The 57,671-nt window shown below is 64.3% G+C and carries 52 protein-coding genes and 3 pseudogenes (1 of these 55 running past the window's edge); 22 read left to right on the top strand and 33 right to left on the bottom strand.

Going from position 1 to position 57,671, the window contains the following annotated elements; all coding sequences use genetic code 11:
- From mhpA to NP3_RS51150, 13 genes are all read left to right on the top strand, one after another.
- Nucleotides 1-1,398, top strand: the 3' portion of a protein-coding gene (mhpA, locus tag NP3_RS21565) for a bifunctional 3-(3-hydroxy-phenyl)propionate/3-hydroxycinnamic acid hydroxylase MhpA (protein WP_063043406.1). The gene continues 216 nt to the left of window position 1, outside the view; the window shows 1,398 of its 1,614 coding nt (coding positions 217-1,614); its start codon lies off the left edge, out of view; it ends in the stop codon at nucleotides 1,396-1,398.
- Nucleotides 1,399-1,440: 42 nt separating this feature from the next.
- Nucleotides 1,441-2,313: a fumarylacetoacetate hydrolase family protein gene (locus NP3_RS21560; protein WP_063043405.1), complete on the top strand. Its 873-nt coding sequence runs from the start codon at nucleotides 1,441-1,443 to the stop codon at nucleotides 2,311-2,313.
- A gap of 11 nt (nucleotides 2,314-2,324) precedes the next feature.
- Nucleotides 2,325-3,251 (top strand): VOC family protein, encoded by a 927-nt coding sequence (locus NP3_RS21555; RefSeq protein WP_063043404.1) that lies wholly within the window; start codon nucleotides 2,325-2,327, stop codon nucleotides 3,249-3,251.
- A 2-nt stretch (nucleotides 3,252-3,253) separates the two neighbouring features.
- The gene (locus NP3_RS21550) at nucleotides 3,254-3,559 is read left to right on the top strand and encodes a Dabb family protein (RefSeq protein WP_063043403.1); all 306 of its coding nucleotides are present in this window, start codon (nucleotides 3,254-3,256) and stop codon (nucleotides 3,557-3,559) included.
- A gap of 8 nt (nucleotides 3,560-3,567) precedes the next feature.
- The gene (locus NP3_RS21545) at nucleotides 3,568-4,272 is read left to right on the top strand and encodes an MBL fold metallo-hydrolase (RefSeq protein WP_218024894.1); all 705 of its coding nucleotides are present in this window, start codon (nucleotides 3,568-3,570) and stop codon (nucleotides 4,270-4,272) included.
- Between the two features lie 203 nt (nucleotides 4,273-4,475).
- Nucleotides 4,476-5,342 carry a fumarylacetoacetate hydrolase family protein gene (locus NP3_RS21540; RefSeq protein WP_063043402.1) on the top strand — a complete coding sequence of 289 codons (867 nt, stop codon included), beginning with the start codon at nucleotides 4,476-4,478 and terminating at the stop codon, nucleotides 5,340-5,342.
- A gap of 239 nt (nucleotides 5,343-5,581) precedes the next feature.
- Entirely contained in the window at nucleotides 5,582-6,787 is a 1,206-nt protein-coding gene (locus NP3_RS21535) for a cytochrome P450 (RefSeq protein ID WP_063043401.1), read from the top strand.
- Nucleotides 6,784-6,978, top strand: a complete 195-nt coding sequence (locus NP3_RS21530) for a ferredoxin (RefSeq protein WP_063043400.1) — start codon at nucleotides 6,784-6,786, stop codon at nucleotides 6,976-6,978. Before NP3_RS21535 ends, NP3_RS21530 begins: the two co-directional genes overlap by 4 nt.
- A gap of 183 nt (nucleotides 6,979-7,161) precedes the next feature.
- On the top strand, nucleotides 7,162-8,247 hold the full coding sequence (locus tag NP3_RS21525; RefSeq protein ID WP_063043399.1) for an S-(hydroxymethyl)mycothiol dehydrogenase: 1,086 nt from the start codon (nucleotides 7,162-7,164) through the stop codon (nucleotides 8,245-8,247).
- The gene (locus tag NP3_RS21520; RefSeq protein ID WP_063043398.1) at nucleotides 8,247-8,873 is read left to right on the top strand and encodes an MBL fold metallo-hydrolase; all 627 of its coding nucleotides are present in this window, start codon (nucleotides 8,247-8,249) and stop codon (nucleotides 8,871-8,873) included. The genes NP3_RS21525 and NP3_RS21520 overlap by 1 nt, the downstream gene beginning before the upstream one ends.
- Nucleotides 8,874-9,328: 455 nt before the next feature.
- Complete coding sequence (locus NP3_RS21515) at nucleotides 9,329-10,123, top strand: antibiotic biosynthesis monooxygenase family protein (RefSeq protein ID WP_063043397.1); 795 nt, start codon at nucleotides 9,329-9,331, stop codon at nucleotides 10,121-10,123.
- A gap of 400 nt (nucleotides 10,124-10,523) precedes the next feature.
- Entirely contained in the window at nucleotides 10,524-10,883 is a 360-nt protein-coding gene (locus tag NP3_RS51155; RefSeq protein ID WP_218024893.1) for a TetR/AcrR family transcriptional regulator, read from the top strand.
- A 1-nt stretch (nucleotide 10,884) separates the two neighbouring features.
- Nucleotides 10,885-11,163 carry a TetR/AcrR family transcriptional regulator C-terminal domain-containing protein gene (locus NP3_RS51150; protein WP_218024892.1) on the top strand — a complete coding sequence of 93 codons (279 nt, stop codon included), beginning with the start codon at nucleotides 10,885-10,887 and terminating at the stop codon, nucleotides 11,161-11,163.
- A gap of 147 nt (nucleotides 11,164-11,310) precedes the next feature.
- Here the strand turns inward: NP3_RS51150 and NP3_RS51325 are convergent.
- Both NP3_RS51325 and NP3_RS21505 read right to left on the bottom strand, forming a co-directional pair.
- Nucleotides 11,311-11,596: pseudogene (locus tag NP3_RS51325) on the bottom strand (Tn3 family transposase); the annotation flags it as partial.
- Between the two features lie 660 nt (nucleotides 11,597-12,256).
- Nucleotides 12,257-13,717: an MDR family MFS transporter gene (locus NP3_RS21505; RefSeq protein ID WP_063043396.1), complete on the bottom strand. Its 1,461-nt coding sequence runs from the start codon at nucleotides 13,715-13,717 to the stop codon at nucleotides 12,257-12,259.
- A 99-nt stretch (nucleotides 13,718-13,816) separates the two neighbouring features.
- Here NP3_RS21505 and NP3_RS46905 point away from each other — a divergent pair, with 99 nt between their 5' ends.
- Nucleotides 13,817-15,058, top strand: coding sequence for a TetR/AcrR family transcriptional regulator (locus NP3_RS46905; protein ID WP_084508758.1), 1,242 nt, complete (start codon nucleotides 13,817-13,819; stop codon nucleotides 15,056-15,058).
- A 4-nt stretch (nucleotides 15,059-15,062) separates the two neighbouring features.
- A complete protein-coding gene (locus tag NP3_RS21495) occupies nucleotides 15,063-15,668 on the top strand; it encodes a hypothetical protein (protein WP_063043395.1) in 606 nt (201 codons plus the stop codon).
- A gap of 76 nt (nucleotides 15,669-15,744) precedes the next feature.
- On the opposite strand, the gene NP3_RS50525 is transcribed toward NP3_RS21495, so the two are convergent.
- The 14 genes and pseudogenes from NP3_RS50525 to NP3_RS21415 all read right to left on the bottom strand — a co-directional run bounded on the left by NP3_RS50525 (nucleotide 15,745) and on the right by NP3_RS21415 (nucleotide 29,733).
- Nucleotides 15,745-16,011 (bottom strand): response regulator transcription factor, encoded by a 267-nt coding sequence (locus tag NP3_RS50525; protein ID WP_281197456.1) that lies wholly within the window; start codon nucleotides 16,009-16,011, stop codon nucleotides 15,745-15,747.
- A 48-nt stretch (nucleotides 16,012-16,059) separates the two neighbouring features.
- A pseudogene (locus NP3_RS21485) lies at nucleotides 16,060-17,283 on the bottom strand (IS110 family RNA-guided transposase).
- A gap of 128 nt (nucleotides 17,284-17,411) precedes the next feature.
- Complete coding sequence (locus NP3_RS21480) at nucleotides 17,412-17,909, bottom strand: response regulator (protein ID WP_063043393.1); 498 nt, start codon at nucleotides 17,907-17,909, stop codon at nucleotides 17,412-17,414.
- Nucleotides 17,910-17,923: 14 nt separating this feature from the next.
- Entirely contained in the window at nucleotides 17,924-18,901 is a 978-nt protein-coding gene (locus NP3_RS21475; protein ID WP_063043392.1) for a sensor histidine kinase, read from the bottom strand.
- A 307-nt stretch (nucleotides 18,902-19,208) separates the two neighbouring features.
- On the bottom strand, nucleotides 19,209-21,401 hold the full coding sequence (locus tag NP3_RS21465) for an MMPL family transporter (protein WP_063043390.1): 2,193 nt from the start codon (nucleotides 21,399-21,401) through the stop codon (nucleotides 19,209-19,211).
- 333 nt (nucleotides 21,402-21,734) lie between these two features.
- Nucleotides 21,735-23,435 carry a phytoene desaturase family protein gene (locus tag NP3_RS21460; RefSeq protein ID WP_084508756.1) on the bottom strand — a complete coding sequence of 567 codons (1,701 nt, stop codon included), beginning with the start codon at nucleotides 23,433-23,435 and terminating at the stop codon, nucleotides 21,735-21,737.
- Nucleotides 23,436-23,658: 223 nt separating this feature from the next.
- On the bottom strand, nucleotides 23,659-24,807 hold the full coding sequence (pabB, locus tag NP3_RS21455) for an aminodeoxychorismate synthase component I (protein WP_063043388.1): 1,149 nt from the start codon (nucleotides 24,805-24,807) through the stop codon (nucleotides 23,659-23,661).
- A 59-nt stretch (nucleotides 24,808-24,866) separates the two neighbouring features.
- Entirely contained in the window at nucleotides 24,867-26,072 is a 1,206-nt protein-coding gene (locus NP3_RS21450; RefSeq protein ID WP_063043387.1) for an FAD-dependent monooxygenase, read from the bottom strand.
- Nucleotides 26,069-26,512, bottom strand: a complete 444-nt coding sequence (locus NP3_RS21445) for a GlcG/HbpS family heme-binding protein (protein WP_063043386.1) — start codon at nucleotides 26,510-26,512, stop codon at nucleotides 26,069-26,071. The genes NP3_RS21450 and NP3_RS21445 overlap by 4 nt, the downstream gene beginning before the upstream one ends.
- Nucleotides 26,513-26,796: 284 nt before the next feature.
- Nucleotides 26,797-27,168, bottom strand: coding sequence for a nuclear transport factor 2 family protein (locus tag NP3_RS21440; protein ID WP_063043385.1), 372 nt, complete (start codon nucleotides 27,166-27,168; stop codon nucleotides 26,797-26,799).
- 195 nt (nucleotides 27,169-27,363) lie between these two features.
- Nucleotides 27,364-28,374, bottom strand: coding sequence for a TAXI family TRAP transporter solute-binding subunit (locus NP3_RS21435; RefSeq protein WP_063043384.1), 1,011 nt, complete (start codon nucleotides 28,372-28,374; stop codon nucleotides 27,364-27,366).
- The gene (locus NP3_RS21430; protein WP_063043383.1) at nucleotides 28,374-28,556 is read right to left on the bottom strand and encodes a hypothetical protein; all 183 of its coding nucleotides are present in this window, start codon (nucleotides 28,554-28,556) and stop codon (nucleotides 28,374-28,376) included. Before NP3_RS21430 ends, NP3_RS21435 begins: the two co-directional genes overlap by 1 nt.
- Before the next feature lie 279 nt (nucleotides 28,557-28,835).
- On the bottom strand, nucleotides 28,836-29,045 hold the full coding sequence (locus NP3_RS21420) for a hypothetical protein (protein ID WP_063043381.1): 210 nt from the start codon (nucleotides 29,043-29,045) through the stop codon (nucleotides 28,836-28,838).
- A gap of 118 nt (nucleotides 29,046-29,163) precedes the next feature.
- Nucleotides 29,164-29,733, bottom strand: a complete 570-nt coding sequence (locus NP3_RS21415) for a TetR/AcrR family transcriptional regulator (protein ID WP_063043380.1) — start codon at nucleotides 29,731-29,733, stop codon at nucleotides 29,164-29,166.
- A 134-nt stretch (nucleotides 29,734-29,867) separates the two neighbouring features.
- Between NP3_RS21415 and NP3_RS21410 the strand changes: the two genes are divergently transcribed.
- From NP3_RS21410 to NP3_RS21385, 5 genes are all read left to right on the top strand, one after another.
- Entirely contained in the window at nucleotides 29,868-30,221 is a 354-nt protein-coding gene (locus NP3_RS21410) for a hypothetical protein (protein WP_063043379.1), read from the top strand.
- A 412-nt stretch (nucleotides 30,222-30,633) separates the two neighbouring features.
- Entirely contained in the window at nucleotides 30,634-33,951 is a 3,318-nt protein-coding gene (locus tag NP3_RS21405) for a protein kinase domain-containing protein (protein WP_063043378.1), read from the top strand.
- Between the two features lie 995 nt (nucleotides 33,952-34,946).
- Nucleotides 34,947-35,417, top strand: coding sequence for a flavin reductase (locus NP3_RS50520; RefSeq protein ID WP_307678508.1), 471 nt, complete (start codon nucleotides 34,947-34,949; stop codon nucleotides 35,415-35,417).
- Nucleotides 35,418-35,487: 70 nt separating this feature from the next.
- On the top strand, nucleotides 35,488-36,750 hold the full coding sequence (locus NP3_RS21390; protein ID WP_063043375.1) for a PucR family transcriptional regulator: 1,263 nt from the start codon (nucleotides 35,488-35,490) through the stop codon (nucleotides 36,748-36,750).
- Complete coding sequence (locus NP3_RS21385) at nucleotides 36,747-38,552, top strand: bifunctional homocysteine S-methyltransferase/methylenetetrahydrofolate reductase (protein WP_063043374.1); 1,806 nt, start codon at nucleotides 36,747-36,749, stop codon at nucleotides 38,550-38,552. The genes NP3_RS21390 and NP3_RS21385 overlap by 4 nt, the downstream gene beginning before the upstream one ends.
- On the opposite strand, the gene folD is transcribed toward NP3_RS21385, so the two are convergent.
- From folD to NP3_RS51540, 9 genes are read right to left on the bottom strand one after another with little or no spacing between them, the layout of a single operon-like run.
- Complete coding sequence (folD, locus tag NP3_RS21380) at nucleotides 38,527-39,363, bottom strand: bifunctional methylenetetrahydrofolate dehydrogenase/methenyltetrahydrofolate cyclohydrolase FolD (protein WP_063043373.1); 837 nt, start codon at nucleotides 39,361-39,363, stop codon at nucleotides 38,527-38,529. The genes NP3_RS21385 and folD overlap by 26 nt on opposite strands.
- Nucleotides 39,360-40,367, bottom strand: coding sequence for a carbohydrate kinase family protein (locus tag NP3_RS21375; RefSeq protein ID WP_063043372.1), 1,008 nt, complete (start codon nucleotides 40,365-40,367; stop codon nucleotides 39,360-39,362). Before NP3_RS21375 ends, folD begins: the two co-directional genes overlap by 4 nt.
- Nucleotides 40,368-40,379: 12 nt before the next feature.
- Entirely contained in the window at nucleotides 40,380-41,288 is a 909-nt protein-coding gene (gene purU / locus NP3_RS21370) for a formyltetrahydrofolate deformylase (RefSeq protein WP_063043371.1), read from the bottom strand.
- An 11-nt stretch (nucleotides 41,289-41,299) separates the two neighbouring features.
- A complete protein-coding gene (gene ahcY, locus NP3_RS21365; RefSeq protein ID WP_063043370.1) occupies nucleotides 41,300-42,766 on the bottom strand; it encodes an adenosylhomocysteinase in 1,467 nt (488 codons plus the stop codon).
- Complete coding sequence (gene metK / locus NP3_RS21360) at nucleotides 42,763-43,989, bottom strand: methionine adenosyltransferase (protein WP_084508755.1); 1,227 nt, start codon at nucleotides 43,987-43,989, stop codon at nucleotides 42,763-42,765. Before metK ends, ahcY begins: the two co-directional genes overlap by 4 nt.
- A 1-nt stretch (nucleotide 43,990) precedes the next feature.
- On the bottom strand, nucleotides 43,991-45,061 hold the full coding sequence (locus tag NP3_RS21355; RefSeq protein ID WP_063043369.1) for a uroporphyrinogen decarboxylase/cobalamine-independent methonine synthase family protein: 1,071 nt from the start codon (nucleotides 45,059-45,061) through the stop codon (nucleotides 43,991-43,993).
- Between the two features lie 2 nt (nucleotides 45,062-45,063).
- Complete coding sequence (locus NP3_RS21350; RefSeq protein WP_063043368.1) at nucleotides 45,064-46,500, bottom strand: SAM-dependent methyltransferase; 1,437 nt, start codon at nucleotides 46,498-46,500, stop codon at nucleotides 45,064-45,066.
- Nucleotides 46,501-46,504: 4 nt separating this feature from the next.
- The gene (locus NP3_RS21345; protein ID WP_218024891.1) at nucleotides 46,505-47,455 is read right to left on the bottom strand and encodes a methylenetetrahydrofolate reductase; all 951 of its coding nucleotides are present in this window, start codon (nucleotides 47,453-47,455) and stop codon (nucleotides 46,505-46,507) included.
- Nucleotides 47,452-47,910 (bottom strand): methylenetetrahydrofolate reductase C-terminal domain-containing protein, encoded by a 459-nt coding sequence (locus NP3_RS51540; RefSeq protein ID WP_084508754.1) that lies wholly within the window; start codon nucleotides 47,908-47,910, stop codon nucleotides 47,452-47,454. Before NP3_RS51540 ends, NP3_RS21345 begins: the two co-directional genes overlap by 4 nt.
- A gap of 504 nt (nucleotides 47,911-48,414) precedes the next feature.
- Between NP3_RS51540 and NP3_RS21340 the strand changes: the two genes are divergently transcribed.
- On the top strand, nucleotides 48,415-49,467 hold the full coding sequence (locus tag NP3_RS21340; RefSeq protein WP_169814534.1) for a cytochrome P450: 1,053 nt from the start codon (nucleotides 48,415-48,417) through the stop codon (nucleotides 49,465-49,467).
- Between the two features lie 171 nt (nucleotides 49,468-49,638).
- Complete coding sequence (locus NP3_RS21335; protein ID WP_169814533.1) at nucleotides 49,639-50,523, top strand: hypothetical protein; 885 nt, start codon at nucleotides 49,639-49,641, stop codon at nucleotides 50,521-50,523.
- A gap of 646 nt (nucleotides 50,524-51,169) precedes the next feature.
- Here NP3_RS21335 and NP3_RS46885 read toward each other — a convergent pair.
- The 8 genes and pseudogenes from NP3_RS46885 to NP3_RS21300 form a co-directional block, all read right to left on the bottom strand.
- Nucleotides 51,170-51,292, bottom strand: a pseudogene (locus NP3_RS46885) (hypothetical protein); the annotation flags it as partial.
- Between the two features lie 701 nt (nucleotides 51,293-51,993).
- Nucleotides 51,994-52,254 carry a hypothetical protein gene (locus NP3_RS21330; protein ID WP_063043364.1) on the bottom strand — a complete coding sequence of 87 codons (261 nt, stop codon included), beginning with the start codon at nucleotides 52,252-52,254 and terminating at the stop codon, nucleotides 51,994-51,996.
- Nucleotides 52,224-53,075: an NAD-dependent epimerase/dehydratase family protein gene (locus NP3_RS21325; RefSeq protein WP_063043363.1), complete on the bottom strand. Its 852-nt coding sequence runs from the start codon at nucleotides 53,073-53,075 to the stop codon at nucleotides 52,224-52,226. The genes NP3_RS21330 and NP3_RS21325 overlap by 31 nt, the downstream gene beginning before the upstream one ends.
- Before the next feature lie 434 nt (nucleotides 53,076-53,509).
- Nucleotides 53,510-54,070 carry a pyridoxamine 5'-phosphate oxidase family protein gene (locus NP3_RS21320; protein ID WP_063043362.1) on the bottom strand — a complete coding sequence of 187 codons (561 nt, stop codon included), beginning with the start codon at nucleotides 54,068-54,070 and terminating at the stop codon, nucleotides 53,510-53,512.
- Nucleotides 54,071-54,456: 386 nt separating this feature from the next.
- Complete coding sequence (locus NP3_RS49865) at nucleotides 54,457-55,284, bottom strand: MBL fold metallo-hydrolase (protein ID WP_084508752.1); 828 nt, start codon at nucleotides 55,282-55,284, stop codon at nucleotides 54,457-54,459.
- 242 nt (nucleotides 55,285-55,526) lie between these two features.
- The gene (gene fdhD / locus NP3_RS21310) at nucleotides 55,527-56,402 is read right to left on the bottom strand and encodes a formate dehydrogenase accessory sulfurtransferase FdhD (RefSeq protein WP_063043360.1); all 876 of its coding nucleotides are present in this window, start codon (nucleotides 56,400-56,402) and stop codon (nucleotides 55,527-55,529) included.
- A gap of 41 nt (nucleotides 56,403-56,443) precedes the next feature.
- Nucleotides 56,444-56,662 (bottom strand): formate dehydrogenase subunit delta, encoded by a 219-nt coding sequence (locus tag NP3_RS21305; protein WP_063043359.1) that lies wholly within the window; start codon nucleotides 56,660-56,662, stop codon nucleotides 56,444-56,446.
- Nucleotides 56,659-57,671: molybdopterin oxidoreductase family protein (locus NP3_RS21300; RefSeq protein ID WP_157124438.1), on the bottom strand; the 1,013-nt coding region annotated here is incomplete at its 5' end. The genes NP3_RS21300 and NP3_RS21305, both read right to left, overlap by 4 nt.

Raw genomic sequence — 57,671 nt, 5'->3', positions numbered from 1 at the left:
GTGCCGGACTTCTACGAGTGGCGCAATGCCGCGGGTGAGGCGCTACTGCGCATCGACTGGTCGGGAACGGGTCCGAACGGGTGGCCGACCGCGAACTTCTTCTCGCAGCCACAGCTGGAACAGGTGCTCGCCGAAGCCATCGAGTCCATGCCGAATGTACGGCTGGTACGCGGCGCGGACGTCGTCGATATCTCGGAGTTCGAGGACCGCGTCGTGGTCTCGACCGGTTATACACAAGTGGCCAAGCCTGGCCAGCTAGTCTCAACGACCGAGGTCACTCGTACCTTTACCGCTCGCTATGTGATCGGTTGCGATGGCGCGAACAGTTTCGTGCGCAGTCGGATGGGCGCGGAGATGGACGACCAGGGCTTCTTCTTCGACTGGCTGATCGTCGATACGATCCCCACCGACGACATCGAATGGTCGCCGATGAACTGGCAACTGTGCGACCCGGTCCGTCCGACCACGATCGTGTCCGGCGGCCCTACCCGGCGGCGCTGGGAGTTCATGCGCCTACCCGGTGAGGACGCGCGTGAGCTCGGCACCATTGATGCGGCATGGAAGCTGTTGGCGGCGTGGGGAAGAACCCCACAGAACACGCGGCTGGAACGGCATGCAATGTATACCTTCGCCGCCCGCTGGGCCGACAAATGGAGCAGCGGACGACTTGCCATCGCCGGCGACGCCGCGCACCAGATGCCCCCCTTCGCTGGACAGGGCATGTGCTCGGGGCTGCGTGATGCGGCGAATCTGACGTGGAAGCTGGATCGTGTGTTGCGTGGGGTCTCCGAACCCGCGCTGCTCGATACCTACACCAGCGAGCGGAGTCTGCATCTGCAGCACGCGATCGCAATGTCGGTGGAGCTGGGCAAGGTGATCTGCGTACTGGATCCGGAGCAGGCGGCGCAGCGCGATGCGCGCATGATCGCCGGCGGTGCCAACCCGGCGAAAGTGCTGCCTGTGGCAGCTCGTCCGGTCCTGGGCAGCGGTATCGTCCTGGCGGACAGCGTGCTGGGTGGCACCCTTGTCCCGCAGTTCGCAGTCGAGGTCGACCGCTCACCCAAGCTCCTGGATACTGCGACGGGAAGCGGCGCCGTCCTGTTGTTGGCGGCCGATCGGCCCGCAGAACAGGTACTCGACGCGTCGGTGCGGCAGTCCTCGAGTGCGGTTGACATCACCGCGAAATCGATTGCCGCCACCGGCGAACCCGATCTGCGCGACTTCACCGGGGAATGGTCGCGCTGGTTCCAAGCCAATTCGATTGCGGCAGTGCTGATTCGACCCGACCACTACGTTTATGGCACCGCGCACACCGTCGACGGTACCGCCGAATTGGTCGCCGGTTACACGGCTGGCCTGCGGATCGAGGTGGAAGTACCAGCTACCGGCGCTGCCTGATCGCCGACTTCAAACCAACTACTCTGAGGAGAACCAACCTTCATGCGTATTGCAAATCTGCAGGGCCGCGGGGCCTTCGTGTTCGGTAACGACGGCGCCGAGCGGGCCGCTGAGGTCGCGGCCGTCTCGGGCGGACGTTTCGGTCCCGACGTGGCTCAGATCTATGCCAAGTGGGACGAGTTCAAGCACTGGGCGACCACGCTTACCGAAGCTGGCATGCAAGCGCATTCGTTCCAGCTGGATCGGACTCTGCTCGGTGCACCTTCACCAGCTCCTCGCCAGGTGTTTGCTTTCGGCCTCAATTACCGCGCCCACGCCGATGAATCCGGATTCGAACCGCCCGAACACCTCCCACCGGTGTTCACCAAGTACATCTCGAGCTTCAGCGGGCCGGACACGACAGTTGTACTGCCTGCTGGTGGCAACGTCGACTGGGAAGTCGAACTCGTCGTGATCATCGGACGGGAATTGCACCGGGTCGAGCCGGGCGCAGTGTGGGATGCCGTGGCGGGGCTCACTGTCGGCCAAGATATCTCGGAGCGGGTCTCGCAGCTGCGCCCGCCGGCACCACAATTCGGCTTGGGCAAGTCGTTCCCGGGCTTCTCTCCGCAGGGCCCCTGGCTGGTTACTCCGGACGAGCTCGCGAATCCGGACGATCTCGAGCTCGGCTGCTCGATCGACGGTGAGGATGTCCAAAAGGGCCGCACCAGCGATCTTATTTTCCCTGTGCCGCAGTTGATCTCAGGCTTGTCACACACAGTGACGCTGTACCCCGGTGATGTTGTCTTCACCGGCACCCCCGCGGGTGTCGGCGTCGGCAGGGAGCCCCAACGCTTCCTGCAGCCGGGCGAAAGCCTGAGTTCCTGGATCGAGGGCATCGGAACACTGCACCAGAAGTTCGTCGCCGCGAAGTAAAGGATGCGACCATGGCATTGCACGGCCTGGGCAAGGTCACCATCGGTGTGCCCAACCTGGATGAAACCATCAGCTATTACAGCGATTTCGGTCTCGAGCACCTCGGCGCCGGTCGGTTCGCCACCGTCAACGGTGGCGAGCAACTCGAACTCGTCCATGCGCCGCTGCGACGTCTGGTCGAGATGTCCATCGCCGCCGACGATGCCGACGATATCGGCTCTGCCGCAAGCAAACTCACTTCCCTGGGCATCGAGGTCAGGCAAGAGTTGGGCTCGGTGCGGGCTGTCGAGCCGGTAACCGGCACCGTCGTACGTGTCGCGGTCCGGCCGCGGGTCGTCGTGGAGCCGGCCGTGCCGCCCACTCCGTACAACGGCCCAGGACGCATAGATCGCTGGGGGAGAGCGCCGTTCATCTCCCGCACCGAACGGGTGCGACCGCGCAAGCTCGGTCATTGCGTCATCGGCAGCACCGACCTGGACACCACGATGCGATTCTTCGTCGACGGCCTGGGCTTCAAGGTCAGCGACTATATGGGAGACAAGGCGGCGTTCCTGCGGTGTTCGGTCGAGCATCACAACGTCCTGGTGATGGCCGCGCCGGTCAACTTCATGCACCACACCAGCTGGCAGGTCGATGACATCGACGAAGTCGGTCGCGGCGCCTTCGATATGCTCGAAGACCATCCGGATCGCCACATCTGGGGCTTGGGCAGGCACTACGCCGGTGCCAACTTCTTCTGGTACCTCAAGGATCCCGCGGGCAACTTCTCCGAGTATTACTCGGACATGGACACCTGCCCGGAGGACGAGCTGTGGAGCCCCCAGATACTGCACGGCCTGCAGGGCCTGTACGCGTGGGGTCCGCCTCCGCCTCCGTCTTTCCTCCAGCCGGATGATCTCGCGGCACTGATGACCGGTGCCCACTCGACGAAGGGATGAGCATGGGGCTCGCGCACATCGTGGCTTTCGGATTCAGCGACGACCTTCCCGCCGAGATCTTGACGGCGCTCGAGGACGGTCTGAACGCCCTGTCGTCGTCGCTGCCGGGCATTGTGTCCTACCAGCACGGACGGGATCTCGGATTGCGGCCCGGCAATGTGTCGTACGGGGTCAGCGCGGTCTTCGACAGCGAGCGATCGCTATACATGTATCTGGGACATCCGGATCATCTGAGTCTGGTCGAACGACTTCGTCCCTTCGTCAGCTCACGATCCGCAGTGCAGTTCAGCGTGCCCGAAGCCGCATGAGCACGGAAATGACTGGAGAACTGGCGATGGAAATCACGCACTACGGCCATGCCTGCGTCCATGTCGAGATCCCCGGCCCCGATGGCGCCCCGCGCCGGGTGCTGTTCGATCCCGGCGCCTACTCGCAGGGATTCGAGGGGTTGCGTGATCTTGATCTTATCTTGATTACGCACCCCCATCCGGACCATCTCGACGTCGGTCGTTTTTCACAACTTGTCGCCGACAACCCGAAGGCCGAACTGGTGCTGGGGCGTCAGAGCGCCGAGGCATTAGCCCAGGCCGGCCAAGAATCGATAGTCTCGCGGCCGGGCAGCCATATCGTCGCGTCGGGGGACAAGGTGTCTCGAGGCGGGGTCGATGTTCGGGTCATCGGTGGTGAGCACGCATGCATCCATTCCGCGCTTCCGTCATCGGAAAACCTCGGATTCGTACTCGATGGTGGTCTACTCCATCCGGGCGACGCTTTCGACGACCCGGGACAGCCCATCGAGATCCTGCTGCTGCCCATCGGCGGCCCGTGGATGAAGATCGGGGAGGGCATCGACTATCTGCGTGCCGTCGCTCCGAAGGTGGCGATACCGATTCACCAGGCAGGACTTGCACAAGTCCATCAGGCGATGCACTGCGGGCTGCTGAAGAATCTGGCACCGAGCGGGACCGAGGTAGTCGTTCTCGAACACGGTACGCCTCAGAGTTTTTCACGGCCACGGTGACTCGCCGCCGTCGTGTCACCGACCCGTTGGCAGCGACGGCGGCTTCTGCCCGGAGGTCGGACAAGCACCGGGCGCAGGGCCCGTCGAGGGATGTGCTGGTGTGCGTTTCTCGGCGGGCCTGCATTCACAAAAGGCACAGGGGTTGCCGGGTGTCACCGGTTCAGCTTCGTACGCAATGTGTTTCTTGTTCGGGAGAGTGCGATATGCGACTGGTTTCGTACAAAGACGGTCGGGCGGCACAATTGCTCGACGGAGATCGGGTCGCCCTGCTCACCGACAGTATGCGCACTGTTATCGAACGCTGGGCTCGGGACGGAACCTTGCCGTTTCCCGCTCCGGGGGAGGCGGTTCCGCTCGGAGATATCGAGTTGGGTCTGCCGCTGGCGGATCCGTCGAAGATCATCGCTGCGCCGGTGAACTATCGCGACCATCAGATCGAGATGAATGTGGATGCCCAGGTTGGCGCATTGGGATTCTTCCTCAAAGCTCCTTCGTCACTTCTCTATCCGGGTGGCACCATCGAGTTGCCCTACCGTGACCGCCGGTTCGATCAGGAGGGCGAACTCGCTGTAGTGATAGGCCGGACGGCGAGCAAGGTCAGCGAATGTGACGCTCTCGAATACGTATTCGGCTATACGGGTCTGTTGGATATCACCATGCGCGGAGGTGAGGACCGCTCGACACGGAAGTCGTTCGATACCTTTACTCCGATGGGACCGGTGCTGGTGACCGCTGACGAGTTCGGCGATCCGGGTGCTGTCGAATTACGTTGCTGGGTAAACGATGAGCTGCGACAGCAAGCCACTACGGCAGATCTGATCTGGGATGTGGCGAAGCTGATTTCCTATGCGTCGTCCGTCGCTACGCTCTATCCCGGAGATATCGTCACGACCGGCACACCAGCGGGAGTGGGGCCGATCGAGGCCGGCGACGAAATTCGGCTCGAACTCTCCGGCCTCGGAATACCGTTGACAGCAAACGTCGCCGCCGACAGCACCGTCGCCTGCCCAACTTCTGGGCGAAACCGGTCCCCGGGTCTCACCCGTCGCTCCCTCCGCACCCGGGAATAACGAATGAGTCAGAAACGATGTCGAAGTCACGTTATGGATTAACAGCGTTTGCGTCTTGAAGACTCGGCATCTCGCTTGCTAGTGTTGTTTCGTGATTAGGATCACTGTTCCGCAGTGCGGAACAGTGTGGCCAGCGCTGATGAGCCGTCTGCTCGGTTCAAAACTCGCTCACCTTCCCGGCCGTGACTCTCGTGAAGGTGATACATCCGCCTTCATGCGGTAATTGGAAAGGAACCCCATTGACTACCACCGTTGATTCAGACGAGTTCTTCAATCCGCTGAATCCCTCGCACATTCCAGATCCCGACGGTTTCATGCAGGCATCCCGGCGAGGGTGTCCGGTCGGGCAGGTGAGTGAATTCCTTTACGTGGCAAACACCGACGATGTGGTGCGGGCGGTCTTCGATGACACCGAGCGCTTTTCGAGCCGCGGCAACTTTTCGGTAGGCCCGGAAGATGTGAAGACTCCCGTCACCATGGTGACCCAGGCCGACGGAGTCGAACACGACACTTTACGGGCCCGACTTCTCAAGGACATGGCGCCAGCGCGTCTGCGTCGGCTCACGCCGGAAGTCGCGGAAATCGTCCGCAAAGCCCGTGTGGCCCTGCCTGAGTCGGGCCGAGTCGACCTGTACGCAGACTACGTGCACTTCATTCCTGCGGCCGTCCTTTACGCGTTGATCGGAATCCCGAAGCCGACATGGAGCGAGGTTCAGGGATGGGCCGACGCCATCGTGCGCGTCATCCCGGAGCCGTCAGACGGATTGCCCGAATTCGGCAAGCTGATGGGATTTCTGGCGCAGCTGGTGGAAGAGCGGCGATCTCGCCCCGATGACCGTCATGAGGATGTCCTGGACAATCTGTGCTTCGCAGAGCCGGGCGACGTGGATTTACCTACACTCGATGTCGTCGCGCATATCTTCCAGCTCGTTGTCGCCGCGACCGACACCACCCGCGGACTGATTGCCAACTGCCTGTACCGGCTGCTCGAGAATCGCAGCCAGTGGGAGGCCGTTGTCGCCGATCGGGACTTGCTGCCGAATGCGATCGAGGAGTCGCTCCGCGTGGACTCGCCAGCTCAGTTCATGGTCCGAACGGTGACCGAAGACCTCACCCTCGCCGAATGTCCGATCCCGGCCGGCAAGAAGCTGTACCTGAACATCCAGTCCGCCAACCACGACGAGAAGCGATGGGGCGACGACTCGCGGACCTACCGTATCGATCGACCCAATGCCGCAGGGCATCTCGCTTTCGGCCGGGGAATCCACGCGTGCATCGGTTCGCCGTTGGCTCGAATCGAGGCCCGGCTGGCCATTTCCGCGCTCATGGACGCCTATCCGGACATGCGGCTGACCGACGATGCCACCTGGGTGAAGTCCGAGGGCATCCTCACCAGGCGGGTGGAATCGGTACCGGTCTGGATCAACGGACAGGATGCCGCATGAGGATAGAGGTAGATCGAAATCGCTGCGAGGGGCACGCTATGTGCGAAGCGGCCGCGCCCGAGTACTTTTCGGTCGACGACGAGGGCGTACTGACGATCCTTACCGAAGAGGTTCCAGACTCCGACAAGGCGCAAGCGCACGGCGCCGTGCTCAGCTGCCCGGTTGCGGCGCTGAAGTTGTTGTCGCGGTAGGGGATGCGGCGGAGTACTCACGCCAGCCGAGTACTCCGCCGCAGCTCGCCGGCGCCGTCGGGAGTGGCGAAGGCCCAGCTCGTGGTGTACCCGGAGTGACGTATTTCTGCCGGAGCGACGGTGAAAAGTATTGCGCGGCACCCGTTCTGTACCTACTGATGTGATGATTCGAGGGAGGAAGTCGTGCCCCAAACCGTTCGCGGGGTTATCGCGCGTTCGAAGCAAGCCCCGGTCGAAGTGGCCGAGATCGTGATCCCGGATCCGGGACCCGGTGAGGCCGTGGTCGAGGTGCAGGCGTGCGGCGTGTGCCATACCGATCTGCATTACCGCGAGGGCGGCATCAACGACGAATTCCCCTTCCTGCTCGGGCACGAGGCCGCAGGCGTCGTGGAATCGGTGGGTGAAGGCGTCACGGGTGTCGCGCCCGGGGATTTCGTCATCCTGAACTGGCGAGCAGTGTGCGGTTCCTGTCGCGCCTGTCGCAGGGGCAAGCCGTGGTACTGCTTCTCGACATTCAATGCGGCGCAGCCGATGACGCTCACCGATGGCACACCGCTGACGCCCGCGCTGGGCATCGGCGCGTTCGCCGACAAGACGCTCGTGCACGCGGGCCAATGCACCAAGGTCGATCCGAGCGTGTCTCCGGCTGCGGCGGGTCTGCTCGGCTGCGGCGTGATGGCGGGTCTGGGCGCGGCGATCAACACCGGCGGTGTCAGCCGAGGCGACAGTGTGGCCGTGATCGGTTGCGGCGGTGTCGGAAACGCGGCCATAGCGGGCGCGAAGCTGGCGGGCGCGACCACCGTCATCGCCGTGGACATCGACGAGCGGAAGCTGAAGTGGGCCAAGGGTTTCGGTGCCACACATACCGTGAATGCGGGCAAAGAGGATGCGGTAGAACAGGTTCGTGAACTGACCGACGGCTTCGGCGCCGATGTGGTGATCGATGCGGTCGGCCACCCGGAAACCTGGAAGCAAGCCTTCTATGCCCGCGATTTGGCGGGCACCGTGGTGTTGGTCGGCGTGCCCACGCCCGACATGGAGCTCTCGTTGCCGTTGATCGACTTCTTCTCGCGCGGTGGATCTTTGAAGTCCTCCTGGTACGGCGACTGCCTGCCCGCGCGGGATTTCCCATATCTGATCGAGCTCTACAAGCAGGGCCGCCTGGATTTGGACGCGTTCGTCACCGAGACGATTTCGCTGACCGACGTGGAGGCGGCGTTCGCCAACATGCATCATGGCGAAGTGCTGCGCTCGGTGGTGGTGCTGTAGTGGCGCATATCGATCGCGCCGTCACCACCGGCACCTTCAGTCTGGATGGCGAAACTTTCGAGGTCGATAACAATGTCTGGGTGATCGGCGACGACTCGGAATGCGTCGTCATCGACGCGCCGCACGATGTGGAGGTCATCCTCGACGTGATCGGCGCTCGCAGGGTGCGGGCCATCCTCGCCACCCACGCCCACGACGACCACATCCGCGTAGCCCCCGAATTGTCCAGGGTCACCGGCGCTCCCGTCCTCCTGCACCCCGACGACATGGTTGTATGGCGTCTTACCCACCCAGATATCGATCCGAGCGGCGAGCTCTCCGACAAGCAGACAATCGAGGTGGCCGGGACGGCGCTGCACGTCCTACACACTCCGGGACACGCGCCGGGTGCTGTCTGCTTCCATGGCCCCGACCTCGGCGTTGTATTCACTGGCGACACTCTGTTCCATGGCGGTCCGGGCGCGACAGGGCGGTCTTACTCCGACTTCGACACAATCCTGTCCTCGATCGCCACCCGCCTGCTGTCGCTGCCCCCGGAAACTCTGGTACACACCGGCCACGGGGAATCCACCACCATAGGCATCGAGATGGCTCGCCTGGACGAATGGAGACGGCGCGGATATTGAGTCCGACCTGACGACAATAGTCGGCTTGGCACCGAACTCACCGCGCCCGGCGAATGCGGATCGACAGCGACTCCCGGAACGCGCTGCGATTGCGCAGATCCTCACCGAGTTTCGAGCGCGTCAGGGGTGAATGGATCAATATCGCTGATCGCAACCGTCGATCGTATTCCTGTTGTCACCGCCGTGGTCTTTCGGCCCGGATCGCAAGGGGCCTTCGCGCCGCGCCGAAAAACGATGACCTGACTCCGCCCGCGTCGGTATGTGACTTTCATTCTTAAAGAGAGGGCCGGTTTCGAGCATTTTGTAAGCACAGAAAAACTGGTCGCCGCTGTGCACTATGCCGAAAGTCCTGTATTTCAGGACGAGGCTTTCGTGTTATGGGACCCCTTTTTATGATGGTGCGGCCCAGGTCGCATGCCGCCGTGTCGATCTGCTCAATGACGAGGAGAGACCAGATGATCACACTGAATGATTTCGATTCCAACGTACCATTTCTGGCACAGTTGAATGAAGCCGGCGCCGAACCGGTCACCATCGTGAACACCTTCCTGGCCCCTGAGGGACGGGTCCAGGACGTTATCGAGATATGGCGTCAGGATTCGGAAATCATGAAAGCCAAGCCCGGATTCATTTCAGCCCAACTGCATCGAGGCACGGCGGACAGCCGGGTACTTACCAATGTCGCGGTCTGGGAATCCACCAAGGCTCTTCAGGAGGCCTTCGTCAGCCCCGACTTTCAAGCGGTGCTGCCCACGTATCCGGATGGCTCCGTGGCGTATCCGCACCTAGTGCGCCCCGTCGCGGTGCCCGGAATCTGCCTGGGTGCGCCATGGGATTCCGCAGCCGTGGGAGTTCAGGACGCCGATGAATCAGCCGTCCCGGCCATCGAGTTCTTCGAGCTGACTCCGGAATTGCCGGTAGCCAACCAACTCGCCTCCACTGAAAGCGATTTCACGCTGCTGGATGTCCTGGTCGCACCCGTTGGGAAGGTCGAGCAGGCGATCGCGGCTTACCAGCAGACCGGTGCCTTCATGAAGCAACAGCCAGGATTCATCGAAGCCCAGCTCTTCCGTGGCATCAGCGGCAGTCGCGTCCTGATCAACCTCGCGGTCTGGGAGTCCGGGAAGGCGCTGTTCGATGCGGTCTCGGACCCGGGCTTCGCCGCGGTGACCGCTGCCTATCCGGTCGGGAGCCGCTGCACTCGGCACGCGTTGCGTCGCGTCGCCGTACCAGGCATGTGCGTTGCCTAATGGCCTGAATGCGCCGCTGCCGACGAGCACGAAGGCAGTGCGGACATTCGGGCACGGTGGACCGGAATGTCTTGTACGCAACGACTTCCGCTGGAACGGCTAATCCTGGAGCTGGCCCGAGCCGCAAAGTAGCCGCGACCCGATGCCGTTGGCCCTGGGGTGGGGCGACAGCTCCGACTTCTCCTCGACGACGAGCGGTGTTACGCCGTGATGCGCAACAGCACCGCCAGCTTCAGCCCGACGGATCCGCCGCCCGCGATCAATACATCCGTGGATACAGTCTGCCCATTCATGAGCCGCCCTCCAATACAGTGAATCATCAAATACACTGTGTCGCAGCATGCGATGTATCGTGAGCGACATGTTGGTGTGGGAGAGGCCGGAGCCGCCGGATCGACCTGTGCCGGCCCCATTGAGCCGGGAGCGGATCGTAGGAGCGGCGATCGGGCTGGCGGACGCGGACGGGCTGGCGGCGGTGTCGCTACGCAAGGTTGCCGCCGCACTGGACGTCGGGCCGATGCGACTGTACGGCTACATCGCCACCAAGGAGGAGTTGCTCGACCTGATGGTCGATTCGGTCTACGCCGAGGTGCGACCGGTCGGAGACGGTTGGCGAGAGGTGCTGCGGTCCCTTGCCGAAACCACTCGGGAGGCCGCTCACCAGCATGAATGGTTTGCCGACCTGATCGGTGGGCGGCCCCAGCTCGGGCCGCACGCGCTGGCCAGAGGAGAGGCTGTGGTGCCGCGATGGGCGGCCTGACGTGGACACCGTCATGCCGGTGGTCGACGCGGTCAATGCGTACGTGATCGGCGCGGTGCGCCGGGAGATCACCGAGCGGCGCGCCGAGCGGGCCACTGGGATGGATAAGACGCAGTGGCAGGCCACCTTCGGGCCTTATCTGGAGCGGACCTTCGCAACTGGGCGGTTCCCCGCGCTGTCCACAGTCATACGCGACGGCGTCCATCTGGACGCCGACCAAACCTTCCGCACCGGCCTCGACTTCCTCCTCGACGGCATCCAGGCCCGCATCTCGAGCTGACACCCAGCCGAGAGACCAGATAGGTGCCGCCCACGGCACCAACTCGGCGTTGACGCACTGAGCCGACGCGACCTCCAATACCCGAAGCCACTATTCCGCGGCGGTGACGACCTTCTCGACAAAATCGGATGCCTTCGTCGGATGCGATCAGAACAGGGTGTCGCGTATGCGCAGGGCCGGTATCCGGTGGGTCCGAGTTGGGCGAGTTCGGCGTCGATATCGACCTCGATGACGCCGAAGAAATTGATGTTCTCGCTGTGCGCCGGGCTGATGTGGGCAAGCACGTCGTCGTCGATGCGCCAGCCGGATCGGCGCATCGCTCGACCGCGAGCCCGTAGTACTCGGGGGTCCAGGCGATCACGGCATTCGTGGCGAGGGTCAGGCACCACGCGTGCTCGGTCTGGGTCTCGAGGTGCCGCGCGCGTCCACGACCCGATCAGATCCTCGGCCGACTACTCCTGACGCACGAACCGAAACCGTAAGGCAGTCTGCAGCTGCCGGCGCGTTGTACTTTGCAGCTCAGGTCAGCTTCAGGATTCCGGGGCCGGTGGGCCAGGGGAAAGTACTGGTCGCGGTGCATTCGGCGTCGGTATCAGGAGGGGTCTGAAGCGCCGCTGCGGTGAGGTCAAGGGATGAACCGGCCCGATTCCCCCTCTTCGGACGCGGCGGCCGTGCTCTGTTGAGAATGCTACGGACCTGGTTGGACGGGTGGCGCTGTATCCCGACAGGTGACGTTGGATCAGCGGCTCGTTTCATTCAGACACTAGTGATGCCCCGCCCGGATATCGGGCGGGGCATCACTCGGATTTGCTGCGAAACCTCTTGCGTAGTAGGACAGCTCAGCTCACTGTCCGCCTCGCTGGCGGCGTGAGGTCGAACCCCTTGATACGACGCCAGAAGCTGCTCACAGAGTGCACCGAACCGGGGCCTGATTGCCGGCCGGTCCCGGATGCGACGCGCCTTTGGTACTCGAGTCCTGACGCATGTCGTTGTGCTTGCACACATGGCGAAGATGGCATCGAGAAACGGGCGGCCGAAGTCCGGACGATGTTCGGGCCCGCTGAGCAGTCGCCCATTGGTATCGAGCCCGAGGTCACTGTGATTTGGCTGGTTCGGACTTGGGCGGCCCGCTGCGGAGCGGGAGTTCTTTGATCAACCAGGACAGGGCGAACCAGACCGCGGAGACGGCCGCTACAGCAAGGAAGATCTGACCGATGCCATGGGCGGCGGCGTCGAGGTAGGCGTGCCCGGTTTCAGGGGTGCGGCCATCGAGGCTGCGGGTGAACAGGGCGCCGAAGGCCGCGACGCCAACGGATCCGCCGATGGTGCGGAACAGGGTGACGGCGCCGGAGGCGGCGCCGATGTGGCTCATGTCGACGCTGTTCTGGGCGATGGTGGTGGTCAGCTGCATAGTCAACCCGAGTCCGGTGCCGAGCAGGGCCATGGCGGCGGCGGTCGCCAGATGCCCGGTACCGGTATCGACGGTTGCCAGCCAGGCTGCGCCGGCGGTCAATGCGATTCCGCCGAGGATGGGGAAGATCTTGTAGCGGCCGGTGTTGCTCATCACCCTGCCGACGACCTGGGCCATCAGCAGGACCGGGATCATCATCGGCAGCAGCAGCAGACCCGACGACGACGCTGACACGCCTTGGACGGTTTGCTGGAATAGCGGCAGATAGAGCACGCCGGCGAACATCACCACGCCGGTGACCAGCGACAGCGCCGAGGCGAGGGTGAAGTTGGCGCTGGCGAACATGTGCAGCGGGATCACCGGATCGCTCGCGCGGCGCTCGATAGCCACGAATACCGCGAGCGCGGCGGCCGCGAGCGCGGTCAAACCGAGGATCGGCGCGGAGGTCCACGCATACTGCACCCCGCCCCAGGTGGCCGCGAGGGTGAGGGCTCCGATGCCTGTGGTCAGAGCTGCGATCCCGGCGTAGTCGATGCGGGCGGCGCGGCGTGTGGCGGGCAGGTGCAGCGTCAACGCGCACCAGGCGAAGGAGAGCAGGCCGAGTGGGATGTTGATGTAGAAGGCCCACCGCCAGTTCAGGGCGTCGGCGACCACGCCGCCGACCAGTGGGCCGCCGATCGTGCCGATCGCCATCGCCACTGCGGTCATGCCCTGGTAACGACCGCGCTCCCGGGGCGACACCAGTGCGCCGATGATCGAGAACGCCCCGACCGCCAGCCCGCCCGCCCCCAATCCCTGCAGGGCGCGGAATGCGATGAGGGCGGGCATCGACCAGGCCGCGCCCGCCAGCAGCGATCCGGCCAGGAACACCGCGATCGAGGTCAGGAAGACCGTTTTGCGGCTGAACAGGTCGCCGAGTTTGCCCCATACGGGCGTGGAGATCGCCGTCATCAGCGTGTAGGCGGTCACGACCCATGCCATGTGGTCCAAGCCGCCGAGGTCGCCGACGATCGTGGGCATCGCGGTGCCGACGATCGCGTTATCGAGCATCGCGAGCAGCATCGCCATCAAGACCCCAACCAGGATCATCCGGATCGAGCGCCCGGCCGGTGCGGACGCTTGTGTTTCGGCCGCCGTTGTCATGAAGTAACCCTCTCAACAGAAGTAGAACAAGCTTATTAGTGCTGTCGATAAAAAACTATAACAACTCCACTGAGAAAGTTGTTTCGGTAAGATGGCGGCATGACCGAAGTCACTGTCGGACGCAGGGAGCGAAAGAAGGCCCGCACCAGGCAGGCGATCGCCGATGCCGCACTGAAGTTGTTCCTCGAACGTGGCTTCGACCAGGTGACGATCAAGGACGTCGCTGACGCGGCCGATGTATCGATGAGCGGGCTGTTCAAGCACTTCCCGACCAAGGAGTCCCTGGTCTTCGACCAAGAGGACTACGTCGCGGAAGGTTTGGTCGCGGCGGTGCGCGACCGTCCCGAGGCGACGCCGGCGCTGGAGGCGCTGCGGCTATGGATGCGGGCCCAGTTCGATGTCGAGCCCGCCGACACGCACCTGGCCGCATTCCTCGATCTCATCGCCGCCAGCCCGACGCTGAGCGATTACAGCCGACGCATGTGGCTGCGACAAGAGCAGCAACTCGGCGACGCAATCCGGCACGCGGGCCCCGCCGTTCCCGGTGCCGACATCGCCGCCCGGGCGGTGGCCCGGTTCGTCCTGGACCGCACCCAGCCATGCGACCGCACCGGCCCGCGTGGCCAACTCGACGACGCCGTCGCTCTGCTCACCCGCGGCTGGCCCGCTCCCGAACTGCGGCGCCCACCGCAAACCCGGCCCTCTGCGCCACCGTCACCGGATCGCCCACTGGGGCTGCGTGAACGCAAGAAGGCTCAGACCCGCCGGGCCATCACCACCACGGCGCTGCGGTTGTTCACCGAAGACGGCTACGACAACGTCGGAGTCCGAGAAATCGCCGACGCGGCGGAGGTGTCACTGGCGACCGTGTTCGCCTACTTCCCGGACGGCAAGGCCAGCCTGGTCTTCCCCGGCAACCGGACCGACCGCGCCGACGCCCTGGTCCGCGCCGTCCACCACCGCGCACCCGACCAAACCGTCATACGGGCTGTTCACGACTACATGGCCGCGTGTGGTCCGTTCAAACCTGACCTCACACCGGACGAGCAACGCGTGTTCGACCTTATCCGCGCCAACCCCGAAATGAGCGACTACGCGCTACGCTCCTGGACCGCGGCCCAGGACCCCCTCGCTGCTGCCATCACCGAAGAGGCAGCGTTGCCCGCCGATGACCTCACCGCCCGACTCCTGACCCGTTACCTGCTCCAGATACCCGACCTCGCGCGCCCCATTACCGACGCTCGCCGCACCCTCGAGGTCGTCACGAACCTTCTCGAACGCGGTTGGCCCGCCGCCCTCACCGAGCCCGACGAGGACATGGCCGGGGTCGGGGAGGCGTGAAGGGATGTGCACACGGCAACTGCCCGAGGAGCACATCATCAGAGCCGGGCGTGCCGCGCGCGCCGGGACCTCAGAGTCGGTCAGCGCCCACACCGCCACGCGAGTCGACGACGGCGACTGCGGCCTCAGCGGCGTCATCATCGGTTGGTGGGCCCGCCACGGCGAACCCACGCTCGCAGCACTGGCCTCTGCTGAGCAGTGGGCCCAGGCGGTCCTCGATGTCGCCGACCACGCCCGCCACGGGCCGGCCGGACTTGTGTTCGATGCCACCGCGCTGTCCAGCGCGCCGAGCAACGTTGCGGTGCAGACCCTTCTGCAGTTCGGTGTCGCGGATCGGCGAGCACTGCTCATCCCCTCCACCGCACTCGATGCCGTTGCCTGCATCGGACTGGACCCAGCCGAATTCACCACCATCGAAGGCGTGACCATCAGTACGCCGACCAGCGCGTTGATCACCGGTGTCCCAGGCATCGTCGAACGCACCGCCGTCACCGGGCTCGACATCCTGCACGCCGCCTGGCTCGCACGCACGACCGGATACCCGCTACTGACCCGCCGCCCCCGCCTGTACCGCGGACTGGATCTGCACGCCATCGTCGAAATCCCTTGAACCGCACAGTATTCCGGATTCGAGGGTCGTGACTCCGGCGACGCGGGTCGTCATCGATTTCGACGGGTACCGATCCCTATTGTCCGGGTGGCTCGACGCGTACCAGACCCGATTGGAAGGCAATCACAACCAGTTGGGCTCGATGTCGTGCGCCGAGTTTGTGCATCGCGCGTTGGACGTGGGTACGCACGGTCAGTGGGCTGACATATATTCGCTCGGCAATTTCGTCGTTCGACAATCCTTCCGCAACCAGTGTGACGACTTCGCGTTCCCGGTCGGTTAGGACGTCGAGGGCGGCGACAGCGCAGCTGGATGCTTCCGGTCGAGCGAGGAAGCGATTGATAATCGCGCGAGTGGCGGCAGGAGAAAGACATCCCAGGAGGCTTGAATGTCAAGCAGCAGCCTTCTCGACCGGTTGAGGCCAGGCTGTGGCCTCGTTGTAGCGGGTCCCGGTTTTGAGGCAGCCGTGCAGGATGCCCACGAGCCGGTTGGCGAGCTGGCGCAGGGCGGGGTTGTGGCCGATGCCGCGAGCTCGCTGCCGGTCGTAGTATGCGCGGGCGCCCGGGGATCTGAGTATCGCGCTGAACGCTTGCGCGGTGAGGGCGTCGATGAGCCGGTCGTTGTGCACGAATCTGGCCAGGGCGACCTTCTTCTTGCCCGACGCGCGGGTGATCGGGGAAGTGCCCGCGTAGTTCTTGCGGGCTTTGGCGCTGGTGTAGCGGTCGGGGTCGTCGCCGAACTCTGCGAGCACCCGGGCACCAAGGATCGGCCCCAAACCTGGCTGGGACAGGATGATCTCAGCGGCCGGGTGCTGCCCAAAATGAGCATCGACCTGACCGTTCAAGGTCTTGATCTGGATGTTGAGGACGGTCAGGACCGCCAGCAGCGCTTGAACCGACGCGGCATAGGCCTGCGCCACAACCTCGGGTTGACCGAGCTGGTCGGAGCGCAACGCAGCCGCGATGGCCGCAGCCTTGTCCGCGACGTTCTTGCGGCGCGCACGCTTGAGTGCGGCGCTGATCTGAGCGATTGTCAGCCGGGCCGCCTGAGCCGGGGTGGGTGCTTTCCCCAGCAGTTCCAAGGTGTCAGCGGCGTCGAGGTCGTCGAAGGCGAGCAGCGCGGCCGGGAAATAGTCGCGCAGGGCGTGGCGCAGTCACTGGGTGTGGCGAGTCCGTTCCCAGATCATCGTCTTGTGCGTGCGGGCCACGACCTTGACGGCCTCGGCGCGTGCGGAGTCCCCGGCGACCGGTCGCAGTTCATGGGCGTGGGTGCGGACCATGTCCGCCAGAACGTGAGCGTCGCCGGCGTCGCTCTTGGCGCCGGAGACCCCCAGCCGGTCACGAAACCTCGACGCCTGCAACGGATTTACCGCCAGCACCGTGTATCCGGCAGCGACCAGCGCGGCGACCCAGGGGCCGCGGTCGGTCTCGATCCCGACCAGCACCTCGACATCGTCGGCGTCCTCGCCCAACAGATCCCCAACGATCGCATGCAACCTCGCCATCCCGGCCACACCCTCGGGCACACGGGCCTTGGCCAACCGGCGACCCGACCCGTCCATCACCTCCACATCGTGATGGTCCTCGGCCCAGTCATCTCCTACGAACAGTCGCAACGACCCTCCAATTCTCGATACCGATCATCATCGAGCAGCCAGCGGAAGAACCATCAGCGACCTAATCAAGCAGTGCTCACGTCCACCCGGACGGGCACGACATCCCAGCGGCGATCAACTCTTCCGGCCTACCGGCAGGGGCACGGTCTTTCTTCAGGACTCAAAGTCCAGGAGGGAATAGTGCTCACCTGCCGGTCGGCTACCACCAGGAGTTTGCCGGATGGCTCACTCCCAGAACTGATTAGGAGGGTGTCTCCCGCAGCGATCGTGCGAATTGCTCGCAGCAATTCCTCTGGTCCGACGTCCTTGCCGAGGAATCCGCTCGCGCCCGCACGAAGAGCCTTGGCGACGTATTCATCGAGTTCGAACGTGGTGAGGATCAGGACCCGGGTGGCTCGGAGAGTTTGGCTGCCGCTGATCTGCTCTGTCGCGGCCAGGCCGTCGAGGACCGGCATGCGGATGTCCATCAGCACGACGTCGGGTTTGGTGGCCTCGGTCAATTCGACCGCCTGCACGCCATCGTTCGCGACACCGACGACCTCCATATCGTCTGCGGAATCGATGAGCAGCTGGAAAATTCCGGCCAGCAGCGCTTGGTCGTCGGCTATCACGACGCGGATGGTCATCGCGGCTCGGTCTCCTACACGTCTCGGCTACGCGGTTCGAGGGGAAGGATCGTGGACACCTCGAAGCCACCGCCCGGACGGTCTCTGGCGAGCAGCTCGCCTCCTACGGATATGGCTCGCTCGCTCATCCCGATCAGACCATAGCCAGAATCCCCCGCGTGCTTCAGACCATGCCCATCGTCGGAAATGGTGACTCTGAGGACGGACGGCGAGTAGACCAGCTGGACCGATGCCGATCCCGTTCCGGCATGTTTGGTGACGTTGGTCAGCGCCTCTTGCACAATCCGATACGCCGTGAGATCGACACCGGGGGAGAGCGGTTTCGGCTCGCCGCTGATCGACATCGAAACCTGCAAACCCATCGACTCGAAGGAAGCCAGCAACTCTGGAAGCTGGGACAACCCAGGCGTCGGTTCCAGCGGAGTCGCGATGTCTTCGTCCCTGCGCAACAATCCGATTGCCGCTTTGAGCTCTCGCAGCGCGGAGGACGTGGTGTCGGCCAGCTGATTCAGCAGCTCCTGCACCTGCTCAGGTTTGGTATGCAGCAGGTATGCGGCAGTGGATGCCTGGGCATGGCTCAGCGCCATGTGGTGCGCCACAACGTCGTGCAGTTCGCGGGCGATGCGGAGCCGTTCCTCGGCGACCCGGTGGCGGGCCTCTTCCTCCCGGGTTCGTTCCGCCAGCTCTGCCCTCGCCTGGACCGCGGCCAGGTAGTTCTGCCGACTGCGGGTCACTTCGGCGAAGGCACCCGCCAACAGGACTCCCATGACAAGACTGATCCTTCCCTCCGCGAACAGAGGTCCGGTATCGAACATGATTCCCGCGACCAGCAGAACAACACCGGCCACCGACGGATAGATGCGGGCGGACCAGCGATCCGTGCGCCAGCCGACGGAGTACGCGGAAACGTGTGCTGGACCCACCAACGGCGCCGAGATATCGCGACCCAGCGCGGCCATCGGGACGCCGCAGGCCGTGGTCACCACTTGCACACAGCGAGAGTGGTTACGGTGCCACAGCAGCGCGACAGATGCGATCGCGGCGATGGAAACGACTGCAGGGGTACGGGGCGAACGAATTCCGGAGAGTGGCCACCGGTGTCCAGTGTGCTCGCCAAGAGGGCGAGCCCGAACAGCACACTCGCCAACGCCACGTCGACCATCCGAGGATAGCGTTGCAGGTGCTGCCACCAGTCCCTGGCCATCGACTCGCTTTCTGTCGTACAGAAATCGGGTCGGCTGGATGGGGTTCGATGGGTAGGCCGCCCCAAAGGACGCCTACCCATCGAAGCATCAATGATCAATGCCGTGCAGACACTGGTTCGCCTTTGTCAACGGGCGCGTCGAGATGACGCAGGCTATCGCCTTCGACATCTACGTTCGGCAGGAGCCGTTGCAGCCAGCGTGGCAGCCACCACGCCTTATCGCCCAGCAATGCCAGTACCGCCGGGACAATGGTCATACGGACGACGAACGCGTCGAAGAAGACAGAGGCTGCCAATCCGACACCCATCATCTTGACCATCGAATCACTCATTCCGACGAAGCCGGCGAAGACCGCGATCATGATGGCTGCCGCTGCGACGACCACTCGCCCGCTATGCCGGAATCCCATGACGATGGCCTGCTCCGCTCGCTCGCCGTGGACATAGGCCTCGCGCATCCGGGTCACCAGGAATACCTCGTAGTCCATGGCGAGCCCGAATACCACCCCGATGAGGAAGATCGGCATCATGCTCATCACCGGCCCGGTCGTCTGGAGTCCGATCACATCGGCCAACCAGCCCCATTGGAAGATCGCGACGATCACACCCAGTGCGGAGCATATCGACAACAGGAAGCCGAGCGCCGCCTTGACCGGTACCAGCAGTGACCGGAACACAACCATGAGTAGCAGGATCGCCAAACCCACCACGACCGTCAGGTAGGGCAACAGCGCATCGCCCAGCTTCTGTGACATATCGATGTTCAAGGCTGTGGTGCCGGTGACCAGCATGGTTGCCCCGGTTGCCGCACGCAGCCCGCTCGCCTCAGCGCGAATGGTGTGGACAAGGTCCTCGGTCTCGGTGTCAGTGGGTGATGTCGTCGGCACCGCAGTGAGAATGGCGGTGTCACCGGCCCGGCTGAACATCGGAGGCGAAATCGACACGATGCCCTTGGTCGAGGTGACAGTGTTCGCGGCTTGTGCCACAGCGGATTTCGGGTCGGCAGCGCCCTTCGCGTCAACGACTATGGTGAAGGGGCCGTTGAAACCCGGACCGAATCCTGCTGCGAGTGCGTCGTAGGCGCGGCGCTGCGTGGTCGAGGTCGGCTGCGACGCATCGCTGGGCATGCCGAGCGTCAGGTCACGCAGCGGAAGGGCAAACGCCCCCAGACCGGCGATCGCCAGCAAAAGGATGGGTATCGGGCGACGCACAACAAACCGAGCCCAGCGAGTTCCCATGCTGTCCCTGGTGTCGCGAACTTCATTCGCCACCCCAGCCTTTCGGAACCGGCGAGGCAGCACGGCATTCTGAAAGAACCCGAGTAGCGCGGGCAGCAGGGTCACAGCGATCGCAACAGCCACCAGAACGGTGCCCGCAGCGGCCAGCCCCATACTGGTAAGCGCGGGAATACCGACCACCGACAGCCCCGCCAGCGCGATGACGACCGTTAGTCCGGCGAACACGACCGCAGATCCCGCTGTGCCCACGGCACGCCCGGCCGCCTCCTGTGCAGTGCGTCCGGATTGGCGTTCGGCCCGGTATCGGGAGACTACGAACAATGCGTAGTCGATACCTACCGCCAGCCCCAGCATCATGGCGAGCGTCGTGGTCGTGAAGGACAAGCCGATCGTTATGATCGCGGCGACTCCGGTGCCTATGCCGATAAGCGCCGTGATGAGCGGAAGTCCTGCCGCCACAAGCGATCCGAATGTAATGAGCAGTACCACCGCGGCGATGGCGAGGCCGATGATCTCGGTGACTCCGCCCAACTCGGGCTCCGCCTCCATGACGGTGCCGCCGAACTCGACGGTGAGCCCGTCGGCGCGCCCGTGGTCGACCGCGTGCTCGAGGGCTGCCTTGGTCGCATCGCTGATATCGGCGCTCGTGGCACTGTAGTTGACCGTCGCATACGCGGTCGTGCCGTCTTTGCTCACCGCGCCTGCCTGGAAGGGATCGACCGCGATCGACACCTGGGGGCCAGCGGCGACCTCGGCCACGACCTTCGCCACCGCGGCCTTGTTCGGCTCCGCAGTGATCTGCTGACCTCGAGGCGCTACGAAGACTATTCGAGCATCGGCACCATCGGCCTTGGCGTCCGGGAACCGTTGTGCGAGCAGGTCCATGGCCTGCTGCGATTCCGTACCGGGCATCGACAGCGTGCCCTCGGCCGCGTCAGGGGCCGTGGCCGCACCGAACGCCAATGCGGCCAACAAACCCAACCAGACTAGCACCACGATCCGGCGCTTCTCGAAGCTGAACCGACCCAGTCGGTAGAGAAATTTAGCCATAGCTGCGATCGTCTCCGCCCGGTTTGGTAGTCGTCATCGTGGACTTGCAGGAAATTGGCTGTACTGCCGATGCAGTACAGCCACGCTGATAAGTGCTCGGCACGTCAGGCTTCCCGTGACGTGGTCGTTGCCGAACGGACGCGAACCCCGGGGAGCCAGCCACATCGGACGGCCGGAACCTCACAAGCCGACTCCGACCCGGCACCTCCGGCAAGCTTCGCCTGCTGATCACCAGCACGCCGAACCAGTGCCATTCATAAGCCGGAACCTCATTGGCAATGTTGTGAGCGATTTCCTCGGCACCCCTTGTCGCCACGGGACAGTCCGCGCTCCTCATGTCCGCCGGAATTTCCGGTTGCCGAGCTTCTGAGCGAGTAGGAAGCCTGATCCTGGTGCCAGGCTCCCTCCGGGGTGGGTGCTGGCTCCGATGTGATAGAGCCGTTTGACCGGGGTTCCCGGTGCGGGGGCGTATGGCGAGGGTCGAAACACGAGCATCTGGTCGAGGTCAGGGGCGCCGGATGTGGAGCTGCCGCCGATGAGGTTCACGTTGGCCGCTTCCAGGTCCGCGGGGGACATGGCGATTCGCTCGATGATGCTCTCTTCGAGTCCAGGAAGGTGGCGGGCGAGTCGGCGTTGGATCCGGTCGGCGAAGGCCTCCCGCACAGCAACGGTCCAACCGTCGGTGACCTCGATTTCGCCGGCGGCGTCGCCGATCGGGACCGATGGCAGGTCCAGCACCTGAATCCAGAGTTGGGAACTGCCTTCCGGGCCGCGGGTGTGGTCGATGGCCATCGGCTGCCCGCAACTGATCGTCGACTCGGCCGGTAGCAGGCCACGGCGTCCCTCGTTGGCCGCGCGGGACACAGCGTTCAGACCGCCGGTAATGTTGATTACACCGACCCCGCTGAGGTCTTCGTCCACGGCCCAGCGCAGCGGGCGGTTCAGCGAGTAGGCCATCTGAAAGACAGCCGGTCCGGGCCGTACCCGGCGGGCCGAGGCTCGAAGCTCTTCGGGGACGCTGACGCCCTTGAGAAGGCGGTCGTAGAGCTGGGCTGCGGTGACCGAACAGGCGACGGCGCGGCGCGCGTGGAATACGCGATCGTCGGCGGCCACACCCACCGCCCGATCGTTGTCCACGATTACCCGGTCGACGTCGACGCCCGTCAGGCACATACCGCCGTGCTCTTCGACGATGGCGGCCAGCGCGGCCGCGACGGCCTTGCCGCCACCGACCGGCACGGGCTGTCCCATCGCCTCGCAGAACGCGGCGACCGCGCGGATGACGATGGCCGAGCCGAGCTCGTCCGGGCTCGCGGCACCATGAAGGGCCCATGGCGCGAGGAGGTCGCGGATAAGCGGATCCTCGAAGTTATCGGTCAGCCAGGTACGGGCCGACATCAGCAACTCGGCGAACAGTGCCCGGGTTCCCGCGCCACCACGTCGGCGGTAGACGCGCCAGATCCAGCGCAGACCGTCCCACGACAGCGGGTGCAGGTTGCGAACGCCGAGCAGGTCGTCGGCGTGGGCGAACAAAGCACCGATCGCAGCGTCCCACGCGCGCCCTTCGCCGGGCCGCAACCGCTCCAGCCGCTCGACATTGCGCGCATGGTCGGTCGTCACGACGAGCGAACGCCCCTCATCGGTCACCACCGCGAACGGTTCATCCGTATTGGCGTATTGCAGGCCGTGGCGTTCGAGGTCCGCACTCAAAGCCCGGTACGCGGGGGAGCCGAGGAACTGAATGTGGAAACAGGACATCAACTCGGTCTGGAAGCCGCCCTTGGACGAGACCGTTCGCATCGCCCCGCCGAGCCAGTTCTCGCGCTCGAACACAGCGACCCGCTGACCTTGTTTGGCCAACAGCGCGGCCCCGACAAGGCCGTTGATTCCGCTGCCAACGAAAACGACGTCGAACTGGTCGTCATCCCGCGACCGCCTATCGACTGCCGGAGCCGCCGAGACCGACTCGTCCGATCCCTGATCGAGGACGGCCCCCTGCTTTCGCTCCACGTGGTCTCTCGCTATCCCGGCCATACGCCGTCCTTCCGCGTGGTCCCGCTAACAGGGACTTGTTGTCATGTCGATTGCGATGGAGATACGCAGTCATCGCACCCGCATGACGGTGGCCGAGATCATTGGACGGAAGCAACGCCATTCTGCTGCGCGGAAAAGGTGAGGTTATTCGCACAATTTTCGTGGTAGCACTGCGATCAAGATTGCGTCTCATGGGAGAGTCGCACCGTGGGTGCTGAACGAGTTACCTGTCATTCAACCTAGTGAGTAGGGCCGCTTTGGCATGCAGTTCGGCGTATTCGGCGGCGGGGTCGGAGGCCCACGTGATGCCGCCACCGGAGCCGTATGTAGCGGTGGCGCGGTCACGATCAATGAGGATCGTGCGAATGGCGACGCTGAATCGCGCACCGAAGGAGGTACCAGGAGGAGCAATCATGCCGATCGCACCGCAATAGACGCCGCGGGACTCCTCCTCCAAGCCCCGAATGAGCCGCATGGTGCGGACTTTGGGTGCACCAGTGACCGACCCGGAGGGAAACAATGCGCCGAACATCTCTTCCAAGCCGATTCCCGGCCGCAATCGAGCGGTTACCTCGGAGGTGAGCTGATGTACTGTCTCGTACCGTTCAGCCCGGCACAACGAGCGAACCGAGACGCCGCCGGTGACCGCGAGCTTGGCGACGTCGTTACGGATGAGATCGACGATCATGATGTTCTCCGCGCGTTCCTTCTCGCTGGCGCGTAACCCCGCCGCGATCGCCGCATCCTCCGCATCGGTGTGTCCACGCGGTGCGGTGCCCTTCATCGGCCGCATGCGCAGGTCGACACCAGCGGTCTCGAAGAACAGTTCCGGACTCGCACTGGCGATCACGAAGCGGCCGATATCGATATACGCGTTGTACGACCCTCCTTGTGCCAATGCCAAACCCGCATACAGGTCCTTCGGTCGCCCACTGAAATCGGCGGTCAAGCGGGTAGTGAGATTGCACTGGTAGGTCTCGCCTGCGGCAATCTCCTGACGTACCCGCTCGACCTGCTGGCGGTGATGCTCTTCGGTCCAGTGGCAGGCCCAGTCACCCAGCGCGGATTTCACCGGCAGCGCGCGGACAAGAGGAGGTGCGGCCTGCGGTTCGCGACAGACACCGAACCATGCGAGGGGCAGGCCGTCGACCGGTTCCCGCGAGGTCAGCGCAGGATCCAGCCCGGAGGCGGCCTCATAGGCGACGAAACCGAAGGCCCACCATCCTCGCAAGGTGGCGAATTCCGCCTCGCGCAGCACATCACGTACTTGCCCAGGGCTGAAGGCCTCGAGGACGTACGCAATCTCGGGGAAGCACCAAGAGGATCCGGCGATCAGATCGTCGAAACGTCCGGATGCGGCTGGCAGGCTCATCCTCGTTCACTCTCCGCATTAGTGACCCAATTCGATTTATAGGGAGAGGCACCGATCGATCAGTCCAGCCGAGCGCCTGGCCCCAGTGGGAAGGTGCCGACCAGATTCTGGGGAGGCGACACCAGAACACGCATAAGGTGCGGATCGGCAGCCGCTTTGCTGACGAACGCATCGAACCGCTTGATCGACTCCGGTTCCATCATCGAATTCTTGTATTGGGTCGCCTGCGGCGACGTCTTCTGCAGGAAGATCATCCGGCGCTCTTCCGCATAGAGATCGAGCACCCTCTCGTTACGGGTTCCTTCGAGTACCGCAATGAGAGACACCGCCAGCGCGTTCGCATCGTAAATACCACCCAAGAGACCGAATCCCCCCGACGGATTATTCACATGAGCTGCATCCCCGGCGAGGAGAATCCGCCCCACACGAAACGTGCTGGCGCATCTCTCGTGTACCTGATAGGAATTGATCGACTGCAGCGTCCAGGGTCGATCGGGATTGGGCAATAATGCGCGATAATGCGCGTCCATTCGCTCGTGTACGCCGGCAACGGGAAGGCTCGAGTCCTCACCGTAGGTGATCCGCCACAGCCCGTTATTGTCGAGCTTGATGATGAACGCCCAATTGACCGCGTCGCGCACGAAGACCGACGGCGCGTATCCCTCCGCATCGAAGTCGTAGTACGCGTTGGTCGCAACGAATCGGTCCGGCCAGGTGTGACCTTCGAACGGCAGGTCGAGAAGCTTTCGCACGGTGCTGTGCGAGCCGTCGGCCCCGACGAGCCACGCTCCACGAAATTCCTCGCGCCCGTCGCTGGTCTCGACGGTCACACGCACCCCGTCCTGGTCTTGATTGACCGCGCTCACTCGGGAATTCCATCGGAATTCCGCATTCGGGCGCTCCTCGAGATGACGAACAGCGATGTTTGCCAGCACATCCTGCCCGAGCGCGATGTCGTACGGCTGTTGCTGCCCCTCCCCGACCTCCAGGCATTTCAGGGTGATCTTATCCACCCGGCCGTCGGCGTACCGCATGAACGCCATGTCCGTCTTCTTGACGCCCGCCTCGAGCGCATCGTCGAGGATGCCGACATCCTCGAAAACCAGCGGGCTGGGCCATTGATAACCCACCGCACGCGGTGCTGTCTCCACACTCGGCAGTTTGTCGACCACGAGGACTTTCACGCCGGCGCGTGCGAGCTTCAGGGCCGCGATCAATCCCACGGGCCCGGCCCCCGCAACGATGACGTCGTAGCGGTCGGTCATTCGGAGGCCCGCTGCGTTTTCGCACGTTCGGCGGAATCACCGGTGACGGCGGTGGCGCCCGCCTCGGCAACGGCAACGTCGAGGTGCGGCGGCGCGCCGGAGACGCCTACAGCACCTGCACATCGGCCATCGACGATTATCGGCACACCGCCAGGAACAGGGCTCACTCCTGGAATCGTGAGCACGGCGTTTCCCCCCTCCTGGAGAACCTTGGCCCAGTACGTTGTCGGGAATCCACTGCCCGCAGCCGACCGGGCTTTTGCAAGCGCGGCGTCGGCCGTCATCAGGCCTGCCCCATCCATCCGCACGGCATACTGAATATGGGTCGACTCATCGACCACGACGATCGCTACCTGAAGCCCATTTTTTATTGCGAATTTTTCTGCCACGTCAGCGATAGCCTTCGCGTCGCGCAGCGAGAGAATTATTTTCTGTTGCATGGATTCATCTTTCTGTCGAGAAAATATTGTTAAAGACTTGCGTTATGCGTTCGCACGGTATCGGCTGCGGGCGAATTCGCTGTGATGCGGTCGAAGCCGAGATCGGCATCGGGATCGGTACCCGGGCCGGGGTGTTCGCCCCATACGAAGGAGGTCACCTCGGTTCCCAGGGCGGCATACTTCTTGTCGACCTACGCGAACGACAGGATGGTTCCCAGCGTGGGGGACTGATCCGGTGCAGTAGCCCACGCCGACGAGTCGACCATCCATTTCCACCCGAGGCGCTAGCCGAACAGTGGCGCGAGGTCGGCGTAGTTCTGTAAATCGACGATCAACTCGTTGGAGAAACGATAGATCGATACTGCCGGGACAGTTACTTCCTTGCCGTCGCGGCGGACATAGGTCACATCGAGTTGGTGAATGATCGTGTCATCGACGCGCCATTCATTGATGACTCGATGACGCATTCTGGCGATCATGCTCTTCAGATGGTTCAGCTGCTCTCTGGCTGCATCCTTACCCTTCGCGCTGGGGGCATTACCGAAACGCATTCGGATGTCGTCGGACATCATTCCGAGGTATCCATCGGTGTCCATCGAGTCCGCATAGCCGAATAGTTCCGCGCTGAATTCGGTGGGATGGTCGACAGTCGTCATTGGGGCTTCTCCGTTTCATGATTTGAATGCCGAGCCGCATTCCGCGCCAGGAATTCGTTCGATCGATAGGCTGTAGGTCGTTATGGTGCGTACGGATCGGCCGCTGACCGAGCGGGGATCGACAGCCGGTTGGATGAATCGCAGTCCGGCTTGATCGCCAGCGACGATCAACGGGTCGTTGTCGAGTATTCCGAATCAACTCCAGATGAGAATTTCGCCGTCGCCGGTGTCGCCGGCCAGATCGGAGTAGGCCTGAACCGCACCTGGATGTAGCGGTATCGGCGCATTCGCCATCGCGGCGAGATCGAGCGGATACGTGACAGGGGTGTGGTCCGGAGGGAAGTGGGCGTACTGGACCTCGAGCGCGCGTCGAGTTCTGATCATGCACCATGTAGCGAGATAGGCGACATCCTCGGGAAGACCGTCGCGGCACACGATCGCGAAATCCGAGAAGTCCAGCGTCGACAGCGGCTGTTCCAAGCCCGGCAGGTAACCTGCCTCGATCTCTGCCGCTGGCCACCCCAAAGCGGCGAAGCTATCGAAAACCTTTGCGCCCCAGTCGAGATAGCGCACCGGGCGGACCTTCGCGATGCGCTGCCAAGCGGGCATCATGATTGCCTCATGGATGAGGACGTTTGCCTCACCTGTGGCGAAGCGATGGATCGCGGGGAACGGGCGCTCCGAGTAGAGGAACCGGCCGCCCGCGGCTCGAAGGGATTCCGGATCCGCACCGGCGAGCCTAAGCCCGTGGTGCGCTGTCCAACCGATGAGGTTGACACCATCGTCCTGAGAAGTGGCGATGACGAGGCGGTTGGCGGTCGCGGCCAGATCTGCTACAGACTGCACCGGAAGTTCGGCATCGACCGCGACGACGAGTCGGTCACGCTGTCCGATGACACCCAATGCTCGAAGATTGGGCTGGGCAGACCGGCCTCCAATGGAGACCGCGCCGTTGAACAGCGCACACACGGCGGCAGTCGGTGTGACGACGACTATGTCGACTTCACCCGCCTGCAGGGCATCGAGTTGATCCGCTCCGCCGCGGCCGGACCAGATGGCGAAGCGGGATCCATCGGGGCAGCGGTCACCGACCTCCTGGGCGATCCACCCGCAGACCCGGTGGAAATTCGCCTGACCCCAATCGCCGCGGAAGTTCAACTCGATCGGGCGGTCCAGCGTGGGTTCCGCGCCGAATTGTGTGGTCATCAGGCGGCGGCCTGAGGGAACCGGCCGGCATCGAATCCGACGCCTCCTTTGTCGAGCGTGACGGCCCTGCCGGAGTCGACTTCGGTGAATACGCGCCCGAGGTTGGTGTGCACCCCCGTGGTGACTTCCGGGTCATACCCGGAGATGTCGGGGCCCCGGCGGGTGCTCAGAAACAGTGACATAAGTCTTCCTTCGCGATTGAGAGAAGATTCAATGTGTCATAATGAGGAACAGTGTTCCGAATCATGTCATGTTGTGGATCACCGATCAACCCTCGAAGATGGCCAACTTGCGATGAAGGCAGTGCCGGTAGCTATCGACACACGACGTGTATGACGGGATGTATGCAACTCTGATCGCGATCATCCACCTGGCGAGATTGCCTTCCGCACAAAGGGTTTCGTGGTCGCTGACCGCCGTGTTTGTGGCGTTTTCAGGCATCGATCGGGTGTCCGAGCGCGTCATGCAGTGTCCGCATTACGGACGCGTTCGACCCTTGCGACCACAACCGGCGGGTTATTGTCGAGTTCCGCGAAATCCGCGGCGTCTTCGGCGGCAAGCCGATGATCCTGGTGCACCAAACCTGCGGCAAGTTCGGCGTCGAATGGATTACCCGGCTGGGGTGTCCCGTGGAGCGGGACCGGATCTTCATAGCCGCGAGCGTGCTGCATGCCCGTCACACCTTCGATGTAGCTCTGACGACCGCCGCGTATATCTTGGCGGACATCGTCGCGACAGTGGCCGTGCTCAGGTGTGGTTGGTGTCCAAGGGAATTCGGCTCACCGAAGGTTATCGACCCCAGCCGTTTTCGAGCAGGTCGAACAACTCGCCGAGCGCGCTCGCTGGATCTTCCCTGCTGCCAGCGACTTTGGCGGCTTCCAGCGCGAAGTGGGCAAGTCCTGCGGCCGCGAGATCGACCGCCGGGGCGCGGGTCGCCTCGGCGATCGCGGTCGCCAATGCGGATTCGTGCCGCAGCAGCATCTGGTGTGCATACTCGCGCAGCGCGGGCGTGGATTCGACGAGGCGATGGAGTGCCGGGGTCGCGGGATCGTCGCTGCGTGCGGTGCGGGTGCGCATCAGGTAGTCGCGTAGTGCGTGGATGACCGATTGTCCGGCGGTCCGGTCGCGGACGGCCGCCACCAGGTCGGCCTCGATATCCGCGTCCAGGTCGAAGACCAGTGATTCCTTATTGGGGAAGTGCTTGAACAGCGTGCTCAGCGATACATCCGCCGCCTCGGCGACCTCCCGGACGCCGACATTGTCGTAGCCGTGTTCGGTGAACAGCTTTGTCGCGGCATCGGCCAGGGCTTGCCGCGTCTGTGCCTTCTTGCGCTCCCTGCGCCCGCTCGTCGCGGTCATTGCGCAACTCTACCCGAATTGGCTATCAGCACTAAAGTCAGACCAGTTGTACTTTTATAGCAACTGTGATTTTCCGGAGCCGGTCGGGTGGCTTTCGGGGGGCCGCCGCCAAGACTCGAAGGAGGTCCGCGGATATGACCGAGACGAAGGCCGCGCCAACACGACAGATCCGGTTGCTACCGGCCTGGGTGCTGATGGCAATGTTGGACAACGCAATCGTCGGCACCGCGATTCCGACGATCGTGCGCGAACTGCGGGCGCGGCGCTGCTGGCCACCGTCGATGCCGAGCGGTCGGCTGACAACGGGTTTCGCCATGGTCCTGCTGGGCACTGGACACGGCTACCTCGTGGCCTTCGCCACCGTACCGGCACCGGACACGTCTTCCTGGCCGCCGCCGCGAGCTGCGCACCCGGCTTCCTGCCTCCTGGTTCACCGCCGATATTCCCTCGGGCACCATCGTGCCCACCGGCAGCGCAACCCGCGTTGATGCGCGGCAGTCGATGCTCTGCACGCCACCCGTCGGTTCCGGCGCTGGACATGGCGATCTTCGGAATCACGGCAGGTGATGCCAACCGCATTAGGGCGTCGACCATCTCGACGATGTCGCTGACAGTCAGCCTGCGGGCGGGTGGAATTCGGTCGCGGATCCATGCGCGCATCTCGTTGTCCCCGTAGCCGGTTGCGCTTGTGGCGGTTGTTACGCCATTCCCCGATTTCGGTGTTGCGGGCGGCGATTAGTGAGATGAGGGGCGCCTTTGCCGCACTGTATAACGGCAGTCCGGCTTCAGGATATACACCGGTGATCGAGGCCGAACCTGCCTGGAAGCGATCAAGAAAGTGCGAGGCCACCGCCGCCGACCGCGCGATATCCTGAGGTACGTCGTAGAGCAGGACCCGCTATGGGTGACATCGAGCCGTCGAAAACTCAGCGCGACGTGATCCCCGCGGTCACGGCGGAGCTCGCAGACGCCGGATTCGCTGATGCCGAGGAGATCGGGCGTGGCGGGTTCGGTGCGGTGTATAGGTGCAATCAGGTCACCCTGGACCGGACGGTGGCGGTCAAGGTGCTCACCGCTGATCTGGACGAGGGGAACCGGGAGCGGTTCGTCCAGGAACAGCGGGCGATGGGCCGACTGATCGGACAGCCCAACATCCTGGACGTGCTGCAAATCGGCACCACCACGTCGGGACTGCCTTACCTGGTCATGCCCTACTATCCGCAGGGTTCCCTCGATACCCGGATCCGCTGTCACGGTCCACTGTCGGCGGCGGAGACGCTGCGGGTGGGGGTGAAGCTGGCCGGGGCCCTCGAGACCGCACACCGGTTCGGGATCCTGCACCGCGACGTCAAACCGAGCAACGTCCTGATCACCGACTACGGTGAGCCGGTCCTGACCGACTTCGGGATCGCGCGCATCCCCGACGGGTTCCACACCGCGACCGGAACGGTTGCGGGAGCGCTGGCGTTCACCGCGCCGGAGGTGCTGGCCGGGCAGGCACCCACGCCCGCGGCGGACGTCTACGGGCTCGGCGCGACACTGTTCACCGCGTTGACCGGGCACGCGGCGTTCGAGCGGCGCAGCGGTGAGCAGGTGGTAGCCCAGTTTCTGCGGATTACCACACAGCCGACGCCGAACCTGCGCGAGCACGGCATCGACGAGGACCTCTCGCAGGTGATCGAGCACGCCATGGGCCGCAGCCCCGAGCAGCGGCCCTCCGCGGCGGCGCTGGGCGAGCAGCTGCAGCAGCTGCAGGCCGGGCGCGGGTTGCCAGTCGACGAGATGTCGGTGCGAGCGGAAGCAGGTGGCGAGCAACATGCAGTCACCCCGGTTCCCCTGGCCACAGACCACTCGCCCGCGCGGGGGCCCGAGCCGCTCGGGCCGTCGGTCAGCAGCAGGGGGTCTATTCCCCACGAGCTGACGAGTTTCGTCGGCCGGCGCACCGACTTGACCGAGGCCAAGAGGCTGCTCGCGAACTCCCGGCTGGTGACCTTGACCGGAATGGGCGGGGTCGGCAAAACTCGTCTGGCCTTGCGCGCGGCAGCCGGCGCGCGGCGAGACATCCCTGACGGGGTGTGGCTGGTCGAACTCGGGCAGCTGCACGACGGTACGCTGCTGCCGGTAGTGATCGCCACCTCGATAGGGCTACGCCCGCAAGGGAAGCCGGCGCTCGACGTGCTGATCGACTACCTGGCATCCCGACAGCTGCTGCTGGTGCTCGACAATTGCGAACAGATCGTGGATGCGGCGGCGAAGGTTGCCGAGACACTGCTGAGAGCGTGCCCGAAGCTGCGAATCCTCGTCACCAGCCGTGAGGCCTTGAGCGTCGGTGGGGAAGCGGTGCTACAAGTGCGGCCGCTGACGGTTCCCGATCCGGATCACGAACCGTCAGCGCGGGCTGCGCCCCGCTACGACGCAGTCATCCTGTTCGTCGAACGGGCTGCCGCGGCGGTTCCGAATTTCGCGCTTACCGAGGACAACGTCTCCGCCGTGGCCGAGATCTGTCGCCACCTCGATGGGCTGCCGTTGGCCATCGAGCTGGCGGCGGCCCGGCTGCGCACGCTGTCACCCGAACAGATCCTGGCACGGCTGACAGACCGGTATGCACTACTGACGCGCGGCAGCCGTGGCGCGCCGAGCCGCCAACAGACCCTTCGCTGGTGCATCGATTGGAGCTACTCGCTGTGCACACCGCCCGAACAACAGGTCTGGGCACACCTGTCAGTGTTTGCCGGTAGCGTCGAACTCGACGCCGCCGAACAGGTATGCCGAGACGACCTCGCAGCGGGGGATCTGCTCGACGTGCTCGCCGCCCTGGTCGACAAGTCCATCCTGATCCGCGAGGAGTCGGACTCTGTGGTGCGGTTCCGGCTGCTCGAGACGATACGCGACTACGGCCGCGACAAACTCGAGCAAGCCGGCCAGTACCTGGAAATTCGGCGCAGGCACCAAGATTGGTTCCGCAAGCTCGCCGAGCGCGTCGAAGCCGACTGGATGAGCCCCCGCCAGCTCGACTGGATCGCCCGCCTCCACCGCGAACAACCCAACCTGCGCGAGGCGTTGAACTTCTGCCTGACCGACACTGCAGCAGAATCAGGCGCCGCATTGTCGTTCGCGGCCGCCCTGCAACCGTTCTGGCTTGCCCACGGACAGGCCGGCGAGGCGCGGCACTGGCTCGACCGCGCCCTCGCCGACAGGCCCGCGACCGAGACGCCGGTACGTGCCAAGGCACTGTGGCGCGCCAGCCTGGTGGCCAATGTCCAGAATGATCCCCGCACGGCGTCCGTACTGGTCGCGCAGGCGCGGGCGCTCGCGGCTATGACCGAGCACCCGGTTGTGCACGCGTACGCGGACCTTGCCGAGGGCTGCCACATGGTCTTCGACGGCGGCCTTCCCCGCGCCCGCGCACCACTGGAAACCGCCCTCGAATCGTTCACTGCGCAGGGCGACATCTCCGGGCAGGTCTGGGCGCTTCTCGGGCTCGTCTGGGCTCACGAATTGCAAGAGGACAGCACAACGGCGATCTCGTACCAAGAAAAGGTCCTCGCGATCACCGAATCCTGTGGCGATTCCGTACATCGGTCATATGCCTTGTGGGCGACGGCGGTTGGCGCGTGGCGCCAAGGCGATCGCGACCGTGCGCTGCGGCTCCTGCGGCAGGGGTTGCAGCTGATGAGGCAGCTGAAAGACTCGGTAGGGGCCGCGATTGCCCTGGAAACACTCGCATGGATAGTGGGAATCCAGGGCAGCGCGCGACGCGCGGCGGTGTTGTTGGGCGCCGCACAGGCACTGTCTCAGTCGACGGGCACCTCCACGGTGCTGTTCCCGAGCCTTGCGGTCCACCATGAGGACTGCGAACGGGCGGCACGTCACACGCTCGGCCGGCAAGCATTCGAGACCGCCCACCGCGAAGGCGCTTTACTGGATCTCGACGCCGCGATCGACTACGCCCTGGGAGAGCAACGCCGGACCGCAGCTCGCGGCCCAAGCCCTTCGGCGGAGCTGACGACCCGCGAGCAGGAGGTAGCTGACCTCATCGCTGAGGGCCTGACCAACCGGGCCATCGCCGCCCGCCTGACCATCTCCCAGCGCACGGCCGAGGGACATGTCGAACACATCCTCACCAAACTCGGATTCACCTCACGCGCTCAGATCGCTGCATGGACCGTCGAGCGGAGCCGACCCGCGACCACCGGTGTGCGCGGCCCACGAGATTGATTGGTTCGCAGCGTGTTCCGCGTTTGTGGAACCTGGGGAGCTTTATCATCTCATGGGTCCGCTGACCGCACCTTGAGCGGATCACAACCCGGGTTTTGGTAGGCCAAGTACGCCGGGTGAATACTGCACACGCGAATAGTGCCCAAACGGCAAACACTTTGGGGAAACCGCAGACCTCACGCGGTGCTTCACCGAACTTCTACCAAGCGGCTGGGTGTGCTCCCGGAGCGCAGACCCTTCTGGGGCGCAGTGGGAAGACGGTGTTGCCCCTTCGCCGCCCGCGCCGCTGAAATTTCAGCCGCCCGAGCTGATCGCCGCCGTCGATGACGACCCCGCCGCATCCATGGCCACTTGCACTCGACTGCTCGACGATCTCACCACACCTGACGTCCTCGGCTTCGGCATGCACTTCGCCCTCGTTATGTCGATTGGGCGGTGATACGCAGTCATTGCACACACATGACTATGCCGAGGTTCAAATTAAGGGAGCAACGCCATTCTGCTGCGCGGAACAAGCTTGTCGATGACCGGCTGCCACCAACCCGGCCCGGTGTGCCCCAGGCCGGGTGCGTCCGGAAATCCTTGCACAATGCGGTGACTGGTGTCACACTCGTGAACACCTTCCCGTATAGTGCGACATGGCAGGGGGCAGACACCGTTTGTCGCGGGCGCGATACTGTCGGCACGTAGCCCGGCTGTGTTCCTTCCCGTCGTTATCAGTCCGCCGAACCTTTTCGGGCGGAATTCATTTCGTACCCGGCAAATCTGGTCGACTCAGACATCCATTCCTTGACTGATGCCTGTCGAGACCTGTCTCGGGCGATGGTCGGACTCGTTGATCCGCCACGCTGCAACACCAGGAAGAAACACGATGTCAGAAGCAATTCCACCGCCGCCGACCGAAACCGGTTCCGCCACTGTGCGAAACGGCGGATATCTCCTGATGCTGGCGCTCGCGCTGCCCGCGCAGCTACTGAGCATCGCCGGCATTGCTGGTGGTGTGGCACAGCCGCACATCGCGCAGGGCTTCCACGCCACCGATATCGGCTGGTTCAATCTCGCCGCCCCGCTGGTGTCGCTGTTCTTCCTGCCCTTCGCGGTCAAGCTCGGCGACGTACACGGCAAACGCCGCGTGCGCTCCGGTCCCCGTCGTCACGACGCTCCAAGACGGACTCCCCTACGGCGCGACAGTAAGCGCGTTCATGTCGCTCCAACTGCGTCCGCCGATGATCGCGGTCGCGATGAACGAACACTCCATCCTGCCCGCCCGGATCAAGGCCAGCTGGTCGAGCGCGTCCGCGAGCTCGCACCCGTGCTGGCGGCAAACGTCGCCAAGGGCGAACAAGATCGCCACGTCGTCGAAGAGTCGATCCAGGCGCTCACCGACGCCGGGCTGTTCCGGCTCGCCGTGCCTAAGCGCTCCGGCGGCTACGAGACCGCGAGCAAGGTGGGGCGCCACCGCGTAGCTCTCGCCGGATTGGAGTCACCGATGACCACCGCCGCCAGATCCACGGTTCCGGGTGCGGAGTGAGGGACGTGCCTGAGCTCGCGAAGGAGAATGCCGCGCTCCGTCGTCTGGCGGCGGCGTATCAGCACCTGTCCAGCCTGGCAACTCAGGACACCGGCATCGAGGCCGTAACAGAGCAACTCGCCGAGCGGGTCGCCACGGCCGTGGCAGTGGTGGACGAGAAACTGGAGGTGCTCGCGGCGGCCGCGTCGGGTCGCTCCGAATTCGAGGCGGCGAAGTTGGTGCTCGATCGGATCAGCCATCCGCGGCTGGCGCAGGTGCTGGGCGTTGCCGGACCGGCGCGGCGTGCGCTGCGTATCCCAAGTCTGGCCGGCGGCGCCCCGATCATCGTGGCACCGGTGCCTGTGGGGGAAACGACTGCCGGGTATGTGCTGACTTTGGATGACAGCGACGAGAGTGACGGGGAGGACCTACGGCTGCTGCTGACTGAGCACGCGGCCACGATCTGCGGTGTGATTCTGGGCCGAGAGCGCGTCGTGGCAGCTGCGGCGACGCAGGCACGCTACGACTTGATCGAAGGGCTCGTCTCGGGCAAGGGCAGCGATGCCGACGAGGTGAGGCGCTGGGCGGCGCATCTCGGTTACGACGAGCAACTGCCGCATCGTGTGCTGTCCGTTGTGCTGTGCGGGAACTCCGAAGACCTCCTGCGGCGGGTGCCGGCTGCGGTGGAGCGATTTTTCACCATGCAGGTCCCTGAGGCGATCACGGCTCTGCGCGGTCGGGAGGTAGTGGTCATGCTTCCGGAACCCGACCTGGACAAGCCTCGGGCGATGCGGCTCGCGAATGCCTGCCTCGATCGCGTACGGGGCACGTTCGACGGCAGCACTGTCACGGTGGGGATCGGCGGTGTTTGCCGGTCGGCGGTGGAGATCGCTCGTTCCTACGACGACGCGCGACGTGCGGTGAAGATCGTGGGACGCATGGGCCGGGCCGGTACGGCAGTGGCGATGGAGGATCTGGGGATCCACCGCCTACTGCTCCAAGTCGCGGATTCGGGCCAGTTGCGCGATTTCGCACGTGAGGTGTTCGGCGGCCTGATCGCGCAGGCGAAGGGCAACGCCACGGAGTACCTGTCGACATTGGCGTCCTATTTCCGGCAGAACAACAGCTTGCAGCGCGTCGCGCGCGAGTTGCACGTGCACCCGAACACGGTGAGCTACCGGGTTCGGCGAGTGGAGGAGCTGACGAGGTTGGACTTTCGTAACTACCGCGACCGACTGGTGGCGCAGGTAGCACTGGAGATCGTGGACGTCATGGGAGAGTCGCTATGAACGATTTCGCGGAGGCAGTGCAGAAGCGGCTGCTTGTCGGCGATGGGGCGATGGGCACGATGCTGCATGCCGCCGGCAACTCCCTCGACCGCGCGCTACCGGAACTCAATCTGTCCAATCCGAACCTGGTCAGCACCATCCACGAGAGCTATGTCGGCGCCGGTGTCGACCTCATCCTCACAAACACCTTCGGCGCGAGCCGATTGCGGCTGGCCGAACACGGCCACGCGGGTGACGTCGTCGAGATCAACAGGGCTGGAGTAAGACTGGCACGTGAGGCGGCTGGAGCGGTGCCCCGGTCGGTGTTCGTCGGCGGCTCGATCGCAGCCGCGGTCACCGCGAGCAAACGCGCACAGGTGCCCGCGGCCGAACGGGCCGAGGCGATACGGGAACAAGTCGCGGCGCTGGCCAATGCGGGTGTAGACCTGCTGGTCCTCGAGACGTTCGGATATCTCGACGAGCTCCTGGAAGCGGTCCAAATCGCCGCCGACACAACGGATCTGCCGATTCTCGCCCAGGCGACGTTCACCACGGATGCCCGCACCCCGGGCGGGGAGACACCTCACGAGGTGGCCACGGCACTTTCCGAACTACCGACCACCGCGATCGGCGCGAACTGCACCGTCGGGCCACAGCGCATGCTTGGCATCGTCGAGGAGCTGCGCCGGGCAACGGATCTACCGATCAGCGTGCAGCCCAATGCGGGGCTTCCCCGGCGGGTGGACGGCCGCCGCTTCGAATACAACCTCGATCACGACTATTTCGTCCGCTACGCCCTCCGCTGCGCTGACGCCGGCGCCTCGGTCATCGGCGGCTGCTGCGGGACCACACCGGGGCATATGCGAGCGGTGGCGGTCGCGCTGTCCCAGCGACAGAAGCGCCCTGTTCTCCCGAGCAAGGCGCGGCTGGCAGCGCCGGACGAGTTCGCTCGAGGTCTCGCTCGGCGTGGTTTCGTCGTCGCAGCCGAGATCGCCCCGCCCGCGGGCGGAACGGCGGACGAGGCCGCCGAGATCGCCACCGAGTTGCGGTCATTCGGCACCGAACTGATCCTGGTATCCGCAGTGGGGAGCTCGCGGGCCCAGCTCGCGCCGTCGAGTCTCGCGCTGCACCTACAGCAGCAGGTGGGTGTCGAGACCATTACGACCGCTACGACGTGGGACAAGACGATCATGTCGTTGCAGGCCGATCTCCTCGGCGCGCATGCATTTGGTACCCAGAACGTGCTGTGCGACACCGGGAACCCGCCGCTGCGCGGGGACTACCCGAACGCCGATGGAATATGGGAAGTCGATTCCGTGGGTCTGATCGAATTGCTGTCCGGACTGAACGCGGGTCGCGACTGCAACGGGCTTTCGCTGGCCACGAAGACGTCGTTCCACATCGGGGCTCGCTGCAATCCAGGGGCTGCGGACATCGACACCGAGATCGCGAGAACTCGCGCGAAAATCGCCGCCGGGGCCCAGTTCCTGATCACGCGACCGGTGTACGAGATGGGCGGTCTTCGCCGCATGCTCGACGCCTTGGGGCTGGATGGCGTGCCGGTGCTGGTCACGGTATCCCCGCTGAACGGTTTCGCCGAGGCCGAGTACCTGGCCTACGAGGTCCCGGATGTCACGATCCCGCCGAGAACTCTGGTCGAACTGGAGGCCGCGAGCGGGCGCGAGCGGGAGACTGCCGCGACGCTCGCCACCGACCTCGTAACCCAGGCTCGCGCACTCGCGGACGGGGTCGTGATCGTGGTCGGCCGCGACCGCCGCACTGCGCAGCAGCTGTTGACTACAGCGCGTTCCGAGTTGCAGTGAGGGTGTTGCGGAGCAGCATTGCGATGGTCATCGGGCCGACGCCGCCGGGGACCGGGGTAATCCAGCCCGCGACGTCCTGTGCCTTGGCGTCGACGTCGCCGCAGAGCCCGTTGCTGGTGTGGTGGATGCCGACGTCGATCACTGTGGCGCCGAGCTTGACGGCGTCCGCGCCGATGAGTCGGGGGACGCCGGCGGCAACGACGAGTAGGTCGGCCTGCCGGGTCACGGCGGCCAGGTCGTGCGTGCGCGAATGGCACATCGTCACTGTCGCGTGTCGCTGCAAGAGCAGCTGCGCCATGGGCTTGCCGACCAGATCGGATCGTCCGACGACCACGGCGTGCGCCCCAGAGAGGTCGGCACCGATCTCGTCGAGGAGCCTCAGCACCCCGGCCGGTGTGCATGGCCGCAGCCCGGGGCGTCCCAGAGCCAGGCGACCGGCGTTGGTCTCGGTCAGCCCGTCGACGTCCTTGTCCGGTGGGATGCGGTCGATCAGTTCGGCGGCATTGAGGTGGGGCGGCAGCGGTAGCTGCAGCAGGACGCCGGTTACCCGAGGATCGGCGGCGAGCCGGTCGATTTCTGCGGCGACGGCCGCCTGGGTGATATCGGCGGAGAGGTGGCGGTGGATATCGCGCATTCCGGCCTTGACGCACTGCTTGCGCTTGTTCCGCACATAGACCGATGAGGCCGGGTCGTCGCCGATCAGGATTGTCGCCAGTCCCGGCGGTGCGGGCAGCGCCGCCACCTCTCGCGCCACGTCCTCGCGTACGCGGGACGCCACGGCTTTGCCGTCGATGAGGGTCGCGCTACTCATGCGGCTTCGGTGTTCACCTGGGTCGCGCGGAGGATGGGTGTGATATCGCCCTCAGCGGTCGCGCCGTAGGCGTCGGCCAGCCGCGATAGTGCGTCATCAACATCGAGCCGCCATTCCTGGGTACCGGAAGTTTCCAGCACGAGGGTGGCGATCACGGACCCGAGCTGGGCGGCGCGATCCAACTTCAGACCGCTGCTGATTCCGGCGAGGAATCCTGCTCGGAAAGCGTCGCCCACGCCGGTGGGGTCGACGATCTCGCGGGCAGGCACAGCTTCGACGTGAATCTCAGCGGAGCGGCGGTCCACGATGACACAGCCCTTGCTGGAGAGCGTGGTGATACGCAGCTCGACGCGTTCGGCGATCTCCTGTTCGCTCCAGCCAGTCTTGCGGAGCAGCAGTTCCCATTCGTATTCATTGGTGAACAAGTATTTCGCTCCGTCCACCAGGGACCGGCACGCTTGTTGGTCGAAGCGGGGGAGCTGTTGGGAGGGGTCGGCGGCGAACGGGATGCCGAGGCGCCGGGCCTCGGCGGTGTGAACAAGCATCGCGGCGGGGTCGTTGGCGCCGACGAGCACCAGGTTCGGGTTGTACGCCGTGGCGACCGGCTCGAGATTGATGTCGCGGGCTTCGCTCATCGCGCCGGGATAGAAGGAAGCGAGCTGGCATTGGTCGTCATCGGTTGTGCATGTGAAGCGGGCGGTATGGGCGGTTTCGGAGACGTGCAGGTGGGAGCAGTCGACGCCGTGGCGTTCCAGCCACGTGCGGTAGTCGTCGAAATCATGGCCGATGGCAGCGACGAGGATCGGGTTCTGTCCGAGCACGCCCATAGCGAACGCGATATTGGCGGCCACGCCGCCGCGTCGGACGGCCAGATCGTCGACCAGGAAGCTCAGCGAGAGCCGGTCGAGGTGAGTGTCGACGAGCTGCTCGGCGAAGCGGCCCGGAAAGTGCATCAGGTGGTCGGTGGCGATCGAACCGGTGACCACGACGGTTCCAGCGGTCATGGAGAGGCCTTTCTAGAAGACGATGGTGGTATTGCCGTCGACGAGGACCCGGTCCTCGCAGTGCCACTGCGTCGCGCGGGCGAGCACGGTGCGTTCGATGTCGGCGCCCCGCCGGGTGAGTTCGGCGACGTCGGCGTGGTGGGAGACTCGGACGACGTCCTGCTCGATGATGGGGCCTTCGTCCAGATCCTCTGTGGCGTAGTGGGCGGTGGCGCCGATCAGCTTTACGCCCCGCTTCTTGGCCCGCTCGTACGGTCCGGCGCCGGCGAAGGCAGGCAGGAACGAGTGATGGATGTTGATCACCGGCACGCCAACCCGGTCGAGGAAATCGCCGGAGAGGATCTGCATATACCGGGCGAGCACGACGAGGTCGACCCGGCCGCGCAGCAGATCCAGCTGCCGCTGCTCGGCCTCCGGCTTGGTCTGCTTGGTGACGGGAATGTGCTGGAACGGCACCCCGAAGGAGGTGACATCCGCGGCGAGATCGCTGTGGTTGGACACCACTTGCACGATGCGCATCGGCAGTTCACCTCGGCGGGCGCGCCACAGCAGGTCCAGCAGACAGTGGTCGTATCGGGAGACGAAGATCGCCACACGTGTGGCCGCCGCCGCCTCCCGCAGCCGGAAGTCCGCTCCGAGGTCGTGCGCGACCTCGGAGGCGAAATCCCGTTCCAGCTTGGCCAACCGAGTGGCCAGACCGGGCAGGTGGAACTCGATGCGCTGGAAGAACCGCCCGCCAACGGCCCCGGTGGAGTACTGATCGGACTGCACGATGTTGGCCCCGTGGCGGTGCAGGAACGTGCTGATCCGCGACACGATCCCCGGACCGTCCACACAGGACACGACCAGTCGGCCGACGTCGGCGTCGAGTTCCTGGCCCCCGCGAGGGGCAGAATTGGGTCTTTCGACTGTGAGCGTCATCGGCGATCGACCTAGTACCGGTAGTGGTCGGACTTGAATGGCCCCTCGACATCCACGCCTATGTATTCGGCCTGGTCCTTGGTGAGCATGGTGAGGTCTCCGCCGAGGGCGTTGACGTGGATGCGGGCGACCTTCTCGTCGAGCACCTTGGGCAGTCGGTAGACCTCGTTGTCGTACTCGTCGTGCTTGGTGAACAGCTCGATCTGGGCGATGACCTGGTTGGCGAAGCTGGTGCTCATCACGAACGACGGGTGCCCGGTAGCATTGCCCAGGTTCAGCAGGCGACCTTCGGACAGCACGATGACGCTGTGGCCGTCGGGGAAGACCCATTCGTCGACCTGCGGCTTGATGGTGATCCGGCGGATTCCGGGGATGCGGGCCAGTCCCGCCATGTCGATCTCGTTGTCGAAGTGACCGACGTTGCCGACGATGGCCTGGTGCTTCATCCGCTTCATGTGCTCGGCGGTGACGATGTCCTTGTTACCGGTGGTGGTGATGACGATGTCGGCGGTCTCGACAACATCGTCGAAGCGGGCGATCTGGTAGCCCTCCAGCAGCGCTTGCAGCGCGCAGATCGGGTCGATCTCGGTGACGATCACCCGCGCGCCCTGTCCGGCGAGGGCTTCCGCGGAGCCTTTCCCGACGTCGCCGAATCCGCAGACGACCGCGACTTTCCCGCCGATGAGGACATCGGTGCCGCGGTTGAGGCCATCGATGAGCGAGTGGCGGATGCCGTACTTGTTGTCGAACTTGCTCTTGGTCACCGAGTCATTGACGTTAATCGCAGGGAACAGCAATCCCCCCTGCGCGGCCAGCTGGTAGAGCCGGTGCACCCCGGTGGTCGTCTCCTCGCTGACACCGTGGATCGCCTCACCGATCTTGGTCCACTTTCCCGGAGCCCCCGCCAGCGATCGCCGGAGCACGTCGAGGACGACCTTCCACTCTTCGGGGTCGTCGTCATCGGTGCTCGGCACGACGCCGGCCTTCTCGTATTCGACGCCCTTGTGCACGAGCAGGGTTGCGTCGCCACCGTCGTCGAGGATCATGTTGGGCCCGAGGCCCTCACCGAAGTCGAACAGTTGCTCGGTGCACCACCAGTACTCCTCGAGGGTCTCGCCCTTCCAGGCAAACACGGGGATCCCCTGGAGCTTCTCGGGTGTTCCGTGTGGACCGACGACGACAGCGGCGGCCGCGTGATCCTGGGTGGAGAAGATGTTGCACGACACCCAGCGCACTTCCGCCCCCAGCGCCACCAGCGTTTCGATGAGTACCGCGGTCTGCACGGTCATGTGCAGGGAGCCCGCGATCCGCGCGCCGTCGAGAGGGCGAGCCTGCGCGAATTCGCGGCGCAGGGCCATCAGTCCCGGCATTTCGTGCTCGGCGAGCCGGATCTCCCTGCGCCCGAACTCGGCGAGGGCGAGGTCGGCCACGGCGAACTCGATACCGTCCCGACTGGCATAGGTCTTCGGCGCTTTCATACCAATTCCTTCTCTTTCAGGCTGGCGGCCTCGCGCAGGGCGGCCGCTCGGTCGGTGCGTTCCCAGGGCAGATCGACATCGGTACGGCCGAAGTGGCCATAGGCCGAGGTCGGTGAGTAGATGGGCCGATGCAGCTGCAGATAGGACCGGAACGCGGCCGGCCGCAGGTCGAAGTGTTCGGCAACCAGCTTCTCGATGATGGTGCGGTCGATTCGCTCGGTGCCGAATGTGTCGATGAGCATCGATACCGGCCGAGCGACACCGATGGCGTAGGCGACCTGTACCTCGGCACGCGCGGCCAACCCGGCCGCCACGATGTTCTTGGCGACGTAGCGGGCCGCGTAGGCGGCCGAGCGGTCCACCTTGGACGGATCTTTGCCGGAGAAGGCGCCGCCGCCGTGGCGAGCGAATCCGCCATAGGTGTCAACGATGATCTTCCGCCCCGTCAGGCCGGCATCGCCGACCGGTCCACCGATCACGAACCGCCCGGTCGGGTTGATCAGGAGATGGGCCCGGAGCTGGTCGGGATCGTAGAAGTCTTCCGGTATCTCGGCCGTGGCCACGTGCTGCCAGAGGTCGTCGCGAATCTGCTCTGCGGTCGCCTCTTCCGCATGCTGCGTGGAGATCAGTACTTGATGAACCCCGACCGGCACGCCGCCGGAGTAGCGGACCGATACCTGGGTCTTACCGTCGGGTCGCAGATAGGGCAGCGTGCCGTCTTTGCGCACAGCGGCCAGACGCCGGGAGAGCCGGTGCGCCAGGGCGATGGGCATCGGCATATATTCGGGGGTCTCGTCGGTGGCGTAGCCGAACATCATGCCTTGGTCGCCCGCGCCCGCGAGGTCGAATGTATCTCCCGAGCCGCCACGGTTCTCGAACGCCTGATCCACGCCCTGCGCGATATCGGGCGACTGCTTGTCCAACGCGACGAGTACGGCGCAATGGTGCCCGTCGAAGCCGTAGTCGCCGCGGTCGTAGCCGATCCGGGTAACGGTGTCGCGCACGATCTGCGTGTAGTCTAGTTGCTGTGGGGTGGTGATCTCCCCGGCTAGTACGACCATTCCGGTGGTGATCAACGTTTCGCACGCCACCCGCGAGTACGGGTCGTTCGCCAGTGCAGCGTCGAGAACGGCGTCGGAGATCGCGTCAGCGATCTTGTCCGGGTGCCCCTCGGTCACCGACTCCGAGGTGAACAGGAAATCGTTTGGATCAGACTGTGTCACGTCAGGCTCCTTGTGTGATCGGATCGGCCGCCATGGGAACGGCGGCACGTTGAGGAAGAAGTGATTGGCGGACCTGCTCGGCACCGCCGACCATGGCGGCCAGCTTCGCGCGCGCGACCGGCCCGGAAAGATTGCGCAGCCCGCAGTCGGGATTGATCACGACCTGCTCGGCCGGCACCAACTCGAGCGCCGCTCGTATGCGTGCAGCGACCACGTCGGAGGTCTCGACCTGCTGGCTCTTGACGTCGACAACCCCGAGCCCGACCTTGCGGTCCCAGCCGAACTTGGCAAGTACCGGCAGGTCCGCGTAGCCCTTGCGCGCGAACTCGAGCACCAGCTGATCGACATTCGCCTCGAGGACGGCCGGGAACAGGAAGTCGTAGTGCCCTTCCCAAGAGGGGCGCGCATACCGGTTGCCGTAACAGACATGCAGCGCCCACGACACGTCGATGCCGGCGGTGACGACATTGACCGCCTCGACCGCGAGCCCGGCGTCTGCGGGGTAGCCAGCGAGGAAGGGTTCGTCGATCTGCAGCAACGTGGCGCCTCGTTCGGCGAGCGCGTGCGCGGCCTCGTTGAGGCGGCTCGCGACCGCCAGTACCAGCTCGCGTTGATTGCGGTATGCCTTGTTCCGGATTCTGCGGGCCAGTGAATAGGGCCCGGTGACCGAGAACTTGATCGGCGCTGTCGTCTGCGAGGCCGTGAGCGCGAAATCATCGGCCAGCCAGGTCAGACCACCCCCGGCCGGTAACGGTGCGGTGACGTCGGCATCGTAGTAGTCGAAGTAGAACTGTTTCCCCCGGTCGGCAATCTCGACCCCGGGCAGGCCGGCGAGGAAGTAGTCGATGTCGTTGTCGCGGCGCAGCTCACCGTCGGAGACGATGTCGATTCCCGCCAGTTCCTGATCTCGTAGCGTGGCCTTGATGGCCATCTCGTGCACGTCTTCGAGCTGCGCGCGGCTGATCCGGCCACGGAAGTAGTCGGTCTTGAGCCGCTCCATCCACTCCGGAACCGGATATGACCCCACCACTGTCGTGGGAAGCATGGGTAGCTGGTCGAATATCTCGCCCATGGTCAGTCCCTCGCCTGGGCGGTCATCGTCACGATATTTCCGCCATTGCGGTGGCGGAACCGCTCGTAGTTCACGTCGAACCCGCGGCGTCGGCCGACGTGCGCGAGCAACGGACCGTTGACCCAGTTGACGACCGAGCCGTCGTACTTTCCCGGCCCGCGAAAAGCCGTGCGGTAATCGCCGACGTCGTTGACGAACAGGTCGTGACAGACCAGCTTGCCGAATGGGTGCAGCAATGCGAGGCTGTCCTCGAAGCTCGCGAGCGCCCCGTTGCTGACATGCATGCGGATGTCCGCGCCCGACTCCAGCAACGGCCGCAGCGTCTCGCCGGTCAACGAGTCTGTGAGCGTGTAGGAATCCAGCCCGGACAGCGGAACGTAGCGCTCGTCCAGCCGCAGAATCGACCACGCCTGCTGCCAGAACCGGATTGCGGCCTCCACATCCGGGAAATGGCCGGGGCACGCATCGGCGAGCAGCGACGGGCCGAGCCGCAGCAGCTTGTGCACAAAACCCGGTAGCTCCTCGACGCTCGCCGAGACCGATGCGGCCAGGGCTGCAGCCTCCTCACTGGGCAGGTAGGCGCGGCTGTGCACCTGGTACGTGCGCCCGCCCAGGTAGGCAAGCTCGTCAGTGGGCAGGTTGTCGTAGACGTTGGAGATGTAGATCAGGAACGCCTTGCCCTGCATGAACCCCAGCGACGTGCGAGGCCGGGTCGCGTCGAGCGCGAACGAACTAACCCGCTCGGCGTGCTCGGCGACCGTCTCCCGCGCCAGGTCCAGCACGTGCGTGGAGTAGTCACACATCAGGTAATGCAGACGCGCGTAGTAGCCCTTGCCGTGTCGGCGATCGAGCTCACGGAACTCGTCCAGGAACACCTTGGCCTGGCCACCGTTGCCCACCCCCAACTCCACTATGTACAGCTGCTCCGGTAGCGCTGCATCGGCGCCGAGCCGGTCCCACGCCGCGAACAGTTCGAGAATCAGCTCGCCAGCGGCGGCGCGGTTGCGGGCGTCGCTTTCCTCGCCGGGCAGTGCCTGCTCGTAGCCGCGTCCGGTTGCCTTCTCCCACAGGTCCAGGGCAGACCAGTACAGGGCGTTGAACCGCCAGACAAGGCTTTCGGTGCCGGTACCCCACTCCTCGAGGAAGACCCGGTCCGGTTGCCGGGACAACAGCGTCGACGTCAACTCGCCGATAGACGAGGAGTTCGCCCGCCGCACGTCGACGGCGATCTCGAAGTCCTCGCCGGGCAAGATCGGACGGATGTCGACGACATCACGGAAGTTGTTGCGGTAGTGCACCCAATCGCCCACCACGCGCACCTTCGACAATTCCGTCGAACTGCCCTTCAGCGCGGTCACGACCGGGACAATCGACGCCTCGAAGCAGTCCTCGGGCTGCTCGCGGCGCAGCCGCGCATGCGGCCGAAAGTCGATGAGCATGATCTCACCCCTCCTTCGCCGCCGCCGGGACCCTCCGGCCGAAGCCGGCGCGCTCCAGAATTTCCGGCACCCCACGCTCGAACCCGAACGCCATCACATGCACCCCGGCGACCCCGGGAATCTCGGCGAGCCGCGCGATTGTCTCCGCGCACAACTGAATTCCCTCGTCAGCGACCCGATCGGCGGGCACGCCGCGCAGCCTGTGGTCGACATCCGCCGGCACGACCACCCCCGGCACGCTCGTGCGCAGGAACTCCAGCATCCGAAGGGACCGGATCGGCCCGACGCCCGCGAGTACCGCGCACCGCTCAGTGACTCCCATGTCCCGCAGACGTGACATCCACTGTGCGAACACATCAATGTCGAAGACGTACTGGGTTTGCACGAATTCGGCTCCCGCAGCGACTTTCTTCGCCAACCGGTCGGCCCGTAAGGACAACGGTGGCGAGAACGGATTCTCGACTGTCCCCACCATCCACTGCGGACGGACGGTGAGCTCTCCGCCGGAGGCCATCACACCCTCATCGCGCAACGTCCTGGCCAGCCAGGTGAGTTGTACGCCATCGAGGTCGAATACCGGTTTCGCCTCCGGATGGTCGCCCGCGCGCGGGTGATCACCGGTGAGCAGGACTACGTGGGGCACTCCGAGGGCACCGGCGGCGAGCAAGTCCGATTGCAGTGCCATGCGGTTGCGATCCCGGCACGTCAATTGCATGACCGGCGACAGGCCGGCCCGCTGCACCAGCACGGACGCGCCGAGGCTGGACATCCGTACACGTGCGCCCTGGTTATCGGTCACGTTGACCGCGTCGACCCAACCACGCAGATGTGCGGCGTTGCGCTCGATCGCGTGAGCATCGGCGCCTCGCGGCGGACTGAGCTCGGCGGTGATGGCGAATCGCCCCTCGTGGAGCGCGTCGCGGAGGCCCCCTGTGGAAATGTCGGCCGGCATCATCGAGAGGCCTCCTCTTTTGCAATTGGCAGGCGTGGGCGAGGCTGTTGAGGCGTTGCGAGCGCGTCGTCGCGGCCGAGCCAGTAATTGACCCATGAGCTGCGGTTGTGTTCGCGGTGGTCCACGGGCCGCTGCAGGAGATTGAGGTCGCTGCCATGACCCGCGCGCGTGGCGCGCTCGTGTGCGATGACCCATACGCACCGCATCTCCGGTTGTACCTCGCAGCGTCCGTCCGGAAATACGCCGCCGCAGGGCCCGTTACGTAGTTGCTTGGGGCAGGTCATGGGGCACGCGTAGCCGGTCGTTGGCAGGGCGCACTGCCCACACATCCGGCATCCGTATAGACGTTCCTTCGAGGCACGTTCGACCGCGGTGAACGCGCGATAGGCGCGCGGTGCGCGCTCGAGTCGAGTCGCCAGCCATCGGTACGCATGGTTGGTGGCCAGGAGCGTGTGCATCCGGTAGGAAAACGCAGCGGAGACCCGCGGTGGAAACGGTTTGACCCACCCGGCGCGGGGAACTGATTTTTTCACGTCCACCTCACTATCGGCCCGGTATCGAGCCTTTCCAACATTGACGGTACGGACAGCGGGGGGCGGATTCATCGGGCTGGCAACCAAAACCGACTACTGCGGAATTGTGCCGACGCCATCAACCTTTGTTGGGCCGCCACAAAGCTGTTTGTGGAAAACGGAATACACCTTCCACTGGCCCGTCCGGCCGCCTAGCGTCGATACGTGACACCTAGCGGAGGTGTGACAAGTACGGCAGGCCGACAGGTTTGAGGAAGCAGAAGGGGTGCCGTGACAAAGCCTATTGACTCGGAAGAGTTCTTCGATCCGTTGAATCCGTTGCACATCGCCGACCCCGACGAATTCATGCAGGTATCCCGGAAGGTATGCCCGGTAGGAAAGGTTAACGATCACCTATACGCGGTGAATGCTGACGACATAGTCCGGGCGGTGTTCGACGATACGACGAATTACTCCAACCGTGGTAATGCCTCGGTCGGGACCGAGGATGTGCAGCTACCTTTCACCGTTCTGACTGCCGCAGACCCGCCGGAGCACACAGCATTGCGAACCAGGTTGCTGAAGAGCTTGGCGCCGGCGCAGCTTCGCAAGCTCACACCGAAGGTCGAGGACATCGTCAACACCGCTGTCGGCGCGCTTCCTAACTCGGGTCGCGTTGATCTGTACGCGGATTACGTACGCTTCATCCCGGCTGCCGTCGTGTACGCGCTGATCGGAATCCCGAAGCCTAGGTGGCATGAGGTCCAAGAGTGGTCCGACGGCATCGTTCGTGTCATTCCAGAACCCGTGCACAACCTGCCCGAGTTCGCTTCACTGAACGGATTTCTGGCACAGCTGGTGCAGGAGCGGCGCGCTCATCCCGAGCACCGTCACGAGGATGTGCTGGACAACCTGTGCTTCGCGGAATCCGGTGAAGTGGAGATGTCCACACCCGAGGTCGTGTGCCACCTCTTTCTACTCGTCGTTGCCGCTACCGACACCACCCGTGGGCTGATCACCAATTGCCTTTTTCGGCTCCTTGAGAATCGCAGTCAGTGGGAGGCGGTCGTCGCTGACCGATCGTTGTTGCCCAATGCGATCGAGGAGTCGCTGCGCATGGATTCGCCAGCTCAGTTCATGGTCCGCACCGCGCTGGCAGATGTCACTCTCGGGGGATGTTCGATTCCCGCGGGCAAAAAGGTCTACCTGAATATCCAATCCGCGAATCACGATGAGAATCGATGGGGAGACGATTCCCGGACATATCGGGTGGATCGGACCAGCGCCGCGGCGCACCTCGCCTTCGGAAGGGGAATCCATACGTGCATCGGCGCACCATTGGCGCGCATCGAAGCGCGATTGTCTCTCGAAGCACTTATGGATGCCTTTCCCGATATTCGGCTCGATGCGGGCGCTGCATGGGTTAAATGCGCGGGAGCCCTAGTTCGAAGGGTCGAATCCGTACCGGTATGGATTCGCGGAGAAGAAGTCCGAGTAGGTTAGTTCACTAGGAAGCAGGACATGGCGAAAGCACATTTGGTTGGCAGCATGAACCTCGAGAATGCCGAGGAGGTGTTCCGGACAGTCGTCGAGCAAGTCGGAGACAGCGTCGACCGCATTCCAGATGGCGAGACTGGTCCCCGAGCGGGCTGGATTCTTTCCATGATCAAACGCTTGTCGGCCACGCCCGGCCTGGCTGAGTGCGGGACGTTAGACTTGGGCTACATCGAGGTGCCCGAATTCGGCCTCGCGGACGGCGCGCGACCGGAGGACGTGCGGTTCGAACTCGGCTACGACGAGGAGGGCATCGCCGCGTGGCCGACATTCAAGCAGTTGCTCGACCAGGGCGTCATCCGGACAGGCACGAAGTTTCAGATCGCCATCCCGACCGCACTTGCCGTTGTCGGCGTGTTCATCCGTGCCGAAGACCGCAGCACCCTCGTCCCCGAGTACGAGAAGCGATTGGCGGTGGAGATCGCCAACATCGCCGAAAAGCTGCCGACCGACGACATCGCACTTCAGTGGGACGTCGCCGTCGAGTTCGGATTGCTCGAGGGCGCATTCGGCCCGATGCCGCTGCCCAAGGAGGTGATTCTCGATGAGATCGTCCGCATGTCGAGCTACGTGCCGGAGTCGATCGAGATGGGCTACCACCTGTGTTATGGCTCAGCCCCGACTGGGGCAGACGGAAGGGGTCGCCATTTCGTCGAACCTGGGGACACCAGCCTCCTGGTCGAGGTCGCCAACGCGATCTCGCAGCGCGCCGTTCGGCCGATTTCCTGGATCCATCTGCCCGTCCCTATTGCGCGGGACGACGACGCATACTTCCAGCCGCTCGACCGCTTGCTGCTGCGTCCTGAGACGACCCTGTATCTAGGGCTGCTGCACGAGCAAGACGGCGCCGAGGGCGCACAACGGCGCATCGCGACAGCTGCGCGGCACGTGAGCGACTTCGGCGTGGGAACGGAATGCGGCATGTTGAGTGAGCCGCGCGACCGCATCCCGTATCTGCTTCGGCTGCACCGCGACGTGTCGGTGCCAGAGCCGGCTCGCCCCTGAGCGCAGGCGCGGATCCCAGTCGGCGAAGACTCGTTCCAGGGCACCGGCACGCCGGTGCCCTGGCGAACGCGCTTGTCTCCTGGCGCGTGCAGTTGGATGAGGTGCGCGGCGACGTGGGCCCTCAACCGAGACTGGACATTGCGCTGTCGGCCCTCACAATTCGACGCCGCAGCGAGATTCCGCGCTGGACCCGAGTTGGGTCAATCCAGTGCGCACACGATGACCGTCGGTAGTCGCCTTGGAACGGGCGAGGTGTCCGAATGCTCACTCGTGGCGCACAATTCGCGCCCCTCCTCCGCGTGGCGACTTGACATCCTGGGAGACTGGACCGGCGACGCTCTCGCATTTGGCTGGGGCTCCAGCTCAGCCGGCCGGGCGCTCTTGATACCGTACGGGCGTCTAACTGGTACCCCGGTGGGGTTATCGAGATACCAGTCATGCGCATTTGGAAGTTGCACCGGACGACCGCCAATTCCGAATCCGTGGGCGATCATGTGGTTCCGAATGACCTCGATTCGGCGCGCAAACTCCAGCCGTCGCCACGGCGAAGCTGCAGATCAGGGTCGAGGCGGGCTGGCTCGTCCGCCGCGCCCACTGCACCGTCAATCCGGCAACCTGCTATGCGAAATTCCCTGCCGCGCAGGAACTATCTACGGAGAAGAACCGACGAACGCGCGGCCGCAAACACCACCGCCCGGCCCGCGATAGGCACATCCGCCAGCCGACGCCGATACCGGGAATGAACACGCGCCGACTCGCTTCCGCACCGCGGACAACTCTCTGCCGGCGCGGTTAGCCGCTTAGGTCGTTACAACATCCTGCTCGCTCCGGACATAAGTTACGACCAGATCATCACAGTGCGGCAACAACGTTCGAGCCACACCACCAAACCATGCCAGCCACCATCACCCACCGGACCCAGGACACACGGCAACTCGCCGAACAGCAACATCACGAAGAAGTTTGCGGCAGAGCTCCAGCACATATCCGGGCCGGGAGCCGCTGCACCCGCCACGCGATGCGGCGGGCCACCGTGCCCGGCGTATGCGTGGCGTGATCCGGGATCGTCTGCGGCCGCCCGGGGAGGCAGTGCCCGACTTGTCGGGTTGGGCACCACCGGGTTTCGGTGCCCGGCCCGGTCAGCCGAGGGTGATGAGCCGCGCGGGCAGCGACTCGAGGCCGCGCAGAATCGGCGGATCGGCCCGGACGATACTTTCGCCGACATATTCGTTGAACTGCTTGTGCCGGAACTCGTCTGGTCGCCGCCGTGGCCGACGGTGGCGGGTGCAAGACTCCGGACCTGCGCGATATGCGGTCGATTACCGCACACACACGACTGTGGTTTCAGTCACAAGGAAGCGGCAACGGTATTCCGCTGTGCAGAAAATGAAAGTTACTCGGGTGAATATCGTGACCGGGCCCGCCGCGAATGCCAGCACACACTCCTCGACAGGCGACAGCGCTGCGCGGTCAGGCGTCCACCAAGGTGAGCCGCCGGGAGATGTCGGCCGCCGTGTCGCGGACCGCCACCTCTAGGGCATTGAGTTCGCCAGTGGGAACGCCGCTGTCGGCCATGGTCACCTCCAGCCGATCGAGGGTGGTCGCCAGTCGTGTAAAGCTTCCAAGCCTCGGTGACCAATGGCGCCAGTTCTGTTCCGTGTTCTTGCGGGGCGAGCGCACGGCTAGCCCCGCAAGCAGGATCACGAACTGGACGGCCGGACTGGCGGCCACGTGTCCTCGGGCCGGATGAGCGTTAGCCCGAAGGCGCGGCCTGCGGCTTCGGGATCGAAGGATGGTATCGGGTTCGCGAGCACGTCTACGACGGTCGCGGGTGGTCCCGGCAGGGCAGCGGCCTGGTCGACTGATAGGTGTTGAACCGGTACAACTTTCCCGTTCACCATCTCGACCATGTCGGTGATCGTGAGATCGCTGGGGCCGACGAGATCGTAGGTGCCGGCTTCGCCGATGCCGCGCGCGGCGTTGATGATGGCGTCGATCACGTTGGATGCGTGGATCGGGCGGAACCGCTGAGTCCCGTCACCGATGACCCGTACTGGCGCACCCGAATCCGGTTGGCGAAGCATCAGCTCGAACGGACTGGGTGTCTCGACTCCACGCATGATCGGGTGAATACGGAAGATCACGCTGTCGGGGATTTTCCTGACCAAGTTCTCGGCTTTGCCCTTCGTCTTGATGTACCAGTTGTCATGCTCGGCGTCCGCGCCCACGTACGAAAGGTAGACCAGCCGGGCCGCCGGGTTGATCGACTCGACGACTCGACGGGTGGAGGCAACATTGGCCGCGTGGTAACTGTCCAGGTCAGCAGCAGCGAAGACACCGCTGAGATGGACGACCATGGATGCGTCCGCGATGGCCTCGGTGGCCTGCAGCGATCGCGTCCAGTCCGAGATGACCTCGGCTGCGGGCAATTCCACAGGCGTCCGGACAAGTGCGATCACGCGCGCTCCGGAATTTGCCAGGCGGTTGAGCAAACCTCGTCCGGTCAGACTATTGGCGCCAGTCACGACGATGGTACGGGGAGCATTCAACATTGATGACCTCTTTCGAAACCGTGTGTAGTGCGCGGTACTTGCGAGTGCCATTCGCCGCGCACAATCGCGAATGCTCTTGATGGGCAACGGTGCGCAGCCTGCCTGCGAGACGCCGACTACGACGATCCGAAGCGCGCTCGTGGAAGCTTTACTGAGCTCGAAGGCCGAGGGCTACTACGGGACACGCATGTACGGCAGCATCGGCCATTGACTTCTGGGGCGCCGGGATCTCGGCGACTTCGATGACCGGCTCGTCGTATTCATCGAGGGTGGATCAGATCCGGTGCGACTTGCTGGCACATGCCGTAGCCCTCGCAACGGTCATATCGACGGACAAACGGTGGGATTGATGCCGCGCCATGACGATTCCTAACAATGCAGTGCATCGATCCGCCAACTGCGAGATCGGCTCGTTCCTCGGCCTTCCGCACCTGTCACCGGGTGCGTCGCCCCACCACGGCGTTATAATCGGTGATGTCGGTGAGAGTCCTTCCGTCCTCGCTGAATTCGAGTAGCACGTGGTGGAACAGCCGAATGCGGTGGTCGGCCCAGAGTCCCTGGACCGGTTCGATGCGATACAAGACCTGCTTGCCCTGGTCGGGGGCCTTGATGTTCTCGTACAGCGAGGTGTCGCTGGCCCAGGGAAACTGCTCGAGGCTGATCTGTGCGACGTGCTGGATCTCCTGAGGATCGGTCACTAGGACCGCGCGTCCCTGGATCTGGACCCACCGCGTGTTCCGCCGGTCGTAATAGCCCTCGGGTGGTAGGTGGCCGATCGTGTAGCTGACGTTGGGGTTCTGTTGCATCTGGCCGTGTTTGCGGGTGTGGGTGAAGGTGTGCATGTAGGCGATGAGCCCATCACCGGCAAGATGCATCTGCGAGGCCGATGGGTGGCCTTCGGAGTCGATCGTCGCCAGGGCCGCGACCTCTTCGGTGCGCAACAGCTCAATGATCTCCTGCTGGATCTCGGTGACGGTCGGTTCGGGTTTGGGCATCGTCGCTCCGTACTAGCTTGTGCCGGAACTCGTCTGGTCGCCGCCATGGCCGACGGCGGCGGGCGCAAGACTCCGGACCTGCGCGATATGCGGTCGATTACCGCACACACACGACTGTGGTTTCAGTCACAAGGAAGCGGCAACGGTATTCCGCTGTGCAGAAAGTGAACGTTACTCGGGTGAAAGCGATGATCGCGCCGCCGCGATCTCTTACATGCCTGTGGGAGCACGTCACCCGCATCGCTGGCGCGGCGACGTTGACAACGGCGCAGACGGATTCGATCGCCTTCCGGATCGGCGTGGCTACATCGAGAGAATGGGCTCATCGAGTTTTCCTGGGACACGGCGATGCCGTGCCTGCGATCGGCGTCAGTCGGGTTCGCAGATCATCGAGAAGCGTGCGTCAGCGTAGTTGCGGAGACATTGGCGGCGTCAGCCACCTCTTTGAGGCTCGCCGCGTCGTAACCGCGTCCCAGGAACAGTCGCAGCGCAGCATCGGCCAGCGCCCGTCTGATTTGTGCCTTCTTACGTCCGCGAAGTCCGCTCATGAAACCTGGCTCGGAGTATTTGCGTCCTCGCCACGCGACGCCGCGGCGCATGGCGTCATTGGCGATCGATCCGAGGGCGCCTGCCCCCGACTTCGGCGAGGTGAGACTGTCACAGTCGATCGAGATGGCTGTATGACTCGACTTACGAGGTGCTGCCACAGCAATGAATTCGCCGTGGCAGCACGCCATTGCCGCTCCATACGCTCGGAGGGTTCGTTTGCCCGCTGTGTTGGGAACGTCCAGTGGCACAGCATGTTCGAGCGCGGCAACCTCGGTGCCAGTAGGCCCTAGGTTTTTCAAGAGCCCGCAATGCATATCCTGGTGCACCGGCGCCAGGCCCGCCTGGTGGATCGGCACGACGATCCGTGGCGACAACTGCCGCAGGTAGTCGATGCCCTCTCCAATCTTCATCCACGGACCGCCGATCGGAAGAAGTAGAACCTCGATGCCTGCGCTTACGTTGTCGAAGACATCGCCTGGGTGCAGCAAGCTGCCGTTGATCAAGTACCCGTTATTCGCGGATGCCGGCAGGTCCGGGTGGATGCAAGCGTGCTCGCCGCCACCGGTGGCTTCTATATGGAGGCCCCGCAGCGACAACTTGTCGCCGGGGGTTACGACATGAATTCTTTCTCGTGCGATACCTGTTTCATCGCCGAGGGCGGTCATACTGAGACCGGTCTGATCGACTGGCTACTAATCGGGCCGGAACCTGTTCGGCAGCACCGACTCTCGCTAGACCAGATGGTGCTGGAGGTGTTTGCCGAGCATACCGACCGTCGCGGCCGTTGAAGAAGATGATTATCGAGCGGACGCGTTGTCGTCTGATTCGGTCCGGGCGTGGTGACCGACGCATTGGATGGGCTGGTGCGGCCTGCTTTAGGTATAGAGCCATCCGCGGTGAGTCGATGTCAGGTGTCGATGGCTGGGGATTGGTTGGGAATACTGGGGTTCGAGTGGTCGGCACGTTGCAGTCGTTCGGCGCCGGTGTAGATGTTCATCGAAGTGCCGCGGAGGAAGCCGACGAGTGTCAGGCCGTGACTGGCGGCAAGGTCGACGGCGAGCGCTGATGGGGCGGAAACCGCTGCGAGCAGGGGGATCCCCGCCATGACTGCTTTCTGGGCGAGCTCGAAGGATGCCCGGCCGCTCACCATGAGGATTGTCTGGCGCAACGGGAGAAGGCCCGACCGCAGTGCATGCCCGATCACTTTGTCCACCGCGTTGTGACGCCCTACGTCTTCTCGTAGACAGAGCAGTTCGCCATCGGCGGTGAACAACCCGGCCGCGTGTAGCCCGCCTGTGCGGTCGAATACCCGCTGGGCAGCGCGGAGTTGGTCGGGCAGCGTCGCCAGCATGTCCGGAGAAATGCGCATAGGGTCATCGCCGACCGTCCATGTCGCGGTGGTCCGGACGGCCTCCAGGCTGGCTTTCCCGCACAGCCCGCACGATGAGGTGGTGTAGAAGTTGCGCTCCAGCGATGCGTCAGAAGGGTTCACCTCTGGCGCGAGCACAACCTCGACCATGTTGTAGGTGTTGCTGGCGTCGGCGGTGGCACCTGCGCAGTAGCGAATGCCGGTCACCTGATCTGCGGCGTGTACTACGCCCTCGCTCACCAGAAATCCTGCCGCGAGGTCGAAATCGTGGCCTGGTGTTCGCATCGTCACGGTCAGCGGACGCCCGCTGACCCTGATCTCCATCGGCTCCTCGGCTACCAGCGTGTCCGGACGGCGCGAGGATCGGCCATCGCGGATGTGTAGGACCGGCCGTCGCGTGGTCACGCGTCCCATTGTTGTACTCCCAGTTTCCTACTCTGACAGCGCAATACCGATCAGTCCGCGGGATTCGCGAGAAGGCTGGCAGCGGCCGCGACGTGGGGATCGCATGTCTCGCCGGCTCGCGCCACCTGGTCGAGCAGCTGTGCGCGCATCCGTGGGTCCCAGAATCTGCGGATATGTTCGACGATCACCGCGGCCGCCGCGTCAGGGGTGACGTGCCGGAATTGGGCTGCGATGTCGGTGGCGAGCCTCATGGCTGGGGCGGCACTCATCGTCCTACTGCTCCCTCGGTGGGGACCAGGTCGCCGGAGCGGCTACCCCGTGCGGCGGCATCCACCCCTGGGCGCAGTGTGACCTGGACCGCGGTGACCTTGTACTCGGGGCAGTTGGTGGCCCAGTCGGAGTTGTCGGTAGTGACGACGTTGGCTCCGGTCATGGGGTAGTGGAACGTCGTGTACACCACCCCCGGAGGCATTCGATCCGAGAGCACTGCGTGCAGCGTGGTGGTGCCCACCCTGCTGGACAGCGACACCTCGGCGCCGTCGGTGATGCCCCGGCCTTCCGCGTCATGCGGATGGATCTCCAACACATCCTCCTTGTGCCAGAAGACATTTGGGGTACGACGCGTTTGTGCCCCCACGTTGTACTGGCTGAGGATCCGGCCGGTGGTCAGGATCAGCGGGAACTTGCGACTGGTGCGCTCGGTAGTCGGGACGAAGATGGTGGGAACGAATTGACCCTTGCCCCTGGTGAATTCGTCGACATGCATGATCGGCGTTCCCTCGGGCGCGGTGTCGTTGCATGGCCACTGGACACTCCCGAGCTCGTCCAGCTTGTCGAAGGACACACCGGCGAATGTCGGTGTGAGCGAGGCGATCTCGTCCATGATCTGGTTCGGGCGCTCGTAGGACATGGGGTAGCCCATGGCTGTGGCGATCTCGCAAGGAATCTGCCATTCGTGCTTGCCGGTCCGAGGCGACATGACAGGGCGCACTCGGTTGATCCGGCGCTCGGCGTTGGTGAAGGTGCCGTTCTTCTCCAGGAACGAGGTTCCCGGCAGGAAGACATGAGCGAATTTCGCTGTCTCGTTGAGGAAGAGGTCCTGCACGACGAGTAGGTCGAGCGCTGTCAGTGCCGCTGCGACGTGGCTCGTGTTCGGGTCGGACTGGGCGATGTCCTCACCTTGGACGTACAGTCCGCGGAAGGAGCCGTCGATGGCCGAGTCGAACATGTTCGGGATGCGCAGACCGGGTTCGGCCAGTAGTGGCCGCTGCCAGAGGG

Origin of the sequence: Nocardia pseudovaccinii NBRC 100343 (assembly GCF_001613225.1) — a bacterium.
GTDB classification, from domain to species: domain Bacteria; phylum Actinomycetota; class Actinomycetes; order Mycobacteriales; family Mycobacteriaceae; genus Nocardia; species Nocardia pseudovaccinii.
The sequence above is the reverse complement of the archived record's forward strand: the minus strand, read 5'-3'. Positions and strand labels throughout refer to the sequence as shown.

What these genes read in the sequence shown, in the direction of transcription:
- NP3_RS21560 (WP_063043405.1), top strand. Translation starts at nt 1,441, where the DNA reads ATGCGTATTGCAAATCTGCAGGGCCGCGGGGCCTTCGTGTTCGGTAAC.
- NP3_RS21555 (WP_063043404.1), top strand. Translation starts at nt 2,325, where the DNA reads ATGGCATTGCACGGCCTGGGCAAGGTCACCATCGGTGTGCCCAACCTG.
- NP3_RS21550 (WP_063043403.1), top strand. Translation starts at nt 3,254, where the DNA reads ATGGGGCTCGCGCACATCGTGGCTTTCGGATTCAGCGACGACCTTCCC.
- NP3_RS21545 (WP_218024894.1), top strand. Translation starts at nt 3,568, where the DNA reads ATGACTGGAGAACTGGCGATGGAAATCACGCACTACGGCCATGCCTGC.
- NP3_RS21540 (WP_063043402.1), top strand. Translation starts at nt 4,476, where the DNA reads ATGCGACTGGTTTCGTACAAAGACGGTCGGGCGGCACAATTGCTCGAC.
- NP3_RS21530 (WP_063043400.1), top strand. Translation starts at nt 6,784, where the DNA reads ATGAGGATAGAGGTAGATCGAAATCGCTGCGAGGGGCACGCTATGTGC.
- NP3_RS21515 (WP_063043397.1), top strand. Translation starts at nt 9,329, where the DNA reads ATGATCACACTGAATGATTTCGATTCCAACGTACCATTTCTGGCACAG.
- NP3_RS21505 (WP_063043396.1), bottom strand. Translation starts at nt 13,717, where the DNA reads ATGACAACGGCGGCCGAAACACAAGCGTCCGCACCGGCCGGGCGCTCG.
- NP3_RS46905 (WP_084508758.1), top strand. Translation starts at nt 13,817, where the DNA reads ATGACCGAAGTCACTGTCGGACGCAGGGAGCGAAAGAAGGCCCGCACC.
- NP3_RS21495 (WP_063043395.1), top strand. Translation starts at nt 15,063, where the DNA reads ATGTGCACACGGCAACTGCCCGAGGAGCACATCATCAGAGCCGGGCGT.
- NP3_RS21480 (WP_063043393.1), bottom strand. Translation starts at nt 17,909, where the DNA reads ATGACCATCCGCGTCGTGATAGCCGACGACCAAGCGCTGCTGGCCGGA.
- NP3_RS21465 (WP_063043390.1), bottom strand. Translation starts at nt 21,401, where the DNA reads ATGGCTAAATTTCTCTACCGACTGGGTCGGTTCAGCTTCGAGAAGCGC.
- NP3_RS21460 (WP_084508756.1), bottom strand. Translation starts at nt 23,435, where the DNA reads ATGGCCGGGATAGCGAGAGACCACGTGGAGCGAAAGCAGGGGGCCGTC.
- pabB (WP_063043388.1), bottom strand. Translation starts at nt 24,807, where the DNA reads ATGAGCCTGCCAGCCGCATCCGGACGTTTCGACGATCTGATCGCCGGA.
- NP3_RS21450 (WP_063043387.1), bottom strand. Translation starts at nt 26,072, where the DNA reads ATGACCGACCGCTACGACGTCATCGTTGCGGGGGCCGGGCCCGTGGGA.
- NP3_RS21445 (WP_063043386.1), bottom strand. Translation starts at nt 26,512, where the DNA reads ATGCAACAGAAAATAATTCTCTCGCTGCGCGACGCGAAGGCTATCGCT.
- NP3_RS21440 (WP_063043385.1), bottom strand. Translation starts at nt 27,168, where the DNA reads ATGACGACTGTCGACCATCCCACCGAATTCAGCGCGGAACTATTCGGC.
- NP3_RS21435 (WP_063043384.1), bottom strand. Translation starts at nt 28,374, where the DNA reads ATGACCACACAATTCGGCGCGGAACCCACGCTGGACCGCCCGATCGAG.
- NP3_RS21430 (WP_063043383.1), bottom strand. Translation starts at nt 28,556, where the DNA reads ATGTCACTGTTTCTGAGCACCCGCCGGGGCCCCGACATCTCCGGGTAT.
- NP3_RS21420 (WP_063043381.1), bottom strand. Translation starts at nt 29,045, where the DNA reads ATGCAGCACGCTCGCGGCTATGAAGATCCGGTCCCGCTCCACGGGACA.
- NP3_RS21415 (WP_063043380.1), bottom strand. Translation starts at nt 29,733, where the DNA reads ATGACCGCGACGAGCGGGCGCAGGGAGCGCAAGAAGGCACAGACGCGG.
- NP3_RS21410 (WP_063043379.1), top strand. Translation starts at nt 29,868, where the DNA reads ATGACCGAGACGAAGGCCGCGCCAACACGACAGATCCGGTTGCTACCG.
- NP3_RS21405 (WP_063043378.1), top strand. Translation starts at nt 30,634, where the DNA reads ATGGGTGACATCGAGCCGTCGAAAACTCAGCGCGACGTGATCCCCGCG.
- NP3_RS21385 (WP_063043374.1), top strand. Translation starts at nt 36,747, where the DNA reads ATGAACGATTTCGCGGAGGCAGTGCAGAAGCGGCTGCTTGTCGGCGAT.
- folD (WP_063043373.1), bottom strand. Translation starts at nt 39,363, where the DNA reads ATGAGTAGCGCGACCCTCATCGACGGCAAAGCCGTGGCGTCCCGCGTA.
- NP3_RS21375 (WP_063043372.1), bottom strand. Translation starts at nt 40,367, where the DNA reads ATGACCGCTGGAACCGTCGTGGTCACCGGTTCGATCGCCACCGACCAC.
- purU (WP_063043371.1), bottom strand. Translation starts at nt 41,288, where the DNA reads ATGACGCTCACAGTCGAAAGACCCAATTCTGCCCCTCGCGGGGGCCAG.
- ahcY (WP_063043370.1), bottom strand. Translation starts at nt 42,766, where the DNA reads ATGAAAGCGCCGAAGACCTATGCCAGTCGGGACGGTATCGAGTTCGCC.
- NP3_RS21355 (WP_063043369.1), bottom strand. Translation starts at nt 45,061, where the DNA reads ATGGGCGAGATATTCGACCAGCTACCCATGCTTCCCACGACAGTGGTG.
- NP3_RS21350 (WP_063043368.1), bottom strand. Translation starts at nt 46,500, where the DNA reads ATGCTCATCGACTTTCGGCCGCATGCGCGGCTGCGCCGCGAGCAGCCC.
- NP3_RS21345 (WP_218024891.1), bottom strand. Translation starts at nt 47,455, where the DNA reads ATGATGCCGGCCGACATTTCCACAGGGGGCCTCCGCGACGCGCTCCAC.
- NP3_RS51540 (WP_084508754.1), bottom strand. Translation starts at nt 47,910, where the DNA reads ATGCACACGCTCCTGGCCACCAACCATGCGTACCGATGGCTGGCGACT.
- NP3_RS21325 (WP_063043363.1), bottom strand. Translation starts at nt 53,075, where the DNA reads ATGTTGAATGCTCCCCGTACCATCGTCGTGACTGGCGCCAATAGTCTG.
- NP3_RS21320 (WP_063043362.1), bottom strand. Translation starts at nt 54,070, where the DNA reads ATGCCCAAACCCGAACCGACCGTCACCGAGATCCAGCAGGAGATCATT.
- NP3_RS49865 (WP_084508752.1), bottom strand. Translation starts at nt 55,284, where the DNA reads ATGACCGCCCTCGGCGATGAAACAGGTATCGCACGAGAAAGAATTCAT.
- fdhD (WP_063043360.1), bottom strand. Translation starts at nt 56,402, where the DNA reads ATGGGACGCGTGACCACGCGACGGCCGGTCCTACACATCCGCGATGGC.
- NP3_RS21305 (WP_063043359.1), bottom strand. Translation starts at nt 56,662, where the DNA reads ATGAGTGCCGCCCCAGCCATGAGGCTCGCCACCGACATCGCAGCCCAA.